Genomic DNA, 57,671 nt, shown 5'->3' with positions numbered 1-57,671 from the left:
CTGCGACAAAAAGAATCAAAATCTCATCAATTAATTGTTCATTATCCATTGCACTGCCATCTTCATACCTTGCCTCTAATAGCATATCCAAAAGATCATTGTAAACCTTATCCGATGTCTTTCTCTGTTCTATAATGTCATTAAGAATATCCCGTGCCTCTTCTGTTAGTTTTAAAGTGTTTTTAATTTTCCCACTAAGATGAAACCACCATCGTTTATACGGCTGTCGAATTTCTTTAATCAAAGACTTCTGAGCGGCTTCTGTAATATATTGTAAACGGGAAATAGTATTTTGAGTATCTGTATAGCTAAATAACGATTTTGCGACTACTTTAAATGCCAAATCACTCATTAGAGGATAAATATCAATTGTAGTATCTGGCTTTATTTTAAGCAACTCTTCTCTAATCACCTCTTTAATGGTCTCTATGAGTAATTCTAGCTTTTTTTTATGAAACGCTGGTTGAATTAAACGTCTTTGTTTTAGCCATTTCTCACCACTAGAGGTTAATAAACCTTCTCCGATATATTTAGCCAGTTCTTTGGTTTGTAATTCTGACTTAGTATATTTTCTATGTTGTTTTTGCAACATATGCTTGGCAAAAAAGGCATCTCGAGTAAAAATAACCGTTGCCTTCCCTAATCCTAGTTTTACCTTAAAAACATCTCCAAATTTTTCAAAATTCTCATGATGAAAAGGAAGAGGGTTCTTAAGAATTCGATTTGCATTTTTAAGCACTTTAAAAAAAGTAACTGTAGCAATTGTAGTATCTGGCATAAAAAAGTTTTATAATTCCTCTAGGCAGGAACATCTTAAAAGACACTTGGTCGTAAGGTAAAAATATGTATAAGTTTTTCGAAAAAAAACAAAAATAAAAGAATAATAAACACCTTATAACCTAATGATTTTTAGCATTATATAGTATTTTTAAAAACTTTATAGTATTTTGAATACCGTAAATGCAAAAAATTTAAACCCCAAAATTCATGAAATTGCACAATACACCTATTAATAAAGAGTGGTTTCTTTATATCATTACTATAATTTTTTCTGGTCTCCTTATCGACACATATTCAGAATATAAGATAGGAGGAACAAGTATTTTTGTAATCAAAGACCTAGTAATCATCATTATAAGCATTATTCTTGTAACACTGTTTTTAAAAAAACAGATTAGCGGAGTTCTTACTTTTACTGTTATAGTATATTCAATTTTATTAAGTTTTGGAATTTCATTGCCTTTAAAAATAGGAACTGAAGGGTTTGTATTTGAAGCTTTCTTTCTAAAAGCAGAATTGATTTTAATCCTACTTTCTTTTGCTACTGGGATCCTGATAACGCCAATTCATATTATTATAACTATTGTATACAATACTATTTTCATCTTAGCCTGTTTTTTCTATACCAAAGGAGTATATCCTATAGAAAAAATTATCTTTTATTTCATAATTGCTACAGGAGGAGGATTAATTGGCTATCTAATTCAATTAAAGTTTATAAAATTAACCAAAACAATTAAAAAGGTAAATACCGAAGTAAAACGTAAAAACATTGAGCTATACAAAATCAATAATGCAAAAGATCATCTCTTTAAAATTATTGGTCATGATCTTAAAACTCCTTTTGCCCAATTAACTATGCTTATTGATTTGATGGAAACCACAGCAGATCCTGAAGAAAAAGAAGAAATAAAAATGAACATGAAAGAATCGGCAAAAATGGGGCAAGAATTATTAGAAAGCTTACTAAATTGGGCAAAAGCGCAATCCCTAAATACCGCTATCGAAAAAGAAGAAATTGAGTTAAATCAAATAGTAAACAAGGCACTGTCTTTTTTATCAACAAATAGTAGGTCAAAAAAAATAAATATAACAAACAATGTTCCTACCAATCTTTGGATAGAGGCAGATTATCAAATGACGGAAACAGTCTTAAGAAATGTCATTTCTAATGCAATCAAGTTCTCTGAAAAAGAGTCTCCTATTACGATTAACTCAACAGTAAAAAATAACGAAGTTAAAATTTCTATTATTGACCAAGGTAAAGGGATAAAGGACCAAACCCTCAAAGCTATAATGAATGATGATAAAATTACTCCTACCCCAGGTACCTTGATGGAGTCTGGCACCGGATTTGGGTTAAGTATTTGCAGAAGATTATTAGAAAAACAGAACGGTAGATTAGAAATCGACAGTATTCTTAACGAAGGAACAACTGTGAATTTGTATTTACCGCTTAAAGGATAGCCCTATAAAAATTGATTCATTACATATCTTTTCACTAATCATTTTCCTTAGATCATTCCTTAACTATCTTTTATTACCGCTAGTCCCCATGTAGTATGCGAATTATCAATTTTAGAATAATCCTCCTTGAATTCCTCCTTTTATTCTTCCTAAATGCTTATATGCCGCTTCTGTTACTTCTCTTCCTCTAGGTGTACGCATAATAAATCCTTGTTGAATCAAAAAAGGTTCGTATACTTCTTCTATAGTTTCTGGGCTTTCACTAACTGCGGTAGCTATGGTAGTTAATCCTACTGGACCTCCTTTGAATTTGTCTATCATCGTCAACAAGATCTTATTATCCATCTCATCCAGACCATGAGCATCTACATTAAGCGCTTTTAACGCATATTTAGAAATTTCTATATCAATCTTACCATTTCCTTTAATTTGTGCAAAATCACGTACCCTACGTAGCAGTGCGTTTGCTATTCTAGGTGTCCCTCTACTTCTTCCTGCAATTTCTATAGCTGCCTCCATAGAAATAGGTACATTAAGAATATGCGCACTACGTTGCACTATAGTAGACAATAATTCTGTTGTATAATACTGTAGTCTGGATTGTATACCAAAACGAGCTCTCATAGGCGCTGTTAATAACCCGGAACGTGTTGTTGCGCCAATCAGGGTAAATGGATTAAGATTAATTTGAACAGTACGTGCATTAGGACCACTCTCAATCATAATATCAATCTTATAATCTTCCATGGCAGAATACAGATACTCTTCTACAATTGGGCTTAATCTATGAATTTCATCAATAAACAGTACATCTCTGTCATCCAAATTTGTTAGTAAACCAGCCAAGTCACCCGGTTTATCTAATACAGGACCAGAAGTAACCTTTATACCTACCCCTAACTCATTAGACAAAATATGCGCCAATGTAGTTTTACCTAATCCTGGAGGTCCATGAAATAGTGTATGATCTAAAGCTTCTTCTCTCAGATTAGCTGCCTGAACAAAAATCTTTAAGTTTTCTAACACCTGATCTTGCCCTGCAAAATCTTCAAAGGCAAGAGGTCTTAATGCCTTCTCTATATCCAGCTCTTCATTAGAGAAGTTTTCATTTGTTGGGTTAAGGTTTTCGTTCATTCATATAGATGTTTAGACAAGAAAGTGCTTCTGTCTTATTATAGGCTTTAAACCAATAAAAGATATAAAAACAAATATAATAAAAAGAGACTCTGATCACTTTCTATCATCATTAATTCTATATACAGATAATTAGTATTTTACGATATATAAAGAAAAGAGCCTTTTCACAACTGAAAAGGCTCTTTGATATTTTTAAACCAAATGTTTACTAGTACTAGTGATGCATTTGTTCTTCTCCATCTTGAAATGGCACTGTTTGAGGCGCAAAATCCTGTCCTGCTATTACATACTCACCATTCTCATTAGTTTTACTATAGTCATAAGGCCATCTGTATACATGAGGAATTTCTCCTGGCCAGTTACCATGCAGATGTTCTACCGGTGTAGTCCACTCTAACGTATTAGATTTCCATGGATTTTGAACTGCCTTCTTTCCATAAAACATAGAAGAAATAAAGTTGTATAAAAATACTAATTGTCCTGCTGCTGCAATAAATGCAAATATGGTTATTAGTACGTTAGTATCTGTTAGATCATCAAAATATGGGAAATTAGAGTTAGTATAATAACGTCTTGGTAATCCAGCCATCCCTACAAAGTGCATAGGAAAGAATACTCCATATGCTCCTATTGCAGTTACCCAGAAGTGAATATAACCAAGGTTTTTATTCATCATTTTACCATACATTTTAGGGAACCAATGATAAACTCCAGCAAACAATCCGTACAAAGCAGAAATACCCATTACTAAGTGAAAATGCGCAACTACAAAATATGTATCATGAACATTTATATCTAGTGTACTATCTCCAAGAATAATACCGGTAAGTCCTCCTGTAATAAAAGTTGATACTAATCCTATAGAGAATAGCATTGCCGGGTTAAACTGCAAGTTACCTTTCCATAAGGTTGTTATATAATTAAATGATTTTACCGCAGAAGGTATTGCAATCAATAAGGTTGTAAATGTAAATACAGACCCTAAGAAAGGATTCATTCCCGATACAAACATATGGTGCCCCCATACAATTGTAGATAAAAATGCTATTGCCAAAATTGAAGCAACCATTGCTCGATAACCAAATATCGGTTTACGTGCATTAGTAGCTATAATCTCTGATGTAATTCCTAATGCCGGTAATAATACGATATACACCTCAGGATGCCCTAAGAACCAAAATAAATGCTCAAAAAGAACCGGAGATCCCCCTTGATTATGTAATACTTCACCTTGTATATAAATATCACTTAAGTAGAAAGAAGTACCAAAACTTCTATCCATAATTAACAACAATGCTGCTGATAGTAATACAGGGAACGAAACAATACCAATAATTGCAGTCACAAAAAATGCCCAGATTGTTAAAGGTAAACGGGTCATGGACATTCCTTTGGTTCTTAAGTTAATCACCGTTACTACATAGTTCAAAGAACCTAATAAAGATGAAGCAATAAAAATTGCCATAGAAACCAACCACAATGTCATACCTGTACCAGAACCACCAATTGCTTGCGGCAATGCACTTAAAGGAGGATAAATAGTCCATCCTGCAGATGCTGGTCCTGCTTCTGCAAACAAAGACAATACCATGATAATACTACTTAAAAAGAATAACCAGTATGATATCATATTCAAAAATCCTGATGCCATATCACGAGCACCAATTTGTAATGGAATTAATAGGTTACTAAACGTACCACTAAGTCCAGCGGTAAGAACAAAAAATACCATTATAGTACCATGAATCGTAACCAAAGCCAAGTAAATTCCTGGATCCATTACACCTTCTTTACCAAATTTACCCAATAACACTTCGTATATGGTAAATTGGTGATCAGGCCAAGCTATTTGCATTCTAAATAATAGCGACATTGCAATACCAATAATACCCATTATCAAACCAGTAACCAAGTACTGCTTAGAGATCATTTTATGATCCTGACTGAAAATATATTTGGTAATAAATGTTTCTTTATGATGATGTCCGTGATCGTCGTGAGCGTGGTCTTCTTCGTGATCGTGTACGTTTGCTATTGCTGACATATCCTTATTTCTGTTTAATATGATATATTAATTTATCTTTTTTTTAGTTGCTTGCTTGTGCTGATAATTGATCACCAAAAGTCTGTTGCTCTTTTATCCATGCTTCATAATCTTCTTCTGATTCAACTATGATCTTCATTTGCATGTTATAGTGAGATGTTCCACAAATTTTATTACACAACAAATAATAATCAAATGAATATTCTTCAAGAGCTTCATCGCCAGCAGCAACTAGTTTTTTACTTTTCTCTTTTCTAATCTTATTAATAGTAGCTACTTTCTCTACCATAAAATCACTACTTCTCATTTCTTCAGAAGTTAAAGTAGGTGTGTAAGCAAATTCTGTGATCATTCCAGGTACAACATTCATTTGAGCTCTAAAGAATGGCATATATGCCGAATGTAGAACATCTTGAGAACGCATTTTGAATATAACTTTTCTATTTACCGGTAAATGTAGTTCTGTAGTAATCTTATCATCTTTTCCATAACTATCAGAAACATCCACTCCCAACGTATTGATACCTTCAATATATCTTACATTAGCCTTACCCAAAACATTATCTTCACCAGAGTATCTTGCTCGCCAATCAAACTGGTATGCATACAATTCTATGATTAATGGATCTCCCTCTTTTTCATCAATATTCATGATATCTGTCCAAGTGAACAAACCATATATGATAAGTCCGGCAAGTACAATAACAGGAATAATTGTCCAGATAAACTCTAATTTATCATTATCTGCAAAATACAATGCTCTATTTTCTTTTTTCCCTCTGTACTTATAAGCAAAAAAGTGTAGTAATCCTTGTGTTAGTATTTGCACAATCATAATCAACACCATTGATATTAACATCAATCTGTCATAATCAACACCATGTTCTGAAGCTGATTCTGGAAGGAAATACGAGTTATATTGTACAAAACAATATATAGTTAATAAGTACAAAAATATTACAAAGCCAAGCATTAGCTTACCTTGCAAGTTATTATCCTTATCGTTTGCTACTTGAGAATTATCAGCATCTTTCAATTGTGACAATTTCAATATTTTTGACATTTGCCACAATGTGATTCCAAAAAGGGCTATAACTACTATGGTTAAGAATACAGTCATTTTTATCTATCTTCTTTTTTTACAATTCTAATTTTAATAATGGAAATGTTTACTTTCCTCTAAATATGGATTCCCCTTAGGTACTAATGGAGCTTTGGTAAGTGCTCTAAAGACAACAAACAAAAACAGTCCTAAGAACAATAACACTGCACTAATCTCACTAATGCCAATAAACCAAGATCCACCAACAGTTGCAGGCATAATCATATTATACACATCTATATAATGACCACAAAGAATAACAATTCCTGCCATCACAACAAACCAATTTACTCGTTTAAAGTCACTATTAATCAACACTAATATTGGGAAAATGAAATTCATAACTAACATCCCAAAAAATGGAAGCTTATAATCTTCTATACGTGTTATAAAGTAAGTAACCTCCTCTGGTATGTTAGAATACCAAATCAACATAAACTGAGAGAACCAAAGATATGTCCAAAAGATACTTATACCAAACATAAACTTAGCCAAATCATGTATATGGCTATTATTAACATGTTCTAAATATCCTTTAGATTTAAGATATATAGTTACCAATGCTATTGTAGTAATTCCAGAAACAAATAAACTTGCAAATACATACCATCCGAATAGTGTACTAAACCAATGCGGATCAAAACTCATGATCCAATCCCAAGATGCCATTGATTCTGTATAAATAAAGAACACTAAGAATGCTGCTGATATTTTAAAACTCTTCTTATACCATTTATTTCCTGTTGAATCTTCATCCTGTAATCTAGAATATTTTACAGCAAAATGACGATACGCCATCCATCCTCCTAAAAAGATTGCTGCTCTAATGATAAAGCCCCAGCTATTTAACCATCCTGCTTTTCCTTGAATTAACGCATCATGTGCAACCACCTCAGGATCGGCCCATACAAATAGATGATTTATATGAAATCCAGATAACCCTAAGATTACAAAAAAGATAATTCCTCCAGGAACTAAATATGCTGTTATTGCCTCCATAACTCTAAATAGTACAGGTGACCAACCTGCTTGCGACGCAAATTGAATCGCATAAAATGCTAACACCCCCAACGCAATCATAAAAAAGAAAAACGCTGCAACATATAGAGATGCCCAAGGTTTATTTTGTAATTGGTGCAATACATGCTCATAGTGTGCATCACCTCCGTGTGCGTCTTCCTCACCATGACCACTTGCTTCTACCTGCGATTCACCATGACCACCACCGTGAGCATTGTGTTCTGCCATCTTTTCTTTTACTTCCTCTATAGATCCAGGTCTATTTGCAAATCCAACAACAAGACCTACAAGACCTACAACCATAAGGATGATAGAAAATAATCTTAATCTATTTGATAGCGTATACATATCTTTATAATATCGTTATTCTTAACTTTTTTACTAATGCACTAATTAGTGTGCGTTACTATGATCTTCCTTTTTTTCAGGGTGCTCTTCAACAACCTCTGCTTTTACTTCTTCTGTATTAGTAGTAGTAATTGCAGCATCAATTCGAGGAGTCTTCCCTTCTAGATCAGCTTTTAATTTTTGCACATACTGAACAATCTGCCAGCGTTCGTGCTCATTAGTCTGAGCAGCATATGATCCCATAGAGTTAATCCCGTAATACATTACATGGTAGATACTTCCTTCTGTAATTGCTCTACCTATATCATCATAGCTAGGAACACCAAGGATTTTTTCTCTTTTTACTAAAGGACCTTTACCATCTCCTTTTCCTCCGTGACAAATGGCACAGTAGATATCATACAATTCTTTACCTTCTTCTTCATTTTCTTTGGTATAAAGAATTGGATTTTTTAAAGTATCCTTAGCTAGTAAATATCCTTTTTGTGAATTTTCATATTCATAAGGCATCCAACCTCTGGGTATTGAACCGTCAACAGGTAGCATTGCCTCCTGTCCACCAGGAAAAATGCCGTATTCACCATATGTTTCATAGCCTACTGACTCATACATATTAGGCATATATTGATAATTAGGTTTTGATTTCTTTTGACAAGAAACAACACAAATCATCACTACTGCCGCTGCTAATATTTTTATAGTACTCTTCATTATTACTAATGGTTATCTTCTTCCTTATCTATTACTTTAATTTCAACTGCTCCCGTATCACCTAAAAAACCGGTTAGTTGATCAATATCATGATTACCTGCATCTACTTCCATCAAAAAATGATCATCAGTAGTTCGCACATCAGGGTTTTCAGCCTCTTTAAAAGGCCATAATTTACTTCTCATATAGAAAGTAATCACCATTAAATGTGCTGCAAAAAACACAGTAAGCTCGAACATAATAGGCACAAAAGATGGCATATTTTCTAGGTAGCTAAAACTTGGTTTTCCTCCAATATCTTGGGGCCAATCTTCGATCATGATATAGTTCATCATTAAAATCGCTACAGTTAACCCAACACATCCATACATAAAAGATGTAATTGCCAAACGGGTATGTGGTAGTCCCATTGCTTTATCTAGCCCATGAACCGGAAAAGGTGTGTATACCTCTTCAATATGGTAATGTTCTGCTCGCACTTTCTTGACAGCATCCATCAGGATATCGTCATCTATATATAATGCATGTATAACTTTTGATGCCATACTTCTAGTTATTTTTAAGTTTTTCTGCCTGACCAGCCCAATCATCTCGTTGTGCTCTACCAGGAAAAGATCCAGTGATATTATCTAACAAATCATATTCAGTCTTGGTCATTCTACTTACCTGATCGAAAGTATATATTCCGATTTCGTTAAGTTTCTTTTCCATTACTGGTCCGATTCCATTTACTTTTTTAAGGTCATCTGCTTCTTGAGTAGATGCATCAAATGTTCCTAAGTTTCCTAATAAACTACTAATATCTTCTTTGCTAGCTTCAACATTAACCTCTTCTTCAGATATTTCTTGTTTTGTTATTTTAACGTTTGCTTTAGGTAGTTCATCTCGATGATCAATGCCAGCTTCTCTCAACTTTTTATACTTCTCTCCAGAAGACTTCAAAATTGATTTTACTTCAGCCTGCGCAATAACCGGGAAACTTCTTGCATACAATAAGAACAACACGAAGAAGAATCCAATAGTCCCTATAAATGTTCCAATATCAACAAAAGTTGGTGAGAACATTGTCCAAGAAGATGGTAAGTAATCTCTATGAAGTGAAGTTACAATAATTACAAAACGCTCAAACCACATTCCTATATTTACTACAATAGAGATAAAGAAAGAAAACATAATACTTCTTCTTAGTTTTGGGAACCACATAAACTGTGGTGAGAACACATTACATGTCATCATTGCCCAATATGCCCACCAATAAGGACCTGTTGCCCTGTTAAGGAATGCATACTGTTCGTATTCAACTCCAGAATACCATGCAACAAATAGCTCAGTTATATAAGCTACTCCAACTATAGAACCTGTGATCATAATCACAATGTTCATTAGTTCAATATGTAAGATGGTAATGTAATTTTCAAGCTTAGACACTTTTCTCATAATAATAAGAAGAGTATTCACCATTGCAAATCCAGAGAAAACTGCACCTGCAACAAAATAAGGTGGAAATATAGTAGTATGCCATCCAGGAATCACAGAGGTTGCAAAGTCAAATGATACAATCGTATGTACAGAAAGTACAAGTGGTGTCGCTAAACCTGCAAGTACCAAAGACACTTCTTCAAAACGCTGCCAATCCTTAGCTCTCCCACTCCATCCGAAAGAAAGTAAACTATATATTTTTTTATTAAATGGTGTTATTGCACGATCACGAATCATTGCAAAATCAGGTAATAAACCAGTCCACCAGAATACTAATGATACAGATAAGTAGGTAGAGATTGCAAATACATCCCAAAGTAATGGTGAGTTAAAGTTAACCCATAATGATCCAAATTGATTTGGTATAGGTAATACCCAGTATGCTAACCAAGGACGCCCCATGTGTATGATTGGGAACAATCCCGCTTGTACAACAGCAAAAATTGTCATTGCTTCTGCCGAACGGTTAATTGCCATTCTCCATTTCTGGCGAAATAATAGTAATACAGCAGAAATTAGAGTTCCTGCGTGACCTATACCTACCCACCAAACAAAGTTGGTGATATCCCAGGCCCATCCTACTGTTTTGTTTAATCCCCAGGTTCCTATCCCGGTAGATATTGTGTAAATAATACACCCTATCCCCCAAAGGAAAGCAATAAGTGAAATAGAAAAGACAATCCACCAAGATTTATTTGCTTTTCCTTCTACCGCTGCTACTACATCCAGAGTTACATCATGATATGTTTTATCACCGGTTACTAAAGGTTTTCTTATAGGTGCTTCGTAATGAGACATAATCCTTTATAATTGAATTGATTCTTTAATTAGTTAATTAGGCTTCTGTAGTATTTCTAACTTTCGTTTGATATACAACATTAGGTTTTACTCCTACATGTTCTAATAAATGATACGCTCTATCATCTTTTATTAGCTCAGCTATTTTACTTCCTTCTTCATTTACATCACCAAAACGCATAGCTCCTGATGAACAAGCAGCAGAACAAGCACAAGTATCGTTAAATTCACCAGCAGCAACTGGTCTCCCTTCTCGTTTTGCTTTAAGTATAACGGCTTGTGTTGATTGAATACAGAAAGAACATTTTTCCATAACTCCTCTAGATCGTACAGTAACATCAGGGTTAAGTACCATTCTTCCAAGGTCGTTATTCATGTGATAGTCAAACTCATCATTATTGCTATACAAAAACCAGTTAAACCTACGTACTTTATATGGGCAGTTATTTGCACAATATCTTGTACCTACACAACGATTATACGCCATATGGTTTTGACCTTGTCTACCATGTGATGTTGCCGCTACTGGACAAACAGTTTCACAAGGAGCATGATTACAGTGCTGACACATTACTGGTTGGAATACCACCTGAGGGTTATCAGATGGGCTTTCCATCTCACCAAACTCAGATAAAGAGCTTCCTAGACCTGCAATATTATCTTTCTTTTCATTGTCGTTTTCAAAACTTTCTTCTGAAGAGTAATATCTATCAATACGCAACCAGTGCATATCGCGAGATCTACGTACTTCTGATTTACCTACTACAGGAACATTGTTTTCTGCATGACAAGCGATCACACATGCCCCACATCCTGTACAAGCATTTAAATCAATCGAAAGATTAAAATGATGTCCTACCGAGCGATCGAATTCATCCCAAAGATCAACTTCTGGAGAAGTAACTTCATACTCAATATGATTTTTACTTACTTCAGGAATAGCATTCCATTCGTGCTTATCCTTAGTATTAAATATTTCAAGAGTCGTTTCTTTTACAATATCTCCACGACCCATTAATGTATTATGTAACTGCACACAAGCAAACTCATGTACTCCATCTACAGCTGTTATAGAAACATCTTGAACTGTATTTTGGTTTTGGTACAAAGGATAAGCATTTACCCCTACTACCATATCTTCTTTAAGTCCTTTAGACTTACCATAACCCAAAGCTAATCCAACAGAACCTTTAGCTTGTCCTGGTTGAATAATCACAGGAGCAACAATTTCTTTCCCTCCTACAGTAACTTTAGCATAATTACCATTTAATGCTCCATTAGCAACATTTTCATTAGTCAAACCTAATTCTTCTGCATCTGCTCTAGAAACCGTTAAGTAGTTATCCCACGATGCACGGGTTATAGGATCAGGCATTTCTTGTAACCAAGGGTTATTAGCTTGCTGCCCATCACCTAGTGAAATTTTTGTATATAATGTAAGTTCTAAACCATTTGATTTTGCATTAGAAAGTCTTCTAGCCGCATCATTAACATTTGGTTTTGAAGAAGTAGATACAGGAACCGCTTCTGGGTCAACCACATCACCTTCTGGCGCTGCTATAGCATCTACCAGTTCTTGTTTTGCAAGTATTGGTTTTACCAATACCCCATCATGCAATGCCTGATTCCAGGAAGTACTTCCCAAAATACCTGTCCATGCATCCTTCATATAATCAAGATACGCAGATGTGTTCCCTGTCCACTTTAATAAAGTTTCTTGAAATTGTCTAGTATCAAATAATGGTCTGATTGTAGGTTGCATTAAACTATAGCTTCCTTTTTTCAGCTCGATATCTCCCCAAGACTCTAGATAATGTTGAGTTGTCGCTGTATAGTTACATAATTCTGCGGTTGCATCATTATGCATACTAAATGCCACTGAGAGATCTACTTTTTCTAAACCGGTCTTAAACTCGTCCGCATTTGGCAAAGAATACGCTGGGTTTACACCAGCTATCAATAATCCACCAACACGACCAGCATTCATATCTTTTACAAGCTGTGCTACTGCCTTAGCATTACCTTGGCGAATAGTACGTGGTGTCTTTTCATTAAAAGCTTTACTATGTATTGCTTTATTAATTTCTAAAACTACCAACTGAGCATCTACATCCTGAAGTCCTGAAACTACAACAGCATTGCTTCCAGCCTTCTTAATTTGCTCAGCAGCTTTAATTACTTCTGCATCTAATTTTGAATCTAAAGTTCCTTTAGAACCAGATCCAGTAACATATTTATATAAAGCAGCTAGTACTTGTTTTTGTTGCGAAGGTGTTGCCTGCACTCTTTTATCTGCATTAGCTCCAGAAAGAGACATATTTGCTTCAAACTGAATATGCCTAGACATTTTCCCATTTTCAGGAATACGTCCTTTTGCATAACCTCCATCATATCCACCACCTTGCCAATCTCCTAAGAAATCCGCAGCTATACTTACTATTGTAGTGGCTTTATGAAAGTCATAATCAGCCAAAGCTCTTTCTCCATACATCATTTCATACGCATCCAAAGCTTCACTATTTGAAACTGCATCATACACTACATGTCTAACATTTTGGTATTTTGCTTTGAATTCTGAAATTAACTTTGCAGTAGATGGACTAGCATAGGTCTGGGTTAGCAAGACAATTTGCTTACCACCAAGACCATTTAATTTTGCCCCCACCTCTTTATCTAAAGCTTCCCAACTTATATCTTCATTTCCTTTTTTAGGTCCTTGAAGTCGAGAACTATCATATAGTGATAATACAGAAGCATGTACTCTTGCATTAGCATCACAATTAGTTTTTGCCAGGTTATTGTTTTCTACCTTAATAGGTCGACCTTCTCTGGTTTTAATCAAAACACTAGCAAAATCAAATCCATCTGCAATTGTCGTAGCGTAATAGTTGGCTACACCAGGAACAATTCTTTCTGGCTGAACCACATAAGGTATTGCTTTTTTAACGGGGCCTTCACATGCTGCTAAAGAAGCAGCTGCTGTACTAAAACCTACATATTTAAGAAAATCACGTCTTGATGTCGAAGAATTTTCTAATGATGATTCATCACCTAAAAACTCATCCGTAGGAATTTCCTTAACGAATTCATTTTGTTGTAGCGTCTCAACAATAGAGCTATTTTCGTTTAGCTCTTCAACACTTTTCCAGTATTTCTTGTTTGATGACATATATAATTGATATTAGCTTCTTACTATTCTTCCGGTTACGGAATACAATTGTTTTATTATTAATAATGACATTTACCACATTCCAGACCACCCATTTGAGCTGCTGTCAATTGTTCAACACCATATTTCTTAGAGAGTTCTTTATGAATCTTCTCGTAATATTTATTATCAGCAACCTTCACATTAGTTTCTCTGTGACAGTTCACACACCATCCCATTGTAAGTGGAGCATGCTGATACATAATTTCCATTTCTTCTACCGGTCCATGACAGGTTTGGCATTCTACTCCTGCAACGCTTACGTGCTGCGAGTGGTTAAAGTATGCAAAATCTGGAAGGTTATGGATACGTACCCATTTTACCGGCTTCGTTTTCCCAGTGTAAGATTGAGTTTCTTCATCCCATCCTACAGCGTCATACAGTTTTTGGATTTCACCATCATAGAACTCTTTTGAATGCTCTTCTGTTGCGGTAGCATCTGCTACTTCACTTATAGACTTATGACAGTTCATACATACATTAAGAGATGGTATCCCTGATGTTTTACTAACTCTTGCTGAAGAGTGACAGTATTTACATTCTATCTGGTTATCCCCTGCATGTATCTTATGCGAGTAATGTATTGGTTGTATCGGCTGATATCCTTGATCAACTCCTACTTGCATAAAATACCCGTACACAAAGTAACCACTTGTTAACAATAACAGAATAGCGGTAACTAGTATTAAAAATTGGTTTTGAATAAATGCTTTCCAGATAGGCGTTCTTCCTTCTGCCACCGGCAACTCTACATTATTAGCTTCTGCAAAACTTCTTAGCGTTTTGTTAACCAAGAATAACACTACCATCAGCATCAAAAACACTAATGCCAGTATCGCAAGGATCACGTTAGAAGAAACTCCTGAACCACCTTCACCACCAACTACTGGGTCTTTACCTGGTGTCACAACAGGATCTGCTTTAGGCACCATTACATACGCCAATATATTATCAATATCGGCATTAGATAATTGCGGAAATGCATTCATTGCAGTCTTGTTGTACTCTTCAAACACAGCAACTGCTTGTGGATCACCTGCAGCAACCATAGCAGCACTATTCTTTATCCAAGAATACAACCATTCTTTTTCGTACTTATCAGTCACTCCAAATAGTGCTGGACCTGTCATTTTCTTATATCGCTTATGACAAGCTGCGCATAAAGATTTAAACAACTCTTCTCCCTTTGCTACATCTCCTCCAGATGAAGCTTCAGTTACAACAGCAGCATCCACGGCCGTATCATCCTGCGCAAAAGCGGGATTAAAAAAAGTAAATAAAAAAACAGTTCCTAGGATTAGGATTTTAGAGGCTGAATTTCGGTGTTTCACCTGTTTCATATTATCAAGTAGAATTATCGTCTTAATTTTGGTATGGTTTTTTCATTAATCTCATAAAAAGACATAAAAAACCGTCACTTTTAATTCGACGACAAAAGTACTATAATAAGTCGATTTTAGAAATGTTAGAGAACCGTTAACTATTAATTTATAACAATTCTAAATAATAATTTTTGACATTATTGAGTTATTAAACTTTACCTTTGCATCAAATCAATTTGTAATGAGAATGTTAAACATCAAAAACTATATTTTTTTATTAGGCGTTTACTTAGTAACTACCAATCACTTAACCGCTCAAGATAGCTCAAATACTACTCCAGGAACCCTTGATCAAGCCAATTTTGTACCAGCAAACATAACTTCTCAACCAGATGCATCTGTTACTATCAATCAAGATCCAAGAATAAAAACTCTTCTTGACATAAAATCCAAGATGGAAAAAGATGGTGAATTTAGTGATCGCTATAAAATTCAATTATATTATGGAAGTCTAAACAAGGCTAATGAGATTGTAAGATCATCAAAAGAAGCCTTCCAAGAATGGGAATCATCTATTCAATGGGAAACTCCAAATTACAAAGTATGGATGGGGAATTTTCGCACTAGACTGGAAGCTGACAGAGCTCTAAAAGAGATACGAACTAAGTTTCCTAATGCTTTTATATTTAAGCCAGAAAAAAAATAACACACATATCAATCCCCAAAACAGCCAATACGTGCTCGACGGGATTAATCACAAACCCCAATAAATTATATTTATTGGGGTTTGTTTTTTTTAACACTCTTGCTTCCGCCTTAATTATGAACATATACCACCGAGAAGCATTTATATCGACTTTTTAACATCATCAAGACACTTTTCCAACTACTTAATCTTTTTCCTCAAAACTTAACCCAACCCAAAATATTGCACTTCATCATTACCTAGCCTAATACACTCAACCCAAAAACAACAGCAAAACACTCCTTTTTAATTAACAAAACCTGCTTCAAGGCAAATTTCAACCAAACCGATTATCTTATTATTACGATCACTTTAAAACCCAACTAGAGGTTTCGCCCTGCTCCTTCTTAAAAGAACTTAGAAAACTTAGCTAACAGAACAAGAATAACCTCTCTCTCTATTCCTTTTCCTTTAACATCAAGAACACCTCACCTCGTCTTTTTTTTTCTAACTAACAATACCATAAAAAAAAATCACAACTACCCTTACTAAACCTCTATTACCTTAACTCAAGAAATTCTCCCCATCAACCTGTAAGTATTCCGAAATCCTATATTCTTATCAGAAGACGTGACTTAGCAAATATTTAAATTTTAAATACAACATTAAAAACTTTACCTCAAGTATTGCTTCGTTAGACAATTTCAAAATTTATAACAACATACACCTCCGTCATTATCTAAATTAAAACACAACTTTTCAACCAAACCTACTTCATGAGAAAACCAATCATAAAACAAAAAAAATCCCGATGTCTTCACATCGGGATTTTTTTGTTTTATAAAGTAAATCTTTTACAACTTCTTCTTCACAGCTACTTCTTGATAAGCTTCTACTACATCACCTTCTTTGATATCATTATAGTTCTTAATTTGCAGACCACAATCATACCCTTTAGCCACTTCTTTCACATCATCTTTAAATCGCTTTAAAGAAGCTAGTTCTCCAGTATATATTACTACACCGTCTCTTATCAAACGAATTCCTGAGTTTCTGAAAATCTTACCAGTAAGAACCATACATCCTGCAATAGTACCAACCTTAGAAATTTTAAATGTTTCTCTTATTTCTGCCGTACCAGATATTTCTTCTTTCATCACTGGAGAAAGCATTCCTTCCATCGCATCCCTAAGATCGTTGATAGCATCATAAATAATTGAATATGTTCTGATATCGATTTCTTCCTTATCAGCTACCTGTCTAGCATTTCCTGCAGGTCTCACATTAAACCCAATAATAATAGCGTCTGATGCCGAAGCCAACAAGACATCACTTTCTGTAATTGCTCCAACTGCTTTATGAATAATATTCACATGAATTTCTTCTGTAGATAATTTCTGGAAGGAATCCGTTAATGCTTCTACAGAACCATCCACATCTCCTTTAAGGATAATATTAAGTTCTTTAAAATCCCCTAACGCAATTCGACGTCCAATCTCATCTAGTGTAATGTGTCTTTGTGTACGAACAGACTGTTCCCTATGTAGCTGCGCACGCTTTGATGCAATATCTTTAGCTTCTCTTTCATCTTCTAACACGCTAAATTTATCTCCAGCCTGCGGAGCACCGTCTAACCCAAGAATAGATACCGGAGTAGATGGTCCTGCCTCTTTTACATTATTCCCTCTTTCATCATGCATCGCTTTTATCTTTCCACTATTCTTACCAGCAAGAACATAATCTCCTATTTTAAGAGTTCCTGTTTGCACTAAAATAGTAGATACATATCCACGTCCTTTATCCAAAAATGCTTCTACAACTGTTCCAGAAGCTAACCTATCCGGGTTTGCTTTAAGCTCTAAAATCTCAGCTTCAAGAAGTACTTTCTCTAACAACTCCTTAACACCTAACCCTGTTTTAGCAGAAATATCGTGAGATTGAATTTTTCCACCCCAATCTTCAACTAACAGATTCATAGAAGCTAGTTTCTCCTTTATTTTCTCAGGATTAGCTGTTGGTCTATCAATTTTGTTTATAGCAAAAATAATAGGCACTCCAGCAGCCTGAGCATGACTTATCGCTTCTTTTGTCTGTGGCATCACATCATCATCTGCTGCAATAACTATTATTGCCATATCAGTAACCTGGGCACCACGGGCACGCATCGCTGTAAATGCCTCGTGACCTGGAGTATCTAAGAAAGCTATTTTTTGTCCATTTTCTAATTTCACTCCATAAGCACCGATATGCTGCGTGATCCCACCACTTTCTCCTGCTATTACATTTTCTTTTCTAATATAATCCAGTAGCGATGTTTTACCATGATCAACATGTCCCATAACAGTTACTATAGGAGCTCTCATCACTAAATCTTCTGGAGCATCAACTATTTCTTCAATAGCATCTTCTATATCAGCAGTAACAAAATCAACTTCATAACCAAATTCATCTGCTACAATAGAAAGCGTTTCTGCATCAAGACGTTGATTCATTGTCACCATAATCCCTAGAGACATACATGCAGAAATAACATTAGTTGTAGGCACATCCATCATTGTCGCTACCTCAGAAACAGTCACAAATTCTGTAACTTTAAGAACTTTGTTTTCTTGCTCTAAAGCTGCAGCATCATCTTCAGTTTTCTGACGGTGTTGATCTCTTTTATCTCTACGATACTTTGCTGCTTTGGACTTATTAGATTTTCCTTGCAACTTCTCCAGAGTCTCACGTACTTGTTTTTGTACTTCTTCTTCGCTTGGCTCTTCTTTAACAATAGCAGGTCTTTTCCCTTTTGCAGGTCCTCTTCCTCTATTTCCACCTCCTCGGTTACCGCCACCTGATTGACCACCTGGTCTACCACCACCAGAACCTTGCGCTCCATCTTTACTAATTCTTCGTCGACGCTTCTTAGCCGCATCACCTGCATTTGATGTCTTTTTATCAGACTTATCCTCTTTCTTTTTAGCTGGTTTCTTAAATTGAGTTAAATCAATTTTTTGCCCAGTAAAATTAGGACCATCCAATTTTTTATATTGAGTTTTAACCTTTTCTGGCTCTGTAGAAACTGGCGTCTCCACTGGCGGTGGAGTTTCTGCCTTAACTTCCTTCACAACAGGCTTAACAGGTTCTACAGATTTCTCTTCCTTTACAGTCTTAGGAGCCTGCCTTGTAATTTTTATACTTTTCTTAGGAGGTCTATTAGAAACAACTTCAGGAGTGGATTTTTTCACCTCTTCTTTCACTTCTTTTTTAGGAGATTCAACTGCCTTTTTCTCGGGCGCCGCAGTTTCTTCCTGTTTTTTACCATCTAGTTCAATTTTACCAACCTGTTTAGGTCCGCTTAACTGAGCTTTGGCTTTAACGACTTCACGAGCTTCAGCAATCTTGCGTCTTTCTTCCTGCTCATGTTCGATTTGCACTCGCAATGCCTCTTTCTCTTTCTTCTTTTCTTCCCCAACTTCTTTTGAGGCTACCTTTTTACTCTTATCCGTTTGAAATTCATCAAACAAGAGCTGATAGATCTCTGAAGAAATTTTTGTAGTAGGACGCGCATCTATCTCATGACCTTTTGAATTCAAAAAGTCAACAGCCCGATCTAGCGAGATATTGAATTCGCGTAATACTCTATTTAGTCTCATTGTTCCTGCTTCAGCCATAAATGCCTTTTATTTAATGCTCAAATATAATTAATTGTGACTATTAATCTTCAAATTCAGATTTTAATATTCTCATCACTTCGCCAACTGTCTCTTCTTCAAGATCAGTTCGCTTCACTAAATCACTAATATCTTGTTCTAAAATACTCTTTGCGGTATCCAAACCGATTTTAGAAAATTCTTCAATAATCCATGCGTCAATTTCATCAGAAAACTCTGTAAGCTCTACATCTTCCTCTACTCCTTCTCTAAACACATCTATCTCAAAACCGGTCAACTGACCTGCCAATCTAATATTATGCCCTCCTCTACCAATAGCTTTTGAAACCTCTTCTGGCCTCAGCATCACTTCTGCACGATTAGTCTCTTCATTAATCTTAATAGAAGTAACTTTTGCCGGGCTTAATGCTCTTGTTATAAACAATTGCAAGTTGTTAGTATAATTAATAACGTCAATATTTTCGTTACCAAGCTCCCTAACGATACCATGGATTCGAGACCCTTTCATACCAACACATGCTCCAACCGGATCAATTCTATCATCATACGAATCTACTGCTACTTTAGCTTTCTCTCCTGGAATTCTAACCACTTTTTTAACAGAAATCAAACCATCAAACACCTCTGGTATCTCCGATTCAAATAATTTCTCTAAAAACAAGGGCGAAGTTCTAGACATAACAATAGATGGCTTGTTTCCTTTAAGTTCTACCGACTCTATCACCCCTCTTACATTTTCTCCCTTTCTGAAAAAATCTGATGGTATCTGTCTATCTTTAGGCAAAATAATTTCATTTCCTTCATCATCCAACATTATGATCGCTCTATGACGAATATGATGAACCTCTGCCGTATATATCTCTCCTTCTAGCTCTTTAAATTGCTTGTATATATTGGTATTATCATGTTCATGGATTTTAGAAATCAAATTCTGACGTAGTGCTAATATAGAACGCCTTCCTAAATCTATAAGTTTTACTTCTTCTGACACATCTTCACCTACCTCAAAATCAGGCTCTATCTTTTGCGCTTCTGATATAGATATTTCCTGATTACCATCTTCAACTTCGCCATCTGCCACTACAACACGATTTCTCCAAATTTCTAAATCTCCCTTATCAGGATTTATAATAATATCGAAATTATCATCACTTCCAAACTTCTTTTTTAGAGCATTTCTAAACACATCTTCTAAGATCGACATCAATGTAACACGATCTATAAACTTATCATCCTTAAACTCTGAAAATGACTCTATTAATGCGATATTTTCCATATCAATATTATAATTAAAATGTTATTATAACTTTTGCTTCTACAATATCTCTGTAAGCAACACTAGTTTCTTTTGTTACAGTTACCTTACCTTTTCCTACAGGTTTAGGCTCTCTAGATTTCCATGTTAGTGTGATAACATCATCTATCACAGAAACCAACTCTCCTTCGAATACATCCTCGGCGGTTTTTACCTTTAGCTTTCTCCCCACATTCTTTTTATATTGGCGAATATGTTTTAAGCCCTCAGAAACCCCAGAAGACATCACTTGCAAAGAGAAATCTTCTTCATCCCTATCCAAGTTATGCTCAATTGCTCTACTTACAGCAATACAATCTTCTACTTTCACACCATCATCACCATCTATAATAATTTCAATACTATTATCGGGATGAATTTTACTTTCAATCAAGAATAAGGACGGATTTTCTTGAAGCGCCCCTTCTAATAAACTTTGAACTTTGTCTTTTAATGACATAAATAGATAAAAAGAGGGGACTTTTCGTCCCCTCATCCTGGTTTTTTAATTTCAACGGTGCAAAGATAGTAATAATATCTTATATACAAAATATCACTGAGAATGAATTTATTCGTAAATTTAAGATACCGTATCCGGAATAGCTTTTTACACAAAAATTAACATCACCTAATCAACAATTACAAAATCTATATCTAGGATCAACAAGAAAATAACATATCTCACAAAAATTAGGATTATGATCAAAAGTATACTCGTACCCACAGATTTTTCCAAACAGGCTGAAAGCGCATTGAAGGTTGCTGCTCAAATCGCAAAAAAAAATAATGCAAAAATTTATTTATTACACATTCTAGAACTCCCCATGCACCTTTCTGACTTAATGTCTACAGGAACTCCAGGCCCTGGACCAGAAGCTGTTTTTTTCATGAAGCAAACACATAAAAAATTTGAGGAAGTCCTAAAGAAAGATTATTTAGATGGTATTGAGATCATTGAGACGGTTAATTTTGAAGACGTAATGCATGGGGTTATTGATGCCAGCACAAAAAACGACGTAGATATTATTATTATGGGATCTCATGGATCTACAGGCTTTGAAGAACTATTCATAGGCTCTAATGCAGAAAAAATAGTACGAACATCAAAAAAACCAGTACTAGTCATTAAAGAAGACTGCGATATTTTTGACATCAAAGATTTTGTATACGCAACAAACTTTGATGATGAAGACAAACCTTGCTTATTGGCGGCAAACGAATTTTCTAAATCTATCGATGCAAAACTTCATCTAGTCTGGATAAACACTGCTAATGGATTCAAAACCACTTATGAAACCGAAGAAAAAATGAATAAAATGATCTCTAATCTTAACATAGAAAATCACACCCTAAACATATACAATGACATTACTGTGGAAAAGGGGATATTAAATTTTGCTGGATCTATTCATGCTGGTATGATCGGAATTAGTACTCATGGCAGAAAAGGGATATCGCATTTTATCAATGGAAGTTTAGGAGAAGATGTTGTAAATCATGCAAAAAGACCCGTGTTGACTTTTAAAATATAAATTCTTCACAAAATACCCTAAAACAACATTTTCAACATAACTCAAAAAAAAAAAAAACTTAGGAACAACAAAAAAGGAGCAACATATCATGTTACTCCTTTTGTTGGTCTACTAGGGCTCGAACCTAGACTCTTCTGGACCAAAACCAGACGTGTTGCCAGTTACACCATAGACCAATACTTGTTTGCGGGTGCAAATTTACAACTTTCTTTTAGCTCTGCAAATATTTTTTAAAAATTATTTCAATAATTTTTCTTCACCCGCTATAATTCAATTTTTTCCTCTTCAAAATATAAACTTCTGTTAAGCGTTTTCTAAAAAAACTAAAGTTAAAGTATTTTTATTACTAAATTCGCCACAAGTTATATAACCTAATAAATTTTATGAGTACATTCAACTTTACCAAGTGGAATAAAATACTGGGATGGATAGTTTTTACTATCGCTTTGTGTGTCTATTCACTAACAGTAGAACCGACTGCTAGTTTTTGGGATGCAGGAGAATACATTGCTACTTCTTCAAAACTACAAGTTGGTCACCCTCCCGGAGCACCTCTATTTCAAATGATAGGAGCTTTTGCTTCTTCTTTTGCACCAGACCCTACTCAAGTTGCATTAATGGTAAACATGACCTCTGCTTTTGCCAGTGCTTTTACTATTCTTTTCATGTTTTGGTCTATCACAATTCTTGTTAAAAAAGTAATTACCAAAGACGAAGAGCTAACACAAGGTAAAGCAATAGCCATTTTAGGCAGCGCTTTGGTAGGATCCTTAGCTTTTTCTTTTACAGATAGCTTTTGGTTTAATGCCGTCGAAGCCGAAGTATACGCAATGGCAACTTGCATTTTATCAGTACTTTTTTATTTGGGACTATTATGGGAAAGGGATATGCATACTCCCAGAGGTAACAAGTGGCTTATTTTAATTTCTTTTATCGTAGGGTTATCCTTTGGAGTTCACTTTATGGGATTATTATCTATCCCTGCCATAAGTTTACTCTATTATTTTAAAAACTATAAAGAAATAACAGTAAAGAATTTCATAATTGCCAACGCCGTTGTTGTTATGATTCTATTATTCATCTTTAAACTTTTACTACCTTCTACTCTTAAATTCTTTGGTGCTGCCGAAGTATTTTTTGTTAACTCTATCGGTCTTCCTTTTAACTCAGGAACTATTATCGCTGGTCTAATAATTGCTACTGCTTTTTATTTTGGCATAAATTATACTCGCATAAAAAGATATACACAATTAAACACATTACTTTTATGTATTTTATTTATCCTTGTAGGGTTTTCGAGCTGGGTAATGCTACCTATCAGAGCTAACGCAGGAACTGTTATCAATGAGAACAATCCTAACAACGCCAGAGAACTTTTAGCTTATTACAATCTGGAACAATATCCAGAGACTCACCTTTTTTACGGTCCACAATTCACAGAAATCTATGCTGGTCTTGATGAAAACAACCCATATGAAGATGGCAAACCAAAGTATGAAAAAGATACTGAAACAGGTAAGTATATTATTGTTAATGATTGGAAAAATGCCAGACAAAATCTTGACGATGCCCATAAAGCATTTTTACCAAGAATGTGGAGCACAGAACATATTGCCAACTATATGGAATATACAGGTCCCATCAAATTCACTATAAAACCAGAGTATCAAAGCGAAGAAGAATTACTTAATGCAGTTACCCAATTTAGAAGAGAATATGCTTCTGGAAAATTAGACAATGACGACTATAATAAGTTCTTACAGTCGTTTGGCAACTATATTAATGTTGAAAAACCATCTTTTATAGATAATGTAGCCTATCTTTTTGATTACCAAATGGGATATATGTATTGGCGTTATTTTATGTGGAATTTTGTAGGACGACAGGATGACAACCAAGGTAAACTCACAAATCTGGAAGGAAACTGGCTAAGTGGAATTAAATTTATTGACGAAATACGTTTAGGCTCTCAAAATAATCTACCTAGCGATGTACTCAAAAACAAAGCACGTAACACCTATTACTTTCTACCTTTATTATTAGGATTAATAGGTTTTGTATTTATGCTACAGAGGGACAAGAAAAAATTCTGGGTGCTACTTATTTTTTTCCTGTTTACAGGTTTAGCTTTAAAAATATATCTTAACGAAAGACCATTTGAACCCAGAGAACGTGACTATGCACTAGTAGGTTCTTTCTACGTATTTTCAATATGGATAGGCTTTGGAGTATATGCTTTATTTGATCTACTTAAAGGAGTTCTAAAACCAAAAATACTAGCACCAGTTATCACCACTGTGTGCCTATTGGCTGTACCCGTGCTTTTGGCCGCTCAAAACTGGGACGATCATGATCGATCTAATAGATATACTGCCCAGTCTATGGCAAAGATGTATCTACAATCTTGTCAGGAAGATGCCATACTATTCACTATAGGCGACAATGATACTTTTGCATTATGGTATGCACAAGAAATCGAAGGTTACCGCACAGACGTAAGAACTGTTAACACAAGCCTTTTTGCTACAGATTGGTATATTGACCAGATGAAAAAAGCAGCTTATGAAGGAAAACCTATCCCTTCTCAGTTAACTCACAATTTTTATAGGTTTGGAAACAATGATGCAATCTATCACAAACCAGTTACTAGCGACACCATGCTTATTAAAAACTGGATGAAATGGATAGAATCTGATGACCCAAGAACTAAAGGAGATTTGCAAAGTGGTAAAAAAGTAAATACATTCCCTACCAAACACATTAGAATCCCAGTTAATAAAGAAGCCGTACTAAAAAATGGTATTGTGGCTCCCAAAGACGCTGATCTAATCGTACCATATATTGACATTCATCTAAAAGGAGATCTACTATTTAAAAACCGCCTCCTAATGCTAGATATTATTGCCAACAATAACTGGGAAAGACCTATTTATTTTACTGGCGGAAGTTATGGAGATGATGATTTCTTATGGATGAAAGATTACTTGCAGTTAGATGGAGTTACATTTAAACTAGTTCCTATACGTACAAAAATTGATCGTCGCAACCCTTTTGAAATGGGAAGAATAGACACCGATCTTATGTACAAAAATGTGACTAGTTGGGATTGGGGAAATAGTAACGACCCTAATATATATCATGATCCTGAGACGAGAAAAAACGCCATTACTTATAGAAGTAACCTAGCAAGACTTGTAGAAGCCTTAATTGAAGAAGGTAAAAAAGAAAAAGCAAAAGAAATTCTTGATCTAGCAATGGATAAAATGCCAATTGAATATTACGAATACTATACTCTAGTAGAACCATACATATCCGGATATTACGAAGTAGGAGAAAAACAAAAAGCAAGAGATCTATGGATAAAACTTGCCAAAAAGTATCAGGAACAACTTACTTACTTTGGTAGCCTAGAATTAAAAGATCAATACAGTTATGCTGAAGACATAGTAACCAATGTAGAACGCTACCGAGGTGTTGTAGACCTATTGCTTATTAATCAAGATCGAGAAATGATCGAAGAAAAAGCAGAAGAATTTAATAAATACCTAAAGTTATTCGCAAGGCTATATTCTGAAGATGAAGAGTATGATGATGAAGCACTTCGCAAACAAGAAGAAGATTTGATTAAAGAATTCCAAAATCAAGAAAAACCTTTGGATTCTCTAGATAGCATACCAAACTAATATCGTTAAAAGTGAGCTTTGTGAAGCTCACTTTTTTATTTTCATGAGTCGTGCAGTTAATCCCTAGTAAAACACCAAAAGTTATCAAGCAACTTTTTCCAAATTACATTTGGGATTTATCTGCTAATGGCAAAAAAAAACTCTACCTCACTTTTGATGATGGTCCTATACCAAGTATTACTGAATTTGTTCTAGAGCAACTCAATCAATACAATGCCAAAGCCACCTTTTTTTGCATAGGGGACAATATCCAAAAACACCCTAAAATTTTTAATCAAATCTTATCAGAAAAACACGCTATAGGCAACCATACCATGAATCATTTAAAAGCATGGAAAAACAATCTAGACACTTATATAAAAAATACTTTAGATTGCCAAAGTGTAATCCAAGAACATTCTTCAGACCGTAATACGCAACAACTATTTAGACCTCCTTATGGACAAATAAGTCGCACTAAATTTAATGAACTGGAGAAACTGGGTTATAAAATTATTCTCTGGGATGTACTCTCTAAGGATTGGGTACAAGATATATTACCAAAAAAATGTACTCAAAATGTAATTCAAAATACAGAACAAGGAAGTATTATCGTTTTTCACGACAGTCAAAAAGCTTCAAAAAACCTTACATTAGCATTGCCAGAAGTTTTGGACTATTTTACCAAACAAGGTTTTGTTTTTGACGCTATCAAGCTTTAAACATACTCTTTCATAAGACCAATGAGTGTATTAGCATCTTGCTCTCCACTTTGTCTCCACACCATCTCACCTTCTTTATAAATCATTAATGTCGGAAGCCCTTTAATACGCAGAGCTGTAGCCAACTCTTCATTCTTATCTACATCAATCTTTATAACCTTCCCTTTATCACCAAGCGCAGCAGCGACATCCTTTAACACAGGATGCATAGCAAGCGATGGCTCATTCCACTCTGTAAAAAAGTCCAATAAAACAGGGACTTCAATACCTATTATATCACCAAACTTTGACATGTCTAAAAACTTTTACATTATGATCTTATCAATTCGACCATTAAACAGTTGTAAATATAACACTTTCTACGAATTAAGCAGGTTTAGCACCTTTTCTCAATTCGATTACCGTAATCTCTGGCCATATACCTACTCTTCCAGGAAAAGCATGAAAACCAAATCCTCGATTAACATTGAGATACCTCCCCATTTCATCATACATCCCCGCCCATTGTTTATACACATATTGTACTGGACTCCATCTTACAAACCCCGGGATTTCAATTCCAAATTGGAATCCGTGGGTATGACCACTTAAAGTAAGGTGGTAATGGGCATTATGCTTTTTGACTTCATACTCCCAATGCGAGGGATCATGACTTAACAAAATTTTAAAATCTTCATTAGTCACTTTCTCTGAAGCTAAAGTTAAATCTCCAGCTTTTTTAAAATTATGCCCCCAGTTCTCCACCCCTATTACAGCTATCCTTTCTCCTTCTTTTTCAATAAAAGCACTTTCATTAAGTAACAGATTAAAATCAATTTTAGTATGTATCTCTTTTATAGCTTCAAAATTTGCCTCTTTTTCTTCCTCACTATTCCATGTTACATATTCCCCATAATCATGATTCCCCAGAACAGAATATTTCCCATACTCTGGAGTTTTAATACGCTTAAAAACATCAATCCAATCATCCATTTCTTCTGCTACAGTATTTACAATATCACCAGTAAACAAAAGAAGATCTGTTTCTTGTTCATTAATCAAATCCACAGCATACTCGATCTTTGCAACATCATCAAAACTTCCTGAGTGAATATCAGAAATTTGAGTAACACGAAACCCGTCAAAAGCAGAAGGAAGATCTTCAAAGTACAACACATGTCGGATTACTTTAAAGTTATACTTTCCTTTAATAATCCCATGTAGTAATCCTGCAAAAGGCACAGCAGCAACCCCCAAAGCTAAACGGCTTATAAATTTTCTTCGTTCTGGTAAATATTGCGCTGTTGTACCTTCAAAAAAAGTATTGGTCAAATAATTATATCCTGCAACACAAAGCCTAACAATATCTTCACCAAACATAAATAAAACCAAAATCAATTTTGGAACGAGAGTAAGAAGCAATATCCCACTAGCCCTTAATGTATATTTAGTAGGACCAACACTACGATCATAATTGGCAAAAACATAGATTGCATATCCCAACACAAAAACCGATACTGTCAAATATCCAATTTGTACCCATTGGTTTTTTGTCATAGTTCTTATTGCCTGAAAAGCGTAAGTTTCAATAAGAACATAAATAATAATAGGGATTAACCAGCGCATAATTTGTCTTCTAATTCAATTATTAAGCAAAACTATCTCTCCTTTTTAATTTCCACATATTTTTTAAGTAAAAATTAACGATAAATAAATTTTAACGCTCAAAACCACCAAAATCATCAATCAATTGGCTATAAATCTTAATAATTTGTTTCAGAAGTAAGATTTTTATTTGTACATTCGTTTCATATTTCCTTTTAAGGATCAAATTTAGAGTCAAAGAAAACATACACTATATATATAAAATTACTATCGTATTTATAGCAGTTGATACATTGTTATCAATTTTATTTTGGGGCGAAATGCCGTCAGTTTTTGACGGCATTTCTTTTTGTATTTATTATGACTCTTAAAAGGTGTTTTGATCAATCTTCTTTTTATATTGCATTTCTAAAAATATTTAATTCATATCATGTCACAAAAACGTCTCTTTCTTTTAGATGCTTTCGCTTTGATTTTTCGAGGGTATTACGCCCTTATCAAGAACCCAAGAATTAACTCAAAAGGTCAGGATACTTCTGCTATATTAGGGTTTACAAACTCTTTGTTTGATGTTATAAAAAGGGAAAAACCGGATCATCTTGCTGTTGCTTTTGACAAACAAGGAAGCAAAGACCGGCTGGAGATTTTTCCAGAATACAAAGCCAATCGTGATGAAACACCAGAAGCAATCAAAATAGCAGTACCTATCATCCAAGAGATATTAAAGGCCATGCATATACCTATTATAGAACAGGCAGGTGTTGAAGCTGATGATTTAATTGGTACCATTGCAAAGCAAGCCGAAAAAGAAGGCTACCAAACATACATGGTAACCCCTGATAAAGATTATGCTCAATTAGTCTCTGAAAATATTTTCATGTATCGCCCAGCCAGAATGGGTAATGGTATTGAAATTTGGGGAATTCCTGAGGTTCAAAAGAGATTTGAAGTAGAAAGACCTGAGCAAGTTATTGATTATCTTGGCATGATGGGAGATGCTGTAGATAACATCCCAGGATTACCTGGTGTTGGCGATAAAACTGCCAAAAAGTTTATTGCAGCCTATGGTTCTATGGAAGGGTTATTAGCGAATACCGATAAGCTGAAGGGAAAAATGAAAGAAAAAGTAGAAGCAAATGCAGAGCTCGGTCTCCTATCAAAAAAGCTCGCTACTATTATTCTTGATTGTGACGTAACTTTTAATGCAGATAATTACGAACTTACAGAACCCGATGCAAAAAAAGTACATGAAATTTTTGAAGAACTAGAATTTAGAAGACTCGCAGACCAATTTGTTAAAATTTTTTCTGGAGAAGAAGCATCAGCATCTACTCAAAAAAATAGATCGGATACAAAAAAGAAAACGACACAAGCAGGGGCTGGTCAGTTTTCATTATTTGGAGGAAACGAAGATGCAACCGAAACTGCTACTTTTTCTAGCAGAAAAACAATTACCAATACCGAACATTTTTACCAAAGCATTGCCCCAGGAATGGCAATGAAATTATTTATTCAAAACCTATTGAAACAAAAAGAGGTTTGTTTTGATACCGAAACCACCGGTTTGGATCCTCTTACAGCAGAACTAGTAGGGATTGCTTTTTCTTGGGAAGCTACAAAAGGATTTTACATCCCTTTTCCAGAAGATCCTGCAGATGTTCAAGAGTTAATAGAACAGCTACGACCTTTCTTTGAAGCTGAAGGCATTACAAAAATTGGTCAAAATTTAAAATACGACATCAAAGTATTAGCAAAATACAATATTGAAGTAAAAGGAACCTTATTCGACACCATGTTAGCACATTATCTAATCAATCCTGACATGCGCCACAATATGGATGTACTCTCTGAAACCTATCTTAATTATACCCCAGTCTCGATCACAGAGCTAATTGGAAAAAAAGGTAAAAATCAATTATCATTCAGACAGGTTCCTCTCGACAAACAAAAAGAATACGGTGTAGAAGATGCCGATATTACTTTTCAACTAAAAGAACACTTTGCCCCTGAGCTTAAGGAAGCAAAAACTGTATCTTTATTTGAAGATATCGAAATTCCATTACTTAGAGTATTGGCTGATATGGAAATTGAAGGTATTAATTTGGACAAAGATTTTTTACAATCCCTTTCTGAAGAGTTAGAAAATGATATTAAAACATTAGAAAATAAGATTTACACAGAAGCGGGTGAAGAGTTTAATATTGCTTCTCCAAAACAACTAGGTGTTATTCTATTTGAAAAAATGAAACTGGTAGACAAGCCTAAAAAGACAAAAACCGGTCAATACTCTACTGCTGAAGACGTACTATCCTATTTAGCCAAGGACCATGAAATCATTCAAAATATATTAGATTTTCGTGGTTTATCTAAACTAAAAAGCACTTATATAGATGCCTTGCCTTTACAGGTCAATCAAGATACTGGGCGTGTGCACACAGATTATATGCAAACTGTTGCTGCGACAGGACGATTGAGCTCTAATAATCCTAATTTACAAAATATCCCTATCCGTACAGAAAGAGGAAGACAAGTACGAAAAGCTTTTGTTCCAAGAAGTAAAGAATACACTTTACTTGCTGCCGATTACTCTCAGATAGAATTAAGGATTATCGCCGCACTAAGTAAAGAAGAGACCATGATTGAAGCTTTTAAAAACGGAGAAGACATTCATGCTTCGACTGCTGCAAAAGTATTTGACGTACCTCTTAACGAAGTAACCAGAGAACAACGTAGCAATGCAAAGACCGTAAATTTTGGTATTATTTATGGGGTTTCTGCTTTTGGATTAAGCAATCAAACGAATCTTTCTCGAGGTGAAGCTAAAGAATTAATAGACACTTACTACAAAACATACCCTAAGCTTCGCAACTATATGAGTGAACAAGTTGACTTTGCAAGAGATAACGGATACGTTCAAACCGTTCTAGGAAGGCGACGATACCTGAAGGATATCAACTCAGGTAACGCTATTGTACGAGGAGCAGCCGAACGAAACGCAGTAAACGCTCCTATCCAAGGAAGTGCTGCAGATATTATCAAAATTGCAATGATTAATATCCATAAGAAACTAAAAGAAGGAAACTATAAGACCAAGATGTTACTACAGGTACATGATGAATTGGTATTTGATGTTTTTAATCCCGAACTGGAAGAGATTAAAACCCTTATCAAAACTGAAATGGAAAACGCATATCGCTTAGAGGTGCCTCTCGATGTAGATTTAGGATTAGGGAAAGACTGGCTCGAAGCGCATTAATTAGAAGTTAAAAAGCCACACCTACTTCTATACAAAAGATCAACTAATAACAAGTAAGAAAATCTCGACACATAAGTATCGGGATTTTCTTATCTATTTTTCAAGCACATTTAGGTAGAAGTCATAGTAATTCAAAAAAGTAGGAATCACTGGACCATTAAACGAGTTAGGAGCATTAAATAGTACACAAATACCTATCCCATTATCAGGATCGATCAATAGCTGCGTCTTATACTTATTTACATTTCCTCCGTGATACACAACTCTTCTACCTCTATAATCCAAAATTCGCCATCCCATCGCATAATAAGAATCTGTTACTCCATCCCATAAATTAACATATGTATCTTTATCACTAGTACAAATAACTGGATTAAAAATATCAGCAAGGCTAGAATTAGAAATAACATCAGGTCTATGTCCCAACAACACTTTTAGATACTCACCCATATCAGAGATTGATGCATTTATCCCTCCTGCAGCAGCTACATTATAATAGTTTTTATGAATTTTGGTAACCGAGTATTTTTTGGAGTAATGATTATAAGAATGTGGTAACGCTACATTTTTACTTGCTTTAATTTCAGAAAAGGTACTTGATGCGGTACTCATATTTGCTGGGTCAAAAACCCTTTCTTTTAAAAGTACTTCAAAGGGTTTTCCTGTCTGATTTTCCATTATTTTTTCTATAACCGAAAACATTGCATTTTGGTATTCATATTCAACACCTTCTCTAGCAACAACCCCTTTATTCTTAAAACTATTTACAATACGATCGATAGACCAACCTTTTTGAATAAGTTTCGTAAATGTATACTTATACAACCCAGTGGTATGAGACAGCAAATGACCAACCTCAAGACGATCTGCCTGTTTCTTATCTTTGAGACTAAACATCCTTACAGATTCTTTTATTTTCTGATCCCAATTGAGCTCATTTCGGTCAACCAGATTTCCTGCCAGCACTGCTGTCATTCCCTTAGACAAACTAGCAATTCTAAACACTGTGTTTTCATCAATAGAATCTTGCGTGTGGATTTTTTTTACCCCAAATCCTCTTTTATATACAACCGTAGAATCTTTTACAATAACTACAGCTGCCCCTGGACATTCTGAAACATTAAAATTAGTAGCGAAAAATTTTTCATAATGCTCTAAAAAGAAAGACAAAGAATCCTTTTTTGACACATTAAACTCTTCTTCTATTGCATTTTTTTCTTTTTCGGGTTCTGATGTATTACATGAACTTAAAAAAACTGCAATAAGCACTACATAAAAACACTTCATATTTAGGACATTATATATTGCCGCAAAATACGTTTAAAATTAGTTACGATATAAAAAAATAAAGAAATTTTATAACACAAACCTATATGTTGCTTTAATCAAAAAAGTATTATCAGGTTGCGTGTCCAGTATTTGATTATCTAAGCTTCTAAAAAGATGATCTGAAGGATTTCCATCTCCGGTAATACCCTGAGACCATACCAAAAATATTTCGGATCCAGGTATATACTCCCAACGCAATACCAGATTTGACCTAAATTGAACAAATGCAAAATCTGGATTATCAAATGTATAATCCACTGTCCCGTCTCTATCTTCATCAACAGAATACTGATCATCTGCAAAAGAAATTTGATCATCATCATACAAAGCTATCCTATCATTCAGATCACTTGCAACTGCATTAGCAACATGATTAAAATCCTGATATCTTCCTCTCGAGATAAAAGGCTGCCCATAATACTGTATGGTAAGATTAGGATTAATACTATAATTTAATCGGATACTAGCACTTAGAGTCTGTTGATCAATTTTGGCAGTTATATATCTAGGAGTCCCATTAAAATCAACCTCTGTAACATACTGCGTTTTGTTTGGGTTTTGCTCAAACTCTGGATTCAAAGACATACTAAAAGCATTAAAAGGCTGATATCTTAGTCTTAGCACATACCTCCTAAAAGAAAAGTTATTTTGCTTGGTGAATGAATTCACATGCCCCATAGTAAAATTAAATTTTTTCCTTTGATCGGACCCAAAAAACAGAACAGCAATATTCTCTTCAGAAAACCTCCAACGAGGACCACCTCGTAGAATTGTATTCGTAAAAATACGTGGCTTATGTATCATTTCTACTTCTGTCCACCAATTATTCTGATAATTGATATTTCCACCCAAAGAGTACTGGATTCGATTATAATTTCCCTCAAAATCAAAAGCTGAAGATTGATTAAATCCGATATCAGCTCTTCTATAAAATTTTGTCGGTTTCAAAAACAAATAACGAAGGTTTGCAAACTGTCTAATATCGTCTGCTTGTCTCAAAAACCCAATGTCATTCAACTCCAATTCTGGTGAACGCCAGAAAACCCCTGCTTCATATCTCCAGTTTCCTCCGCCAGACTTTCCTCCAGCCAACTTCCCTCCTGTACCTGTAAGCGAGGTACGATTAGGATCAACACTTACATGACTTGCATCTACCCTTTGAAATAAATGGGTTAGTCTTTCTTGCGTATCTTTAATAGCTTCTTTTGACCCTTTTACATGGCTAGCCACAATATTTCCTTCAATAAAATATTCTCTATCCTTCCAGTTGTGCCTAAAATCTAATCCTCCTGTATACGCAGATTCTCTTAATAAATTAAGATTATTTTCTCTTGAATCAGTCAACTCCGAAGTCTCATCTGTTTCTGGGTTTTCATAATCTATATTAAGTACATCTCCCAAATGTCTATTAGTGGCTGTAAAAATTCCACCAATAAAAGAGTTACGTTTATTAAAATCTTTTTGCACTCTACCCACGGCATAATTTGTTAAAGGCTCTACAACCGTCTCTCTCTTATTTCCATTCTCATCTTCAATTTTTGCTATCTCACGAGCAGTAACACTTTCTAAGACACCTATAGACCAACCATCTTTTGTTTTACCACTGAACTTTGCTGCACCAAGAATAGTAGTATTACTAGGTGAGTCAACAAACTCATCATTTACAGGACTAGAATCATTTATTGGGTTTTTTCCAACTACTCCCTGCGGGCTTCTTCCTATCCTACGCGAATAGAATATATTATCAAACCCATTGGCAAAACGATAATCAAATATATTCTTGTTTTCAACAAAAAACGGTCGTTGTTCTCTAAAAAAGACTTGAAATCCATCCAGTGCAATAGCAGCGGGATCGGCTTCGACTTGACCAAAATCAGGATTAACTGTTAAATCTAATGTAAGATCATTTGTAATTCCAATTTTTGCATCCAACCCAGCATTAAGCCCAAAATCTTCCCCATCTCTAAAAGGGTTACCTTCTTCTTCGGGATAGGTATCTAACTGAGTTACTGCAAACGGTTGAATTTCCAATTGCTTTTGCGCTTCAATATTGATTAAACCATGTAGTTCTCCAAATTCGCTAACAAACCCGGAAGCATCTCTAGGAATACGCTGCCAAACAGATCTTTCTGCCTTTCTAAAAATCAACCGGTTTACCTGAAGTCCCCAAATTTGCTCTTTAGCCTTACCGAACTTTAATTGACTTAAAGGAATTTTGATCTCCGCAGTCCATCCTTCACTATCAATCTTGCTTGCCGCATACCAGATAGGGTTCCAGCTAGGATCCCAATTATCACCATTTTGAGAAACAAATTCATCCCCTTTTACTCCTGCGGCTGTTATTGTAAAGGAAAAAGCTGTCCTCTTATCATGATACGTATCTAATATTAGTGTAATACGATCACCAGTAAAACCATCTCTCCTAGATAATCTTTTTTCGATCTTATCGGGTTCATCATCATAACATCTAAAAGCGACATAAAGGTATTTCTGATCATACAGTATTTTATATTTAGTTTGCTGACTTGGAGGGGTATTCTCATCAGGATCACTTTCAATAAAATTATCACCCCAGTCTACAAGATCCCAACCCTGTTCTTCAATCACACCATCGATAGATGGTATATCAGTCTCATTAATCGGTTTTGTTGTATATATTTTCTTTTTAAGAACACTTGTAGAATCTTGCGCTTTTGTAACAATAGGGAATAGAAAAAGTACCCAAATACAGGTATAATATTTCATGGTGACTATACTATTTGATGATTGATTTATCTAAGATGACAGAAATTATCTTAGTTTGTCACACTACATATAGTTTTTTAGTAAAAAATTAACAAGGACTACATATTTTATAGCATGAATTAAACAAAAGGTCAACCATAACTTTAACCTGACTGAAAACCAACGAGTCATACTTTAAAAATAATATCAATTACCTATTTGCTATATAAATATATAGTTGTACATTTGCACCCCTATTTTATATAGGAAAAGGAATGTTTAATTAAGTAAAAATAATTAGTGTGGACACATTAAGTTACAAAACAGTATCTGCCAACAAAGCTACCGTTACAAAAGAATGGTTGCATGTAGATGCTGAGGGACAGACTTTAGGTCGCCTTGCTTCTGTAGTTGCAATACTACTAAGAGGTAAACGCAAACCTGATTTTACCCCACACGTTGATTGCGGTGATAATGTTATCATTACCAATGCCGAAAAAATCAACTTAACAGGAAAAAAGTGGACTGAGAAATCATATATCCGTCACACTGGATACCCTGGAGGGCAAAGAAGTCTTACTGCTCAGGAATTGTATGACAAAAATCCAGAGCGTTTAATCGAAAAAGCGGTAAAAGGAATGTTACCTAAAAACAAATTAGGAGCAGCTTTATTCCGTAATTTAAAGGTATATGCCGGAGCAGAACACAATCAAGATGCTCAGCAGCCTAAAACTGTTAACTTAAAAGAATTTAAGTAATGGAAGTTATTCACAAAATTGGTCGTAGAAAAACGGCTGTAGCCAGAATCTATCTTAAAGATGGTTCAGGAAAAATTACTGTTAACAAAAAGGAACTTGCTGATTACTTCACCACTGCAACTTTACAATACAAAGTAAACCAACCTCTTACTTTAACTAGTAATGAAGATAAATACGACGTAAATGTAAATGTATACGGAGGAGGAATCACTGGGCAAGCAGAAGCTGTTCGCTTAGCAATATCCAGAGCTGTATGTGAACTGGATGAAGAAAACAGATCAATCCTTAAACCAGAAGGTTTATTGACTAGAGACCCAAGAATGGTAGAGCGTAAAAAATTCGGACAGAAGAAAGCGCGTAAGAAATTCCAGTTCTCTAAACGTTAATTTATTAAAACAGTATTTGTTGTTACCTCGGATTTTTGAGGGGTTAGTTTAGCATCTAAATGCACAAGGTCGTACAAAAAAAGTAGCCACTTGGGCATTGCTAATTCAACAGAACGTAAACTATTACAAAAATGGCAAACAATATCGAAGTAAAAGAATTACTTGATGCAGGTGTACACTTTGGTCACCTCACAAGAAGATGGGATCCAAATATGGCTCCTTATATCTATATGGAGCGTAATGGTATTCATATCATTAACCTATATAAAACTGCTGCAAAAATCGATGAAGCTAGTGAAGCTTTAAAAAAGATTGCAGCGTCTGGAAGAAAAATCCTTTTTGTTGCTACAAAAAAGCAAGCCAAAGAAATCGTTGCTGAAAAAGCAGCCAAAGCAAACCAACCATACATTACAGAAAGATGGCCTGGTGGTATGCTTACCAACTTTGTAACTATTCGTAAAGCCGTTAAAAAAATGGCAGCAATAGATAGAATGAAGAAAGATGGTACTTTTAACACATTATCTAAAAAAGAACGTTTACAAGTAGACCGTTTGAGAGCTAAATTAGAAAAAAACTTAGGTTCTATTTCTGATATGACTCGTCTACCAGGAGCGTTATTTGTTGTAGATATTACTCGTGAGCATATCGCGGTAAAAGAAGCTCAAAAATTAAACATTCCTATTTTTGCAATGGTTGATACTAACTCTGACCCACGTCAGGTACAGTATGTAATCCCAGCAAATGATGATGCTTCAAAATCTATCGACAAAGTAATGACTTATGTTAGTGATGCTGTTATTGAAGGTTTAAGCGAAAGAAAGGCTACAAAAGAAGCTCCTAAAAAGGATGCTCCGGCAAAGGCAAAAGCTGATGCCCCGGCAGCACCTGCAAAAGTTGAAGCTACTGTAGAAGCTCCAGTAACTGAAGCTGCAAAGCAAGAAGAAGAATAAACAAATAGATAAACTATCTATTAAAATTCGAAGTTAAGCTTTATCTATTAAGACAAAATTTAACTTTAGCATAAAATTGATAAGTCGTTTGGTTCTTTACTTTTGCAGTACAACTAAACGACTTGTTTTTTATACAAACAATACATTTACACATTAAATATTTAAAGATATGGCAAAGATTACAGCAGCCGAAGTAAGCAAATTACGTAAGGCTACAGGTGCCGGAATGATGGACTGCAAAAAAGCTCTTGTTGAAGCTGAAGGAGATTTTGACAAAGCGATAAAAATCCTTAGAGAAAAAGGGCAAAAGATTGCTGACAAAAGAGCAGACAGAGAGTCTTCTGAAGGTGCGGTTATTGCAAAAGTTAATGACTCCAAAAACAAAGGAGTAATCGTTTCTCTTAACTGCGAGACTGATTTCGTAGGAAAAAATGATTCTTTTGTTTCTCTTGCAAATGAATTAGCTGAAGTGGCTCTAAACACTTCTTCTAAAGAAGAACTTTTGGCTTCAGATTTTAATGGTATGACTGTTCAGGAAAAACTTACTGAACAAACAGGTGTTATTGGTGAGAAAATCGAAATCGGAGATTACAAAGTTCTTGAAGCTCCTTTTGTTGGATCTTATATTCATGGAAACAAGATTGGAGCTCTAACTGGATTATCTACACCTATCGAGAGTGCAGAAACTCTTGCTAAAGATATCTCAATGCAGGTAGCTTCTATGGGCGCAACCACTTTATCATATAAAGATTTTGATCCAGAATACGTTGCTTCTGAAACTCAAGCAAGAATAGCAGCAATTGAAAAAGAAAATATCGAACTTGAAAGATTAGGAAAAACATTAAAAAATGTACCTCAATTTATCTCAAGATCTCAATTAACGGATGAAGTAATTGCAAAGGCAGAAGAAGATCTTAAAGCAGAACTTAAGGCAGAAGGAAAACCAGAGCAAATCTGGGACAGAATTCTTCCTGGAAAACTAGAAAGATTTATTTCTGACAATACAACTTTGGATCAAGAACAATGCCTTCTTGACCAAAACTTTATTAAAGACGAAAAGAAAAGTGTTGCTGATTACGTAAAAACACTTGGAGACGTATCTGTAGTTTCATTCGAAAGAGTGTCATTAGGATAATCTAAACAATAAAATGTTTTTCAGAAACTTATCTGAAAAGCAAAAACCGCTTCTATAACAGAAGCGGTTTTTTTCATCTTCATTTTCAAAATATCATCTTCCTGACTTTATAACATTTATAAGCCCTGAATTTCTTCATAAGCTTACCCCCAAAATAAAGACCAACTCCCCAATCGGTCTATCTTGCATAAACACCAAAGATGCTTATACTTAAAAATGCCTAAACATCATTCCAAAAATATTTCTCATCCCCCAAACATTTTTTTGTTTTCCCTGAAGCAAACCTATAACATATTTTAAAACCAACCAACACCACGAGCAGGGGAAAACCACCCTTTTTTTCTTACAACATTTTACCCTAGACATTTTACCTCCTAAGTCATTTTTTTACCTTTATATTCGAAACTATTTTCTAAATTAAGAATATCATTATATTTGTACCTCAGTTAAATCTTAGAATGGAATATAAAAGAATATTACTTAAATTATCTGGCGAAGCTCTAATGGGTGATCGTCAATATGGAATTGACCCCAAAAGACTGGCAGAATATGCCAATGAAATCAAGCAAATCACCAACAAAGGAGTTCAAGTCGCTATTGTTATTGGTGGGGGTAATATTTTTAGAGGCGTTGCGGGTGCTAGTAAAGGAATGGATAGAGTACAAGCGGATCACATGGGCATGTTAGCCACTGTCATTAATGGTCTTGCTCTTCAAAGCGCTCTTGAGGATGCCGAGATACCTACACGTTTGCAGTCTGCAGTAAAAATCAATGAAGTTGCAGAACCTTTTATTCGACGTAGAGCAATTCGACACTTAGAAAAAGGAAGAGTTGTAATATTTGGAGGAGGAACTGGAAATCCTTACTTCACTACTGATTCTGCTGCAGTACTTAGGGCCATTGAAATTAATGCCGATGTTATTCTTAAAGGAACAAGAGTAGATGGAATATACACTTCTGACCCTGAAAAAAATGCCGATGCAACAAAGTTTGATTTCATATCATTTGATGATGTTTTACGTAAGGGATTAAAGGTAATGGACACCACGGCATTTACTTTAAGTCAAGAAAACGAGTTACCTATTATAGTTTTTGATATGAACAAAACCGGAAATTTACTAAAAGTAGTTTCTGGAGAACCCATAGGAACACAAGTAAACCTTTAATCATATTGGCTTATTTTTTGATTAGTCAAAAGAAAAGAACAAAAAAATGAACGAAGAAATAAATTTTATTATAGATTCAACTAAAGAATCTATGCAAGCAGCAATTACTCATTTAGAAAAAAAGCTGTTAAACATAAGAGCTGGTAAAGCTTCTCCCGCGATGCTAGGTAGCGTAATGGTAGAATATTACGGCTCTCCAACGCCGTTAAATCAAGTAGGCAATGTAAGCACTCCAGATGCAAGAACAATTACAATTCAACCATTTGATAAATCTGTAATTTCTGAAATTGAAAAAGGCATCCAAGTGGCTAATCTAGGTTTTAATCCTATGAATAATGGCGAAAGTGTAATCATAAGCGTCCCTCCTCTTACAGAAGAGCGTCGTAGAGATTTAGCTAAGCAAGCAAAATCTGAGGCAGAAGACTCCAAGGTTGGTATACGCAATGATCGTAAAAGCGCCAATAATGAGATTAAAAAGCTAGAAAAGGAAGGTCTATCGGAAGATATGGCAAAAAATGCGGAAGTAGACGTTCAGGAATTAACAGACACTTTTATCAAAAAGATTGATGAAATGCTTGCTGTAAAAGAAAAAGAAATTATGACAGTTTAGTATTATATTCTTAATACTTGTTAATAAAGCAAAGCGTTTTCTGATTGGAAACGCTTTTTTTGTATCTTCGTTTTTTTGAACTTATATGGCATAATGCAGAACAAATTTTTTTGTTTATTACTTTTCATACACTCTGTTTTAATTTCTCAAGTTAACATTAATGGCATTGTGATTGATGAAAGTTCTGATCAGCCCTTACCTTTTGCGACTGTAAAAACCAATAGCTCTTCATATGCACTGACTTCTGTTAAAGGCGAATTTATAATACGATGCAATGCATATCCTGTTAATCTTACGGTAAGCTATCTCGGGTATCAAACAAAAACGATATCAATTTCATCCAAAAATCCTACAAAGATTGAAATCAAACTCAATCCTAAAGAAGAGAACCTTGATCCCGTAAAGTTAGATGTATCTGAAAACGTGGCTGCAAATATCATTAAAGAAGCTATACGTAAAAAAGGAAAAAACAACCCAAAAAAATCACTGGCAAATTTTAGCTACAAAAGCTACAATAAACTAAAAATAACAGAGGATAATCAAGCGCACTTAAACTCCCCCGACACATCGAATGTTGATATGGAACACTTGTTTAACAAAGCGCATTCTTTTTTATCAGAAAAAATCAGCTTACACCAGTTTAAAAAAACCGCAGGAGAAAAAGAAACTGTTTTAGCTACTCGTATGACTGGCTTTAAAAAACCAATATATAATGTATTAGGTATTAAAATACAATCTAACTCTCTTTATGGTGAAGATTATACTATTTTTAACAATAAATACATAGGACCTTTATCCAAAAGAGCTCTTAGAAATTATCACTACAAAGTTCTGGATACAACTCAAAGTAAACAACCTGCATTTGTTGTTCTTTTTCAACCCAGAAAATCCAAAAGTTTTGCCAATTTAGAAGGGGTACTATACTTAGACATAAAAACATTCGCGATACAAAAAGCAATTATTGAATTAAGAGGGGAACTCAATGTAATAGCCACTCATAATTTTAAATACTTTTCTGAAAAAGAAAATTGGTTTCCCATTCAACAGGAAATTGTTATTCGACCCGGAAAAGGTAGACAAAAAGTAAGTCTCTTTGGAGGACAAATATCCGTTGGGAGGCTGGCAAATGACAAAAAGACTTTTTCTGGAAACAATGATTTTTTAATCTCTACAACTGATCTATTCGATATTGAGCTAAACACTATACAAGGCATAAAACAAAGCCAAGCGTCAATAAAAATAGACCCTCAGGCAAACGATAGATCAGAAGCATATTGGAATCAATACCGCACAAGTGCTATTACTGAAAAAGACTTAAACTCATTTCAAGTAGTTGACAGTATCGTAGATGCTCAGAATATAGAACGTAGAATTGATGTTATACAAAGTTTTAATACTGGCTATTACCCAGTTGGCTTCTTTAATTTTGACCTCACCTATCCTATAAAATTTAATAACTATGAGGGATTAAGATTAGGTATTGGTGGTAAAACAAATTCAAAATTCTCTAATCGGTTTAGACTTGGAGGATATATAGTTTACGGTTTTAGAGACTCAAAGTCTAAATATGGTATTGGAGGAGGTTTATTATTAAACAAAAACTCTGACTCCTGGCTAACTGTTAACTATACAGATGATATAAAAGAGGTTGGTAGCTTCTTATATCTTACAGACCGAAGAGTGTATTCTTTATTCGAACCCCGTTTGGTGAACATTGATTTTTACTATAAACACAGAACCTGGAGCACAAGCTTACAGCAACAGATATTTCCTAAATTAATGTCTGAAACTCAATTTGCAATGAGCAACATAGCTCAGACTGGAGGGTATCAATATATAAATGACAATAGCTCTTTTTCTGCATATAAAACAGCAGAGGCTACAATTGCATTGAGATGGAGTCCTTTTAGTAAATTTTTAAAAACTCCTAACCAATACAAAGAAATCCATGACGGATATCCCAAAATTACAGCACAATACACACAAGGATTTAAAGGAGTATTTGACAGCAATTTCTCTTATAGCAAGATAGGCCTAAAAGCAGAATACATTATCAATCGTATTAAACAATCCCAAACAAGTATTTTATTTGAAGCAGATCTAGCAACTGGAGACGTTCCTCTTACTCATTTGTATCACACATATCCCAATGCCCCATCAAAAGAAACAATACTAAGAAGGTTTTCTGTAGCGGGTCGAAGAACCTTTGAAACCATGTTCTTTGGCGAATTTTTCAGTGACAGATTAGCAACTTTACAAATAAAACATAGAATAAAACCTGTCCGAGTGACTAATTGGTTTAAACCGGAACTTGTTTTTATAAGTCGCTATGCTATTGGAGATGTTAGCAATCCCGAAAATCACCAAGGGGTAAACTTCTCATCCTTACAACAAGGGTACCAAGAATCGGGTCTTGAAATCAACAAATTGTTTGCTGGTTTTGGCCTTAGTTTTGCTTATCGTTATGGTGCTTATCATCTTCCGCAGTTTGAAGACAACATCTCTTTTAAGTTTACTTTTTATTTAAAACTATAATCATTTGAAACCAAAACATTTTCTTTTCTAAAATTGACAAATAATATCTTCCCAATTCTTACATTTGCAGCAGGAAAATAAAGAATGGCAAAATTATTCAGTTTCGGGTTTTGGAATGCACTCGCTGGAATCATACTCCGTAATAGAGCAGTAATATTTCTAGCAATCATTGGGATTACAGTTTTTTTAGGTTTTCAGTGGAAAAACATGAGGTTCTCACATTCAGAGGCCAATTTACTTCCTGATGATCATGAAGTAAACATCAAGTATCAAGAGTTTCTTGAAAAATTTGGAGAAGAAGGCAATTTAATAGTGATGGCTGTTAAAGACAGTACTCTTTTTACTCCCGAGAAATTAAAAGCTTGGAATGATTTTAACAATTCTTTTAAAAAGTATGACGAAATAGACTTAGTAGTCTCTATTGCAGATTTAAAAACTTTAAAAAAAGAAAAAAATCCTGATAGATTTGAGTTAGTTCCTTTTATCAAAGATTCAAGCTTTACACAAAAAGAAGTTTCCAAATACAAGTACGAGTTATTTAACAAACTACCTTTTTATGAAGGGTTAATATACAGCAAAAAATCTCAAACCATACAAAGTGCTCTTTATCTTAAAAAAGACATTGTAAACACTCCGGTTAGAAAGAAATTTATAGAGAAAGTCCTACAATCTGCTGTTGAAGAATTTGAAAAAAAACATGATCTTGATATTAAAGTTTCTGGTATGCCATACATCAGAACCTTGAATTCTCAAAATATCATGGATGAAATCCAGGTATTCATTCTTGCCGCCTTACTAGTTACTTCATTAATATTCTTTTTCTTTTTCAGATCATTTAGAGCAACGTTTATCTCAATGACCGCTGTGATTATTGGTGTAATGTGGGCTTTTGGAATTCTAGGGCTTTTACAATATGAAATTACTGTACTAACTGCCATTATACCTCCATTAGTTATTGTAATTGGTATCCCTAATTGCATCTTTCTGATCAACAAATATCAACAGGAAATAAAAAAACATGGCAATAAGGCAAAATCTCTACAACGTGTTATAACCAAGGTCGGAAATGCCACCTTGATGACCAATGTAACCACAGCCTCAGGGTTTGCAACCTTTGCCTTAACAGAAAGCAAGCTACTTAAAGAATTTGGTATTGTAGCCTCAATCAATATTGTTGCACTATTTATACTTTGTTTATTGGTAATTACTATTATTTATAGTTATATGCCACAACCAAAAGAAAGGCATTTAAAACATCTTGGAAAAGGCTGGATTGAAAAACTAATGGATTGGATGGAAAACATGGTTAAAACCAGACGTGTAACCATCTATTTTTCTTCTGTTATCATTTTAATTGTTAGCATCATTGGAATATACACCATAAAAGTTTCTGGAAGCCTGTTAGAAGACATGCCTAAATCCGCTGGGTTTTATAAGGACATAGAGTTTTTTGAAAATGAATTCGACGGGATTATGCCGTTAGAAATATTGATTGATACCAAACGTAAACAAGGAGTATTAAAACTTCCTACAATTAAGCGTATGGAGAAACTTCAGGAGCTTCTAGAAGAAACCCCCGAACTTTCTAAGCCGATATCTATTGTAAACTTGGTCAAATATTCAAAACAAGCTTTTTATAACGGAAACCCTAAATACTATCAAATACCGACTAGTCAGGAGCGAAATTTTATTCTCCCCTATGCAAAGAGTTTTGATTCTAAAACCGGGGTATTAGAAAGTTATGTAGATTCTACAGGGCAATACGCAAGGATCACCACTTTTATGAAAGATGTAGGAACAGAAGAGATGGAACGTATTGAAGCAGCTCTTGCACCTCAGCTAGAGAAAATATTTCCAAAAGACAGGTACGATGTTTCTTTTACAGGTAAAGCTCTTATATTTCAGAAAGGAACCAAATATCTAGTATGGAATCTAACCTTTTCTTTGGGGTTAGCCGTAATCCTAATTGCTCTTTTTATGGCATGGATGTTTAGGTCGTGGAAAATGATTGTTATCTCACTCATTCCTAATTTACTCCCATTGCTAATGACTGCCGGTCTTATGGGATTTCTTGGCGTGCCCATAAAACCATCTACTATTTTAGTTTTCAGTATTGCTTTTGGAATCTCTGTAGATGACACAATACACTTTTTGGCAAAATACAGACAAGAACTCAAAACTAATCATTGGAGGATTAGAAAGTCGGTATTAGCATCATTAAGAGAAACAGGAGTGAGTATGTTCTACACCTCGACTGTTCTGTTTTTTGGCTTTTCTGTGTTTATGATATCCAGTTTTGGAGGTACCAAAGCTCTTGGAGGATTAGTTTCTACAACTTTATTATTCGCAATGTTAGCTAACCTACTGCTACTACCTTCTTTATTACTTTCATTAGAACGAAGTATTGCAAACAAGAAAACCCTTAAAGAACCTACACTAAAAATCATCCCTAATGATGATGAACTAGAAGAGAACAAAGAAGACAAGTAATAAAATTATTCAAAAAAAGCCCCGCTAGAAACTAACGGGACTTCTGTAAGATAGATTACCCCAAAACCTATCGAACTAAACTTAACGTAAACACAATCGTCATAATTGCATATGCAAGATACAGACCCTTTTTATATTTTGAAATACCCTTTAGGGGGGAAAAATCCCCTTTTTTAAAAAAAGACCTGTATTTTAACATTATTTACACTAGTAACAAGAGCGTATATTTACTTCAACCACCTGAAAACAAACAGATTACTCTACTTACCTCCTGGTTTAATTTTATCCTGTTTGATCAAAAAAAAATCAAAAAACTATACTTTTTTAGTGATAAACGTGCATAATTATAGTTTTCCTGTAGAGTCGCTACTTCAAAAAGCGTCAGATTCTAGTATTATCTAGTATCAACTTAAGGATCAAAAAAAGACATCATAATATTTTCATGACTATAATTCTTTTTTGAATTCATAAGATAATGCTTCAATCCGATTAAAAATTTATCTTTGCTACCTTAAAATTCATATATATTTTGATTTTATAGATTTCATTCAATCTAAAGATATGAAGTTGATAACTAATAAGAATAAGTAATAATGAGATAAGCATGGTATTAAAGTTTCGATATCAATTGAAATGATTACTATGTGAATTCCATCTGATCAATAAAAAAACAAATACAAACAGATGAAGCATACTAAAGTAATAGAGGTACTACAAAGTGATAAACTATTACAACCTATAATTGTTAAAGGTTGGGTTCGTTCTTTTAGAAATGATCGTTTTATTGCGATTAATGATGGATCTACGATTAATAATATCCAGTGTGTTTTAGAAGATAATACAATTGATTCTACCATTCAAGATAGAATAAATGTTGGAGCTGCAGTGGTTATATCCGGTACTCTTGTAGAGAGCCAAGGAAAAGGGCAACGTGTAGAAATACAAGTCACCGATGTTGAAATTGAAGGAGATGCCAATCCCGAAGAGCTAAAACTAACTATTTTATCTCCAAAACGTCATACATTAGAAAAATTGCGTGAACAAGCACATCTTAGAGTTCGCACAAATACTTTTGGGGCTATCATGAGGGTACGATCTAAACTATCTTTTGCAATACACGAATATTTTCAAAAGAATGATTTTTACTACGTGCACACTCCCATAATTACAAAAAGTGATGCAGAAGGTGCAGGAGAAGCCTTTAAAGTAACCAATATGGATCTAAATGATGTTCCAAAAGACGAAAATGGCGAGGTAGATTACTCAAAAGATTTTTTTGGTGGTGAAACAAATTTAACCGTTTCTGGGCAATTAGAAGGTGAAACGTATGCTATGGGGTTAGGACAAGTATACACATTTGGACCTACATTTAGAGCAGAAAACTCAAATACATCTCGTCACCTTGCAGAATTCTGGATGGTAGAACCAGAGATTGCTTTTTGCGACCTTGATGGAAATATGGATTTAGCTGAAGATTTCATAAAATATGTAATACAATTTGTTTTAGAAAACTGCCAGGATGATCTCGAATTTTTAGAAAACCGGTTAGTACAAGAAGACAAACAAAAACCTCAAGCTGAAAGAGCTGAAATGCTACTGCGTGATAAATTAAAATTTATACTCGAAAATAATTTTAAGCGTGTAAGCTATACTGAAGCTATCGAGATTCTACAGAACTCTAAACCAAATAAAAAGAAAAAGTTCAAATTTCCAATTAATGGTTGGGGAACAGATCTACAAAGTGAACACGAAAGATTCCTGGTAGAAAAACATTTTAAGTGTCCTGTAATCTTATTTGATTATCCTGCAGACATAAAATCCTTCTACATGCGCCTCAATGAAGACGGAAAAACAGTACGCGCAATGGATATTTTGTTTCCTGGAATTGGAGAGATTGTTGGAGGTTCTCAGCGAGAAGAACGATTGGATGTTTTAAAAGAAAAAATGGCTGCTCTCAATATTCCGGAAGAGGAGTTATGGTGGTATTTAGACACTCGCCGCTTTGGCACTTGTACTCATAGTGGTTTTGGATTAGGATTTGAGCGTCTGGTACTCTTTATAACTGGAATGAGCAATATAAGGGATGTAATTCCTTACCCAAGAACACCGCTTAATGCAGAGTTTTAATTCTTAATAATTATGTATTTAGAGATCCTTAGGATCTCTAAATACATAATTACTATTTTATATTTTCACTTTTCAGGTTTTTAACATCCCTAAAATCGTTTCGTTAAAACCTAACACCCTGACTCTACATAGTATTTTTAATACCCTGCAAGTCTTGTAGTAGTATTAGTCAAATTAATTTGATCAATTCTCTTCTTTATTTTTTCTTCTTGCTCTTTATTAAAACTTTGTCTCAAGTCTCTTTCTGTTGTACTCATAATATTTCCTGACTCATGAGTATGAAATAATCCTAGCGCATGCCCTATTTCATGTGGACTTGTTGATGTGTACAAATGCTCATCAGTTAGCAACACCCTTTGATTCCTTCCCATTCCGGCTATTGCTCTTATATTAGATCTTTTAATAATGTAAATATTTAGTCTGTCTTTATCAAAAGACTCTTGAGATTGCATAAAAAATGTACTTGGCTCTGAGCCTACATTATCTCTCAGATCATACAATTCTTCATTAACCAAAGTTTTAGAATTATCTAGCTCAAGTCCAATTCCCATTCTATGAAAATAATATCCATTCAAATAATCTAGATATTCTTTTTCATCAAGGCTATACGAAGATCGGTTTGAAGATTCTTCTGCCTCAACATATATAATATTAACCTTAATAATTCTTTCTGGGTTTTCGACAAATATTTTTTCCATATAGTTAGGACTATGATCCGTATCCTTTTCGCAAGATGAAAAAATAAACATCGAAAATAATAATAGCACCAAAGTGCATTGTAGCCTTAATGAACCTTTATATCTATTTCTGTTAAAGAAAGACAAATAGGTTATTAAAATTTGGATCTCGTTAATACTGGTTGCAACAGCGTCTGTAATAGGTTTAGTAGTTTTCGTCATGGTTTTAAGATTTGGGTATACTTCTGGGGTAAAGAAATATTGGGTTGTTTAAAAGAGAAAACTTAATCAGAATTCTAACTTTTTAAACTTGTTAAACTTTCTTCTGGGGCATTAGAAGATTATTTACATTTCGACGAATTTACTTTGAATATGAGCTGATTCACAATTACTTAAATAACTCATTATAAAGGTAATACAGAATATCGATATTTGGATACGGTAAAAACGTAATATTTTTACGTAATTCTCAAAAACAGTGTTTTTCGTCGAAAAAACTTCATTTTTAATGAAATTTTAACATTTTTTAACTTTTAAATGAATGAATTAGATTACATATGTTAACAAAATGATAATAGAATAGAGAATTTTTAACATAAAAACAGGGGAATTTCCCCCTAAAAAAGATTAACTCCCTGTTTACCAATTAAGTAAAACAACATCTCTCTTTTTTAAAACATCTCAAATTCTACTTATTTAATTCGGAAGAGTATCATTATCTTCTAAACACTTGATAAATTCTCTTTATTAAGTTGTTTTATTAATGATCGTGTAATTTTACTTTCTTTTACACTGTTTGAGGTACATGATAAGACTTCTATATTGATCCGGGTATAAATAAAAAAATCTTTGGCGGTTTTAATAGGATTGATGGGGTACATTAAAATAAAGTTATGGTTTTAAGAAAAACGAATACCAGAAAAAGCAATAGGTTTTTTGAAAAAACTAGGGCTTTGCAAAGAATTCATTCTACATCTAATTATGCGATTCAAAAGTGAAAATTATGTCCCTTATTGAAGATGATATTTTAAGCATTTAAGTGTAATATTTGATCTAAATTAGGTCTATCTCCTTTTTTGACGAACTAGACCACTTATTAAGTAGTGAATTATATTGATTATTTACAGAAACATTTGGGCTTGTCCGTTTGTAAACAGTTAATGTAAAAGAATCTCTTTTAAATCAACTTGCCATATTGAAAATTGCGGACCCTGTAAAGCGGTTTAAACTCTAATGAATAAAAAAACTAATTATAGCGTTTTTTTAATAAAATCTCAGAAATTAAATTTCTAATAACAGTATTATTAACGTACAATTTCTGAGATTTAATTTTTACTTTTTTGATCTTATCATAATGTGGTATTTTACCCGTTTTATCAATCTCTTTTAAAACCTCTTCAAAAAACTCATTTAAAATAGGGATCAAAAACCTACTTGACGTATTCTTTTCTTTAATGTGGATAAATTTTTTGGCATATGCTAAAAAAATCTGTGGATACCTAGAAAAAGTAGTTAACGCATCACAAAAGCTTTGATATACTTCGTCCCGGTTTGAGTTATATCTAAACTTTAATTTTTTATGATCCACTTGGGTTAGGGTATACAACAAAATACTTTCTCTAATAAACTTACTATAATCATTTTTAGAATAGTAATATACTTCCATTCCCAAATTAGTGTTTACAATTAACACTTCTTTTCCAATTGTTTCTTTTAAAAAGGATTCAAAAATATCAATCATAGAAGAAGACATTAGTAACTTCCTTTCTATATCAACAGATCTGATATTTACAGACTTTATACTTTCTATACCTTTATTCTTATTCACTTAGTGAGTTTAAACAATTCTGATACATCCAGACCTTGATTTCTTGCATGCATCTCTGCTGTATAACCTTTGTTATCTTTTGCCAAGACATCAGCCCCTTTTTCTATCAATAATTTAATAATTTCTTTTTGACCAAAAGTTGCTGCGTAAATTAATGCAGTAGCTTCATTAAAATTTCTTTGATTTACATCTGCCCCAGACTCTATAAGCAATTTTGCTATGTTATAATATCCTTTAAAACACACACCCATTAAGGCAGTGTTCCCGGAACTATCTTTGTCATCTATATTAGGCAAATAATTAAGAATTACTTTTGTAATATCTTCATAGCCATAATAAGATGCTAATAACAAAGGCGTAGAGCCTCTGGAATCCATAGAGTTAACAAGTTCTGGGTTTTGCTGTAAAATAGATTGCACTGCATCTACTTCTTCAGAACGAATAGCATTAAAAATATCTTTCATAGAATAATATATCTCTGTTAGTTATGATCTAAAATTTCTCATTTAAAGTATCAAAAAAAACTCAAATATATCAAAGGCTATTAAAAACTTTAATTTTTTTTGCTCCTTAACCATTAAATAAAACAGGTGGTATGATAATAAATAACCACCTGTTAGATTATTTCGATCTTTTTATACCTTATTAACTACACCTAATCAAACCGATCCAAGTTCATGACTTTGGACCAAACTGCTACAAAATGATCTACAAATTTCTTTTGAGAATCTTTACTGGCATAAACTTCAGCAAGTGCTCGTAATTCAGAATTAGAACCAAATATAAGATCCACTCGAGTGCCTGTCCATTTTACATCTCCCGTAATACGATCACGTCCTTCAAATACCTCTTGATCATCCGAAGTTGCTCTCCATGTAGTTCCTATATCAAGTAAGTTGACAAAAAAGTCATTTGTTAGTGTTTCTGGGTGCTCTGTAAACACTCCATGCTGGGACTGATCAAAATTGACATTCAACACCCTTAAACCTCCTAATAGCACAGTCATTTCTGGCGCTGTTAAGGTTAATAACTGAGCCTTATCAATCAACATCTCTTCTGTTGATATTGAAGACTTTGTTCTCTTATAGTTACGAAACCCATCAGCAATCGGCTCCAGAATAGAAAAGGACTCTTCATCTGTTTGCTCTTGTAATGCATCCGCTCGTCCTGGAGAAAAAGGTACTATCGCTTTATGCCCCGCATTCTTTATTGCTTGCTCTACACCAGTTGCTCCTGCCAAAACGATCAAATCAGCCAACGAAATCATTTTACCTTCAGCCTGCGAATCATTAAACTCTTGCTGGATATCTCCTAAAACCTGAAGAACCTTGTCTAATTGCGCGGGATTATTTACTTCCCAGTTTTTTTGCGGAGAAAGACGAATACGTGCTCCATTTGCACCTCCTCGCTTATCAGAACCTCGAAATGTAGATGCCGAAGCCCAGGCTGTAGATACCAATTGAGAAACGGATAGTCCAGAAGACAGTATTTTGCTTTTTAAAGCAGTAATATCTTTATCATCTACTAATGTATGTGTAACTTTTGGGATTGGATCTTGCCAGATTAGCTCTTCTTTTGGAACTTCTGGTCCAAGATATCTTGCTATAGGTCCCATATCTCGATGCGTTAACTTGTACCATGCACGAGCAAATACATCAGCAAACTCATCTGGGTTTTCATAAAAACGTCTCGAAATTTTCTCATAGGCAGGATCCATACGTAAAGCAAGATCTGTTGTTAGCATGATTGGCGCATGACGCTTAGAAGAATCATGTGCATCTGGCACACTGTTTCCTCCAGCTCCATGAGTTGGTATCCATTGATGTGCTCCAGCTGGGCTTTTGGTCAATTCCCAATCATACCCAAACAAATTCCAAAAAAAGTTATTACTCCATTTGGTAGGGGTACTTGTCCATGCCCCTTCTAACCCACTAGTTATGGTATCTCCAGCATTACCACTTCCATAGTTGTTTTTCCAGCCCAAGCCTTGCTCTTCAATACCAGCAGCTGCAGGTTCTCTTTCTACATATTTATCAGGATCAGCGGCACCATGAGTTTTTCCAAAAGTATGCCCCCCAGCTATTAGCGCAACTGTTTCTTCATCATTCATCGCCATACGTCCAAATGTTTCGCGAATATCATGAGCCGCAACAATTGGATCCGGATTCCCATTTGGTCCCTCCGGGTTTACATAAATCAATCCCATTTGTACGGCCCCCAGAGGATTCTCCAATTCTCTATCTCCAGTATATCGCTTATCCCCTAGCCACTCACTTTCAGAGCCCCAATAAATATCTTCTTCAGGTTCCCAAACATCTTCACGTCCTCCTCCAAAACCAAAAGTTTTGAATCCCATAGATTCTAATGCACAATTACCAGCCAGAATCATTAAATCTGCCCAAGAAATCTTCTTACCATATTTTTGCTTAATCGGCCATAATAGCAAACGTGCTTTATCAAGGTTTGCGTTATCTGGCCAACTATTTAGTGGTGCAAAACGTTGGGTTCCTGAGCCAGCTCCGCCACGACCATCAGCAATTCGATATGTTCCGGCACTATGCCATGCCATACGAATAAAAAATGGACCGTAATGGCCATAATCCGCCGGCCACCACTCCTGAGAATCAGTCATAAGTTCAAAAAGATCTTTCTTTATTGCCTTAAAATCCAAAGTTTTGAATTCTTCGGCATAATTAAACTCTTCTTCCATCGGATTCGATAATAAAGAATGCTGACGAAGAATATTTAACCTCAATTGATTTGGCCACCAATCACGATTAGAGGTACCTGTCCCGGCACTTTGCTTTAGTGCACCGTTCATAAAAGGGCACTGGCTCTCTCCATTTACACTATGACTTGTGTCATGGGGATCTGTAAGACTTTTATTTTCCATTTGCTGTAGATTTATAATTAGATGATTATTTACTCTTGTACTTTCTTCAAATTTAAAATAAAAAAATACTATTGTTTTTATGTTTGTTATATATAAAATCTATTAAACTATTTAGCGCTTTTATTAAAACACCAAATAAGCCTTATCCCACTCTTTTTGATCAACAGAAACAATCCTATTTCACAAAAAAAGTCATCACCTATGTAATTTACTAAATATCAAGATAACGTTCTAAAAAAAACAAAGTATATTCACTCTTATGAAGTCTAATATATATTCTATCAAAACAACCTAGTATGGAAGAATTAGTGGAGGGCATTATTTTTTGGTTATTTGAATACTGGAAATACTATTTTGTTATTAAAGCAAATTAAGCGAAAGAGGAAATAGTATTGAATAATCCAAAAAAAACAATTGAAAACAAAAAAAGCCCAGCTCTCTATGAAGACATTCCTTTTTCACTAAGGAAACAACGATCTTTCTCTTATGGTCTTAGCTATAAAATCGAAGAAACAAAAAACACGACAGAAAAGAATTTAAATGAATTTAGCTTAGCCCAATTTTTCTTTCATCCGCAACAATTCTTTTTCTATTGACAACAACTTATCTTCAACAAGATCTCCGAACTCGGGTATTCTTCTAAAAAAAACATACCGAACTCTCCATAATTCTTTGATTTCTGATAAAGGATAAATTGAATCTTCAATATTCTTATGATCAGCTCTCAGGACAGCATTCCCCTTTGTAACATAAAGTCTTCTAAAAATTAGCTTATCATCTACAATTGCAAAAACCAGCGTTCCGGTATTTAATTTCTTTATTACGCTTGCTGGTACCTTTTCCCCTACTACAACATCTTTTGGATAGAATCCTTTATCATGTGATGACATCTCCAAATTACTTACAGTATACCCTCTAAACTCTTTAGTAGGATTAACTGGTAGTTGAAGTGTAGGTAATTCTTTAACAAACTCTTCCTTGTTATATAATGTAATATACTCGTTCGCAACACTGTCTGTTATACAAGGAATTACAGCAAATTTTTCTCTTTTTACATCTTCTGCATATGTAGTAAGATCACCTTTAAATTTTAGAAGCTGATTTACCGTAAGTTCATTCGTCAATAAATCACCAATGGCTATGCTAAAATAATTAGCTACTTTGATAAGTGTCTCTATTTTTGGTTCACTTCTACCTTCTTCATACGCGCCTAAAGTACCACGTTTCAGGTCAAATAGCTCAGCAAATGCTTGTTGGCTCAAACCTTTGACACTTCTAATTTTTTTAATATTTTTTCCAAATAAAGACATTTTTGCTAATTTTATTTGCAATTATAAAAATTTATTGTACATTTACACTAACAATATTAGCTAATTGTTTTCATAAATGCTAATTTTAGTAGAAATACTTTTTGACACCACTCCCCAACTAGGCAAAAAAAAGACCGTTACTAACGTTTTTAGCAACCAAACTAAATTATTAATTCTAAATTCATCATACCCATGATAGTCATCGCATATTATCTAGCAAATTTAGCTACTGATATTATCGAAAAGTTATGCTGCTTTTTGTAATATTGGTACACATTCAGGCAATACGAAATAAATACTAATTATCAATCAAAAAAACCATCACATGCAAGATCATTTTCAACAGGTGAAAGACTACTTACTTCAACTCAATTATAATATCATTCATGATAACAAAGCGGAAGGAATAATCATGATTAGCAAAGAAAATGAAGGGATTAAAAACATGATCATAGGAGTAGCATCACCTATTCTTATTATGGAGCAACACATCTTTAATATTAAAAACAAAAGTGAGGTTGTCTATAAAAACTTACTTCAGAAAAATCGAGACATTGTTCATGGAGCTTTTGTCCTCGATGAATCTGGTAAAAAGGTAATCTTCAGAGATACACTACAGGTAGAAAATCTAGATCTTAATGAACTAGAAGGATCACTAAATTCTTTAGGTTTATTACTGAGTGAATATTCTGACCAAATTATAAATTTTTCAAAATACTAAAATACTATGAACTTTTTTAAACGATTATTTAAAATAGGTGAAGCCGAAGCAAACTCTGCAATAGATAAAATGGAAGACCCCATCAAAATGACTGAGCAAGGAATACGCGATATGAAAACGGATTTAGAAAAAAGCCTTGAAGCTCTTGCACAAGTTAAGGCTATGGCTATCAGATCTAAAAACGAAACCGAAGAGTTTATTGCAAAAGCCGAAGATTATCAACAAAAAGCAATGCTGCTTCTTAAGAAAGCCCAAAATGGTGATCTGGATACCTCTGAAGCTGATCGATTGGCAAAAGAAGCATTGGTAAAAAAAGAAGAATCAATGCAACATGCAACACGTGGCAAAGAAGAATCTGAAAAATTCGATAATTCGGTAAGTCAGTTAGAAAAAAACGTCTATGAAATAAAACAAAACATTAGTAAATGGGAAAATGAACTAAAAACCTTAAAAGCTAGGGTAAAAGTTTCTACTGCTACAAAAAATGTAAATAAGCAAATGGCAGAAATTGATAGTTCTAGTACAGTTTCTATGTTAGAACGCATGAAAGACAAAGTAAATCAAGAAGAAGCTCTTGCAGAAGCCTATGGAGACATTGCTAATACATCTAAAAGTATTGATGAAGAAATAGACAAAGCAATAGATATTACAGAGACCAATGCCGAAGACGATTTGGCAAAATTAAAAGAACAATTAGGTCTCAAAAACGAGGATAAAAGTTAAACTTTTTATTACATCAGGGTAACAATTTTGGCAGTTAACACATTAACAAATAGAAATAAGAAAAATCCAAGAAATGAGTTGGTATTTCCAAAATTGATCAAAAAAGATATTACAAAATTAAACTAGTTTTTAAAAAAATCTAAACTCTTAAAATTAATGATTTATAAAACCCTTGAGTAGCTTGTACAAAACAAATAAAACTGAAGAGATACTGACATCAATCCCTGTTTTCAAAGACAAGATTGATCCCATATGCAACAAATACGGTGTTGCCCATCATGATCTAACACAAGAACTTGTTCGTTTTCTGGATTTGGTAAGCACGACAACCAAAACCTTAAGCCCATCAATCATTGTTGATCATGCTTGGCATGAACTAATTCTTTTTACTAGATTTTATCAGCAGTTTTGTAAAAAACATTATAACCGTTTCATTCATCATACCCCTGATAAAACAGGAAAACCTGATGTTTTTTTGAAAACAATCCGACTTTATGTACAACACTATGGACAACCTCATCCAGTAATATGGGGAAAGGTAGCACAAGAAGAATGGGAATTATCCAATTGTGGTTCATGTATAAACTAATTGACCTATGTATTTTGAAGGAATAATAACTATTGACCCCTCAGAAATAACTAAAATAACACCCGTCAAACCTACTAAAGCTTTTAGAAAGCTTTTGCATAGCTTGACCTTTGGAGCCGTAAGCGATAAACAAGAAAGAGAAACCTTTACAGCAGTCGGAATCTTACAGCAAATTAATGCAAGTTTAAGAAATCTAGGCATTAACAATATCATAAAGATTTCTCATGATGACATCGACTTTTATCACGACAAAGAAGGAAAGGAAAATGATTTAAAGTTAGCTCTAGACAAATATGAGATTGAAGTAAACGAGGCAATGTCGATACATTTTTCGCAACTCAATCTAATACTGGAACACCAAGATGATAATTTTAAATATCTTTTTGAAATAGTAATAAACAGAGAACACAAAATAGGAATTTACCCTATAGAAATTCATGTTTCAGGGCTTCTAAAAGAGTTTTCAGACTCAAATGCAAAAGAAAAAATAGAATCTGTTCTAAAAAACAAAGAAAGTTTCGATAATTACAAACAGAATAAAAGAAAGTTATTCGAAAGCTTTTTAGATCAAATCAAATTTGAAGTCAAAAAACAAATAAAAGTGGATGATGTCGAAGTATTTGTAAAAACAAAACATGTTTTGCCTTCTAAAAAAATAACCAAAAAAGGTGAATACACTCCAAAAAATACAGGAAGAGGAGTTTACAGTGGGTATTATGGATTTGATGATTACATCTTTTACACGTTGATTTGGTCTGATGTAATGCATCACCACCATCATACGCTATCAGAATCTCATTTTGAAAACGAATATGGTGAACCTCTAGGGTATGTAGACGAAATCAATACAGACAATTCTATTTTTGATAGTGATTGTGATGATAACGTTATTCAGGATACCTTATCCGAAGAT

General features: G+C 34.3%; 41 protein-coding genes and 1 tRNA gene (2 of these 42 running past the window's edge). 19 read left to right on the top strand and 23 right to left on the bottom strand.

Going from position 1 to position 57,671, the window contains the following annotated elements; genetic code table 11:
• On the bottom strand, nucleotides 1–778 hold the 5' portion of the coding sequence (locus tag C1X07_RS10305) for a cytochrome P450 (protein WP_103069926.1). It extends 557 nt beyond the left edge of the window; 778 of the gene's 1,335 nt are visible here — the first part of the coding sequence; its start codon is at nucleotides 776–778; its stop codon lies off the left edge, out of view.
• Nucleotides 779–987: 209 nt separating this feature from the next.
• Between C1X07_RS10305 and C1X07_RS10300 the strand changes: the two genes are divergently transcribed.
• Complete coding sequence (locus C1X07_RS10300) at nucleotides 988–2,247, top strand: sensor histidine kinase (RefSeq protein WP_103069925.1); 1,260 nt, start codon at nucleotides 988–990, stop codon at nucleotides 2,245–2,247.
• Between the two features lie 111 nt (nucleotides 2,248–2,358).
• On the opposite strand, the gene ruvB is transcribed toward C1X07_RS10300, so the two are convergent.
• The 9 genes from ruvB to C1X07_RS10255 all read right to left on the bottom strand — a co-directional run bounded on the left by ruvB (nucleotide 2,359) and on the right by C1X07_RS10255 (nucleotide 15,434).
• Nucleotides 2,359–3,381 carry a Holliday junction branch migration DNA helicase RuvB gene (ruvB, locus tag C1X07_RS10295; protein ID WP_103069924.1) on the bottom strand — a complete coding sequence of 341 codons (1,023 nt, stop codon included), beginning with the start codon at nucleotides 3,379–3,381 and terminating at the stop codon, nucleotides 2,359–2,361.
• Between the two features lie 217 nt (nucleotides 3,382–3,598).
• Nucleotides 3,599–5,428, bottom strand: coding sequence for a cytochrome c oxidase subunit I (locus tag C1X07_RS10290; RefSeq protein ID WP_103069923.1), 1,830 nt, complete (start codon nucleotides 5,426–5,428; stop codon nucleotides 3,599–3,601).
• A 43-nt stretch (nucleotides 5,429–5,471) separates the two neighbouring features.
• Nucleotides 5,472–6,548 (bottom strand): cytochrome c oxidase subunit II, encoded by a 1,077-nt coding sequence (locus C1X07_RS10285; protein ID WP_103069922.1) that lies wholly within the window; start codon nucleotides 6,546–6,548, stop codon nucleotides 5,472–5,474.
• Nucleotides 6,549–6,581: 33 nt separating this feature from the next.
• A complete protein-coding gene (locus C1X07_RS10280) occupies nucleotides 6,582–7,898 on the bottom strand; it encodes a quinol:cytochrome C oxidoreductase (RefSeq protein WP_103069921.1) in 1,317 nt (438 codons plus the stop codon).
• A gap of 45 nt (nucleotides 7,899–7,943) precedes the next feature.
• Complete coding sequence (locus C1X07_RS10275; protein ID WP_103069920.1) at nucleotides 7,944–8,609, bottom strand: c-type cytochrome; 666 nt, start codon at nucleotides 8,607–8,609, stop codon at nucleotides 7,944–7,946.
• A gap of 5 nt (nucleotides 8,610–8,614) precedes the next feature.
• Nucleotides 8,615–9,154 carry a DUF3341 domain-containing protein gene (locus C1X07_RS10270; RefSeq protein WP_103070011.1) on the bottom strand — a complete coding sequence of 180 codons (540 nt, stop codon included), beginning with the start codon at nucleotides 9,152–9,154 and terminating at the stop codon, nucleotides 8,615–8,617.
• 4 nt (nucleotides 9,155–9,158) lie between these two features.
• Nucleotides 9,159–10,889, bottom strand: a complete 1,731-nt coding sequence (gene nrfD, locus C1X07_RS10265) for an NrfD/PsrC family molybdoenzyme membrane anchor subunit (protein ID WP_103069919.1) — start codon at nucleotides 10,887–10,889, stop codon at nucleotides 9,159–9,161.
• A 34-nt stretch (nucleotides 10,890–10,923) separates the two neighbouring features.
• Complete coding sequence (locus C1X07_RS10260; RefSeq protein ID WP_103069918.1) at nucleotides 10,924–14,055, bottom strand: TAT-variant-translocated molybdopterin oxidoreductase; 3,132 nt, start codon at nucleotides 14,053–14,055, stop codon at nucleotides 10,924–10,926.
• 59 nt (nucleotides 14,056–14,114) lie between these two features.
• Nucleotides 14,115–15,434, bottom strand: a complete 1,320-nt coding sequence (locus C1X07_RS10255; protein ID WP_103069917.1) for a c-type cytochrome — start codon at nucleotides 15,432–15,434, stop codon at nucleotides 14,115–14,117.
• A gap of 223 nt (nucleotides 15,435–15,657) precedes the next feature.
• Between C1X07_RS10255 and C1X07_RS10250 the strand changes: the two genes are divergently transcribed.
• Nucleotides 15,658–16,122, top strand: a complete 465-nt coding sequence (locus tag C1X07_RS10250) for an SPOR domain-containing protein (RefSeq protein WP_241507228.1) — start codon at nucleotides 15,658–15,660, stop codon at nucleotides 16,120–16,122.
• Between the two features lie 833 nt (nucleotides 16,123–16,955).
• Here C1X07_RS10250 and infB read toward each other — a convergent pair.
• The 3 genes from infB to rimP are packed head-to-tail and all read right to left on the bottom strand — an operon-like array spanning nucleotide 16,956 to nucleotide 21,547.
• A complete protein-coding gene (infB, locus tag C1X07_RS10245) occupies nucleotides 16,956–19,757 on the bottom strand; it encodes a translation initiation factor IF-2 (RefSeq protein WP_103069915.1) in 2,802 nt (933 codons plus the stop codon).
• Nucleotides 19,758–19,800: 43 nt separating this feature from the next.
• On the bottom strand, nucleotides 19,801–21,033 hold the full coding sequence (gene nusA, locus C1X07_RS10240; RefSeq protein ID WP_103069914.1) for a transcription termination factor NusA: 1,233 nt from the start codon (nucleotides 21,031–21,033) through the stop codon (nucleotides 19,801–19,803).
• A 13-nt stretch (nucleotides 21,034–21,046) separates the two neighbouring features.
• On the bottom strand, nucleotides 21,047–21,547 hold the full coding sequence (gene rimP / locus C1X07_RS10235) for a ribosome assembly cofactor RimP (RefSeq protein WP_241507227.1): 501 nt from the start codon (nucleotides 21,545–21,547) through the stop codon (nucleotides 21,047–21,049).
• A gap of 202 nt (nucleotides 21,548–21,749) precedes the next feature.
• Between rimP and C1X07_RS10230 the strand changes: the two genes are divergently transcribed.
• Nucleotides 21,750–22,583: a universal stress protein gene (locus C1X07_RS10230; RefSeq protein WP_317046078.1), complete on the top strand. Its 834-nt coding sequence runs from the start codon at nucleotides 21,750–21,752 to the stop codon at nucleotides 22,581–22,583.
• Between the two features lie 103 nt (nucleotides 22,584–22,686).
• Here the strand turns inward: C1X07_RS10230 and C1X07_RS10225 are convergent.
• Nucleotides 22,687–22,759, bottom strand: a tRNA-Gln gene (locus C1X07_RS10225).
• Nucleotides 22,760–22,966: 207 nt separating this feature from the next.
• On the opposite strand from C1X07_RS10225, the gene C1X07_RS10220 reads away from it, so the two are divergent.
• Nucleotides 22,967–26,266: a protein O-mannosyl-transferase family gene (locus C1X07_RS10220; RefSeq protein ID WP_103069913.1), complete on the top strand. Its 3,300-nt coding sequence runs from the start codon at nucleotides 22,967–22,969 to the stop codon at nucleotides 26,264–26,266.
• Between the two features lie 50 nt (nucleotides 26,267–26,316).
• Nucleotides 26,317–26,967 carry a polysaccharide deacetylase family protein gene (locus tag C1X07_RS10215; protein ID WP_103069912.1) on the top strand — a complete coding sequence of 217 codons (651 nt, stop codon included), beginning with the start codon at nucleotides 26,317–26,319 and terminating at the stop codon, nucleotides 26,965–26,967.
• Here the strand turns inward: C1X07_RS10215 and C1X07_RS10210 are convergent.
• Complete coding sequence (locus tag C1X07_RS10210; protein ID WP_103069911.1) at nucleotides 26,964–27,260, bottom strand: thioredoxin family protein; 297 nt, start codon at nucleotides 27,258–27,260, stop codon at nucleotides 26,964–26,966. The two genes, C1X07_RS10215 and C1X07_RS10210, sit on opposite strands and share 4 nt — an antisense overlap.
• A gap of 73 nt (nucleotides 27,261–27,333) precedes the next feature.
• Nucleotides 27,334–28,572 carry a metallophosphoesterase gene (locus tag C1X07_RS10205; RefSeq protein ID WP_241507226.1) on the bottom strand — a complete coding sequence of 413 codons (1,239 nt, stop codon included), beginning with the start codon at nucleotides 28,570–28,572 and terminating at the stop codon, nucleotides 27,334–27,336.
• 406 nt (nucleotides 28,573–28,978) lie between these two features.
• On the opposite strand from C1X07_RS10205, the gene polA reads away from it, so the two are divergent.
• Nucleotides 28,979–31,807 carry a DNA polymerase I gene (gene polA / locus C1X07_RS10200; protein WP_103069910.1) on the top strand — a complete coding sequence of 943 codons (2,829 nt, stop codon included), beginning with the start codon at nucleotides 28,979–28,981 and terminating at the stop codon, nucleotides 31,805–31,807.
• A gap of 93 nt (nucleotides 31,808–31,900) precedes the next feature.
• Here polA and C1X07_RS10195 read toward each other — a convergent pair whose 3' ends face one another.
• Complete coding sequence (locus C1X07_RS10195) at nucleotides 31,901–33,094, bottom strand: serine hydrolase domain-containing protein (RefSeq protein WP_103069909.1); 1,194 nt, start codon at nucleotides 33,092–33,094, stop codon at nucleotides 31,901–31,903.
• A 69-nt stretch (nucleotides 33,095–33,163) separates the two neighbouring features.
• Entirely contained in the window at nucleotides 33,164–35,881 is a 2,718-nt protein-coding gene (locus C1X07_RS10190; RefSeq protein ID WP_103069908.1) for a DUF5916 domain-containing protein, read from the bottom strand.
• Between the two features lie 281 nt (nucleotides 35,882–36,162).
• On the opposite strand from C1X07_RS10190, the gene rplM reads away from it, so the two are divergent.
• From rplM to asnS, 9 genes are all read left to right on the top strand, one after another.
• Nucleotides 36,163–36,618, top strand: coding sequence for a 50S ribosomal protein L13 (gene rplM / locus C1X07_RS10185; RefSeq protein WP_103069907.1), 456 nt, complete (start codon nucleotides 36,163–36,165; stop codon nucleotides 36,616–36,618).
• Nucleotides 36,618–37,004, top strand: coding sequence for a 30S ribosomal protein S9 (gene rpsI / locus C1X07_RS10180; protein ID WP_103069906.1), 387 nt, complete (start codon nucleotides 36,618–36,620; stop codon nucleotides 37,002–37,004). Before rplM ends, rpsI begins: the two co-directional genes overlap by 1 nt.
• A gap of 131 nt (nucleotides 37,005–37,135) precedes the next feature.
• Nucleotides 37,136–37,954 (top strand): 30S ribosomal protein S2, encoded by an 819-nt coding sequence (rpsB, locus tag C1X07_RS10175; RefSeq protein WP_103069905.1) that lies wholly within the window; start codon nucleotides 37,136–37,138, stop codon nucleotides 37,952–37,954.
• Nucleotides 37,955–38,123: 169 nt separating this feature from the next.
• On the top strand, nucleotides 38,124–39,089 hold the full coding sequence (gene tsf / locus C1X07_RS10170; RefSeq protein WP_103069904.1) for a translation elongation factor Ts: 966 nt from the start codon (nucleotides 38,124–38,126) through the stop codon (nucleotides 39,087–39,089).
• A gap of 458 nt (nucleotides 39,090–39,547) precedes the next feature.
• Nucleotides 39,548–40,255, top strand: coding sequence for a UMP kinase (gene pyrH / locus C1X07_RS10165; protein WP_103069903.1), 708 nt, complete (start codon nucleotides 39,548–39,550; stop codon nucleotides 40,253–40,255).
• Nucleotides 40,256–40,301: 46 nt separating this feature from the next.
• Entirely contained in the window at nucleotides 40,302–40,865 is a 564-nt protein-coding gene (gene frr / locus C1X07_RS10160; RefSeq protein ID WP_103069902.1) for a ribosome recycling factor, read from the top strand.
• Nucleotides 40,866–41,033: 168 nt separating this feature from the next.
• Entirely contained in the window at nucleotides 41,034–43,400 is a 2,367-nt protein-coding gene (locus C1X07_RS10155) for a DUF5686 family protein (protein ID WP_164914137.1), read from the top strand.
• Between the two features lie 84 nt (nucleotides 43,401–43,484).
• Nucleotides 43,485–45,890, top strand: coding sequence for an efflux RND transporter permease subunit (locus tag C1X07_RS10150; RefSeq protein ID WP_103069900.1), 2,406 nt, complete (start codon nucleotides 43,485–43,487; stop codon nucleotides 45,888–45,890).
• 684 nt (nucleotides 45,891–46,574) lie between these two features.
• On the top strand, nucleotides 46,575–48,017 hold the full coding sequence (asnS, locus tag C1X07_RS10145; RefSeq protein ID WP_103069899.1) for an asparagine--tRNA ligase: 1,443 nt from the start codon (nucleotides 46,575–46,577) through the stop codon (nucleotides 48,015–48,017).
• Between the two features lie 137 nt (nucleotides 48,018–48,154).
• Here the strand turns inward: asnS and C1X07_RS10140 are convergent, their stop codons facing one another.
• The 5 genes from C1X07_RS10140 to C1X07_RS10120 form a co-directional block, all read right to left on the bottom strand.
• Nucleotides 48,155–48,916, bottom strand: a complete 762-nt coding sequence (locus C1X07_RS10140) for a matrixin family metalloprotease (RefSeq protein WP_103069898.1) — start codon at nucleotides 48,914–48,916, stop codon at nucleotides 48,155–48,157.
• 1,024 nt (nucleotides 48,917–49,940) lie between these two features.
• The gene (locus tag C1X07_RS10135) at nucleotides 49,941–50,522 is read right to left on the bottom strand and encodes a hypothetical protein (protein WP_103069897.1); all 582 of its coding nucleotides are present in this window, start codon (nucleotides 50,520–50,522) and stop codon (nucleotides 49,941–49,943) included.
• On the bottom strand, nucleotides 50,519–50,986 hold the full coding sequence (locus C1X07_RS10130; protein ID WP_103069896.1) for an ankyrin repeat domain-containing protein: 468 nt from the start codon (nucleotides 50,984–50,986) through the stop codon (nucleotides 50,519–50,521). Before C1X07_RS10130 ends, C1X07_RS10135 begins: the two co-directional genes overlap by 4 nt.
• Nucleotides 50,987–51,177: 191 nt before the next feature.
• On the bottom strand, nucleotides 51,178–53,415 hold the full coding sequence (gene katG / locus C1X07_RS10125) for a catalase/peroxidase HPI (RefSeq protein ID WP_103069895.1): 2,238 nt from the start codon (nucleotides 53,413–53,415) through the stop codon (nucleotides 51,178–51,180).
• Between the two features lie 551 nt (nucleotides 53,416–53,966).
• Complete coding sequence (locus tag C1X07_RS10120; RefSeq protein WP_103069894.1) at nucleotides 53,967–54,725, bottom strand: helix-turn-helix domain-containing protein; 759 nt, start codon at nucleotides 54,723–54,725, stop codon at nucleotides 53,967–53,969.
• A gap of 325 nt (nucleotides 54,726–55,050) precedes the next feature.
• Here C1X07_RS10120 and C1X07_RS10115 point away from each other — a divergent pair, with 325 nt between their 5' ends.
• The 4 genes from C1X07_RS10115 to C1X07_RS10100 all read left to right on the top strand — a co-directional run.
• A complete protein-coding gene (locus C1X07_RS10115; protein WP_103069893.1) occupies nucleotides 55,051–55,446 on the top strand; it encodes a type III secretion system chaperone family protein in 396 nt (131 codons plus the stop codon).
• Between the two features lie 6 nt (nucleotides 55,447–55,452).
• Nucleotides 55,453–56,169: a PspA/IM30 family protein gene (locus C1X07_RS10110; protein WP_103069892.1), complete on the top strand. Its 717-nt coding sequence runs from the start codon at nucleotides 55,453–55,455 to the stop codon at nucleotides 56,167–56,169.
• 181 nt (nucleotides 56,170–56,350) lie between these two features.
• A complete protein-coding gene (locus C1X07_RS10105) occupies nucleotides 56,351–56,758 on the top strand; it encodes a glycine-rich domain-containing protein (protein ID WP_103069891.1) in 408 nt (135 codons plus the stop codon).
• 7 nt (nucleotides 56,759–56,765) lie between these two features.
• Nucleotides 56,766–57,671, top strand: partial view of a hypothetical protein gene (locus tag C1X07_RS10100; protein ID WP_103069890.1) — the 5' portion only. The gene runs 141 nt beyond the window's last position; the window shows 906 of its 1,047 coding nt (coding positions 1–906); it begins with the start codon at nucleotides 56,766–56,768; its stop codon lies beyond the right edge, outside the window.

The organism is Aquimarina sediminis, from assembly GCF_002895435.1.
Lineage (GTDB): Bacteria > Bacteroidota > Bacteroidia > Flavobacteriales > Flavobacteriaceae > Aquimarina > Aquimarina sediminis.
This window is presented reverse-complemented; position numbering and strand designations above follow the sequence as displayed.

Bases quoted from the DNA above. Each gene is read 5' to 3' on its own strand.
- C1X07_RS10300 (WP_103069925.1), top strand. From the start codon at position 988: ATGAAATTGCACAATACACCTATTAATAAAGAGTGGTTTCTTTATATC.
- ruvB (WP_103069924.1), bottom strand. From the start codon at position 3,381: ATGAACGAAAACCTTAACCCAACAAATGAAAACTTCTCTAATGAAGAG.
- C1X07_RS10290 (WP_103069923.1), bottom strand. From the start codon at position 5,428: ATGTCAGCAATAGCAAACGTACACGATCACGAAGAAGACCACGCTCAC.
- C1X07_RS10285 (WP_103069922.1), bottom strand. From the start codon at position 6,548: ATGACTGTATTCTTAACCATAGTAGTTATAGCCCTTTTTGGAATCACA.
- C1X07_RS10280 (WP_103069921.1), bottom strand. From the start codon at position 7,898: ATGTATACGCTATCAAATAGATTAAGATTATTTTCTATCATCCTTATG.
- C1X07_RS10275 (WP_103069920.1), bottom strand. From the start codon at position 8,609: ATGAAGAGTACTATAAAAATATTAGCAGCGGCAGTAGTGATGATTTGT.
- C1X07_RS10270 (WP_103070011.1), bottom strand. From the start codon at position 9,154: ATGGCATCAAAAGTTATACATGCATTATATATAGATGACGATATCCTG.
- C1X07_RS10260 (WP_103069918.1), bottom strand. From the start codon at position 14,055: ATGTCATCAAACAAGAAATACTGGAAAAGTGTTGAAGAGCTAAACGAA.
- C1X07_RS10255 (WP_103069917.1), bottom strand. From the start codon at position 15,434: ATGAAACAGGTGAAACACCGAAATTCAGCCTCTAAAATCCTAATCCTA.
- C1X07_RS10250 (WP_241507228.1), top strand. From the start codon at position 15,658: ATGAGAATGTTAAACATCAAAAACTATATTTTTTTATTAGGCGTTTAC.
- infB (WP_103069915.1), bottom strand. From the start codon at position 19,757: ATGGCTGAAGCAGGAACAATGAGACTAAATAGAGTATTACGCGAATTC.
- nusA (WP_103069914.1), bottom strand. From the start codon at position 21,033: ATGGAAAATATCGCATTAATAGAGTCATTTTCAGAGTTTAAGGATGAT.
- rimP (WP_241507227.1), bottom strand. From the start codon at position 21,547: ATGAGGGGACGAAAAGTCCCCTCTTTTTATCTATTTATGTCATTAAAA.
- C1X07_RS10230 (WP_317046078.1), top strand. From the start codon at position 21,750: ATGATCAAAAGTATACTCGTACCCACAGATTTTTCCAAACAGGCTGAA.
- C1X07_RS10220 (WP_103069913.1), top strand. From the start codon at position 22,967: ATGAGTACATTCAACTTTACCAAGTGGAATAAAATACTGGGATGGATA.
- C1X07_RS10210 (WP_103069911.1), bottom strand. From the start codon at position 27,260: ATGTCAAAGTTTGGTGATATAATAGGTATTGAAGTCCCTGTTTTATTG.
- C1X07_RS10205 (WP_241507226.1), bottom strand. From the start codon at position 28,572: ATGCGCTGGTTAATCCCTATTATTATTTATGTTCTTATTGAAACTTAC.
- C1X07_RS10195 (WP_103069909.1), bottom strand. From the start codon at position 33,094: ATGAAGTGTTTTTATGTAGTGCTTATTGCAGTTTTTTTAAGTTCATGT.
- C1X07_RS10190 (WP_103069908.1), bottom strand. From the start codon at position 35,881: ATGAAATATTATACCTGTATTTGGGTACTTTTTCTATTCCCTATTGTT.
- rpsI (WP_103069906.1), top strand. From the start codon at position 36,618: ATGGAAGTTATTCACAAAATTGGTCGTAGAAAAACGGCTGTAGCCAGA.
- rpsB (WP_103069905.1), top strand. From the start codon at position 37,136: ATGGCAAACAATATCGAAGTAAAAGAATTACTTGATGCAGGTGTACAC.
- tsf (WP_103069904.1), top strand. From the start codon at position 38,124: ATGGCAAAGATTACAGCAGCCGAAGTAAGCAAATTACGTAAGGCTACA.
- pyrH (WP_103069903.1), top strand. From the start codon at position 39,548: ATGGAATATAAAAGAATATTACTTAAATTATCTGGCGAAGCTCTAATG.
- frr (WP_103069902.1), top strand. From the start codon at position 40,302: ATGAACGAAGAAATAAATTTTATTATAGATTCAACTAAAGAATCTATG.
- C1X07_RS10150 (WP_103069900.1), top strand. From the start codon at position 43,485: ATGGCAAAATTATTCAGTTTCGGGTTTTGGAATGCACTCGCTGGAATC.
- asnS (WP_103069899.1), top strand. From the start codon at position 46,575: ATGAAGCATACTAAAGTAATAGAGGTACTACAAAGTGATAAACTATTA.
- C1X07_RS10140 (WP_103069898.1), bottom strand. From the start codon at position 48,916: ATGACGAAAACTACTAAACCTATTACAGACGCTGTTGCAACCAGTATT.
- C1X07_RS10130 (WP_103069896.1), bottom strand. From the start codon at position 50,986: ATGAAAGATATTTTTAATGCTATTCGTTCTGAAGAAGTAGATGCAGTG.
- katG (WP_103069895.1), bottom strand. From the start codon at position 53,415: ATGGAAAATAAAAGTCTTACAGATCCCCATGACACAAGTCATAGTGTA.
- C1X07_RS10120 (WP_103069894.1), bottom strand. From the start codon at position 54,725: ATGTCTTTATTTGGAAAAAATATTAAAAAAATTAGAAGTGTCAAAGGT.
- C1X07_RS10115 (WP_103069893.1), top strand. From the start codon at position 55,051: ATGCAAGATCATTTTCAACAGGTGAAAGACTACTTACTTCAACTCAAT.
- C1X07_RS10110 (WP_103069892.1), top strand. From the start codon at position 55,453: ATGAACTTTTTTAAACGATTATTTAAAATAGGTGAAGCCGAAGCAAAC.